This window comes from Coprothermobacter platensis DSM 11748, from assembly GCF_000378005.1.
Classification (GTDB): domain Bacteria; phylum Coprothermobacterota; class Coprothermobacteria; order Coprothermobacterales; family Coprothermobacteraceae; genus Coprothermobacter; species Coprothermobacter platensis.
Map to the genome: position 1 here is coordinate 1,355,997 of NZ_KB899040.1, position 57,671 is coordinate 1,413,667.

The window sequence follows — 57,671 nt, forward strand, 5'->3', positions numbered from 1 at the left end:
GATGGGACGGGTTCCACAAGGTTAAGGAGTTATGGAGCGGAAGCGAGTGAGTGGAGCTTTGGAGGTGGAGAAGCCACAACGCCCAAGGTAATGGATATGATAGTGCCTGAGGGCATGAAGCAGGAAGACATACTCAACTACAAAGAACATACAACCATCGCTTTGCCCGGTATCGCCATTGCGGATTATCTGCCCACTGTTTCCAAGGTGAAAGTGCTGTCTCCACAAGATGGTACGATTACTAACCAGTTAACGGTTGATTTAAAGATAAAGGTATTGGTAGAAAACCTGACGAAGATTGTTATAGGTGATAAAACATATGAAGTAAAGAGCGGGGAAAACGATATAACAGGTGTCGCTTTGCCCAGCGAAGGACAGAACGTTATTTCAATAAAAGATGCCAACGGTGTTGAATTAGCTAAGGTTACGCTGGTTAGAGATACCACTCCACCGGATGTAACCATAAATACACCAAAGGAAGGCACTCTGCTTAATGACAGAAAGGTTTCTGTTAGTTTGCAGACAGAACCCAACGCCAAAATATTGCTCGGTTTGAGCGCTCCTAATGGGAGCCAGGCAGATGTTATCAGCACATCGGCCGATTCTACAGGAAAGCTGAACATAGATGTTGCTTTTAGAGCGTTTACCGGTATCAACATATTAAAAGCTGTGGTTACCGATAGTGCTGGAAACAGCACAACAAAGTATGCGCTGTTTGCATATGGTATGCCTCAAACGTTAAAACTGACCATAGGCAAGACGGACATGACCGTGAATGTAGACACAGTAAAATTGGATGCTGCTCCTTACATAAAGAATGCAAGAACCATGGTGCCTGTAAGGGCCATAGCAGAAAGCCTTGGCGCTCAGGTTTCTTACGATGAAAGTACTAAAGGCATTACAGTGACATTGGGTAACCACACCATTAAACTAACTGTGGGCAGCACAGAAGCAACGGTCGATGGAAAAGCGGCCACATTAGATGCTCCTGCAGAAATTGTAAATGGTAGAACATTCGTTCCCGTTCGGTTTATAACAGAAGCATTTGGCTGCACCGTTAGTTGGGATGCTAAGACAAGAGTTGTTACAGTAACATACCCGTAACGAATGCGCATACAAAGGGGAAACACACCCTCACTTTGGTGAGGTGTGTTTCCCTCCTTGAAAAGATTTATTAGCAAAGGGGGAGTGAGAGCGGTGAAGAGGTTTTTAAGTGCGATAGTGGTGCTGCTAATGTGTGTCACACTGTCGCCCGTAGGGACAATAAGGGCACAAAGCGAGCCAGTCCTCACGTTAGGTAGTGTTAATGTGCCTTTCGTGTATCGTGATGGCTACTATGTTGCCAGTGCTACAGTGAACAATGATGTTAAGAGTTTTAGTGTAAATGGAGGTCTTTTACCCTCTTATGAACAAGAAATTACGGCTACGGAAGCCAGACTGTTGGTAGTGAACTATCATGATGGAGCTTTTCATTATAAACTTCTACCAATCCAAAGTGATGGTGCTGTCATGAGTGATGTGCGTTTGCTTAGATATCCTGAAGGCGCTGTGCCGGCTAACCAAGCTGTGACCTTTTACGTGTACACCCCACGCAGGGATGTGAGCAAGGTTGTTATCACATTGACAGACAGGGGCTTAAGCGATGAGCAGGCGCCTTCCAGTGGTAAACCCAAATCCTCTCAGGACATAGAACTAAAGAAAGTTGCTGAATCCAACGATGGATTTTACGATGTTTGGCGTTACCAGTTTACGCCCACCACTGTTACGTGGTATCAGTACACTGCTTACGCCTACGACGGCAGTACAAAACGTAAAGTGGATGAAGGACGCTTAACAGTTTATGACCCTTCATTCAAAACACCTGATTGGTTGAAAAATGCTGTTATTTATCAAATTTTCCCAGACAGATTCAAAGATGGTAACCCTGATAATAATGTGACCCAGGAAGGACAGAAATTCACATTCCATGACGCTTACCTGAATGAAGATTTCACCCTTCCAGGCGATTACATGGGACAGCTCATACAGGGTGCGCAGTGGAGCGAACCTGTTACGTCTTGGGCCACAGTGACCATGACGGATGGTACCAAAAAATGTGGATATGTGGACTCTTACAGGTTCTACGGTGGTGATTTGGAAGGCATCATACAGGAACTGGATTACCTTCAAAGTCTCGGTGTAACAGCTATTTACTTAAACCCCATATTCCCTTCAGAAAGCACGCACCGTTATGATCCAGCCAGCTATTTTGCCGTGGATCCGCGGCTCGGCGACCCAGAAACGTATCAAAAACTGACCCAAGAAGCAGCTAAACGTGGTATCCGCATCATTGACGACATAACGCCTGACCACAGCGGAGATGATTCTATCTACTTCGATGTGAAGGGCGCTTACACATCCACAGGCGCACACGAAAGTCAAGATTCCCCATACTATGCGTGGTACAACTTCACCCAGTGGCCCGATAAGTGGGAAGGGTGGGGCGGATTTAGCGCCATGCCCATCATCAATGTGCTGAACAAGGATGTTCAGAAGTTTTTCCTCACAGGCGACAACAATGTTATGAAATACTGGAATGATCTGGGCAGTTCTGGGTGGCGTGTGGATGTGGCCATGCAGGTTCCTATGGGTTTTACCAGAGCCATGAGACAAACCTTAAAGAGCTTGAATCCAGACAATGTCATGATTGCTGAAGTGTGGGACCATTATGAACAAGCTATCCCCATGCTTCTGGGTGATTCCTTTGATAGTGTTATGAACTACCGTATTCGCTCTTTGCTCATCGGTGATTGGGACAATGATCATGCAGGGACGAACCCACAGTATCAGGGATTTTTCCTCAAAAAAGATATGACGCAGGAAGATTTCTGGGCTAAGTACATGCAAATGAAGAATGATTACCCCAAAGAAGCGTTTTATGCCATGATGAATTTAGTGGACAGCCACGATGCGGCAAGGCCCATGTACTACTTGAGCAGTACATGGCAAAACAGTGCTACTTCAGCTTTGAAAGCCCTTTCATTTTTCCTCTACACCATACCAGGCGCCCCCACCACGTTCTATGGTGATGAAGCAGGAGCCACCAATGGTGGTAGTTACGGTTGCAACCAAGACAGACCGCTTACCGATGACCCATTCATGCGCGTACCGTTCCCATGGGGCAACGAAGATACAAACTTGCAAGCGTGGTACAAAAATCTGGGCGCTATAAGAAATCAGTATTCATTCCTGCGTACAGGGGAGATTGAACCGTTGCAAGTGCAAGGCAGTGACAGGGTTGTCGCTTACCTCAGGTACGATGCAAATGGGACAGCTTTAGCGCTTTTCAACGGTTCTGACGCGCCAGCCACTGTAACGGTGAACCCCGGTTACTACGTGAAGAACAATGCAACGTTGAAAGGTGTCATAGGCACCGATATGAAGGTGGAGAATGGCTTAGTTACCTTAACTCTTCAGCCTTTTGAAACCAGGCTTGGTGTTACCACCGACAGCATCAGCAATGCTAAGGTTTTGGATTTGCAAGGTACGGCCACGGGCCAAACGGTTTCTCTTTCTTTTACCGGAAGTGCCGTTGTGGAAAAACGTGACCTAACCACAGGCGAAGTTACCACGTTGAATGCAAAAGATGGCCTGACAGATACGGCTCGCGCTGGCCATTCCTATGTTTACACGGTATCCGTTCTCAGTGAAGGGCTCAAAGTTGCTCAAGGCATTTACGCAGTGGACATAGAAGGTAATGAAACTGTGGAACCGCCTATAACGGCGCAAGAGCAAGAAGAAACAGGGACTTCCACTCAAACGTTTACCTCCATCGTCATAGAGGACCCCACGGGCGATGACAATGGCCCTGGCTACTACACTTATCCCACTGATTCGGTTTTTAAGAAAGGTGATTTTGACCTTCTCAAGTTCGAGTTGGGTTTAAGCAGTGGCATTTACACCGCCACATACAGTGTGGGTAACCTGGACAATGCATGGGGAAGCACGAACGGTTTAAGCAAAGCTACATACTTCCTTTTCATCGACAATAAACCCAATGACGGCACTACTCAAGGCATACAGGGCTTAAATGTCGCTTTTGCTGACAATTTCAAGTGGGATGTCGGTCTGCAAATAGAAGGATGGGAAAGTAAGGTTTACCAAGTCAATAGCGGAGAAATCAATGCCGTAAATGCCTCCGACTTAGGCGTGGAAATAAAAGGAACGGAAGGCGCTCCTGGACGTGTTGTCGTTACCATACCTCAAAGTGTTTTAGGCGCCCTCACGCCGGAAAGCAAAATGATGATCATGGTGGCAGGGCAAGATGGTTATGGTGTAAACCGCATAAGACAAGTTACCCCAGAAGCTCAGCAGTGGCGTTTTGGTGGAGGTAATGAAGCAGGTACGGCTCCTGCCGTATTGGACATGTTTGTCCCAGAGGGCATGAAACAGTCAGACTTGCTCGATTACAAAACACACAGCGTCGCTTTACCTGGTATACCGCTGAAGCCTTTCTTCACCACAGAAGGTGCAGAGCGGCTTACCGTACTCACACCTCAAGATGGTACACTGCTGAATACGACAACCATTGATATAAAGGTCAAAGTAACGGATACCAACTTAAAGCAAGTGGTGGTTGGCGAGCAGTCTTTCGATGTCACACAAGGAGAGAACACTCTTTCAGGCGTTCAGTTGCCTAATGAAGGTGAAAACAGCATTCAGATTAAAGACGTAGCAGGAACAGTGCTCGCCACTGTAAAACTCATACGTGATACCACACCGCCACAAATAGAGATTATTTCTCCAAAAGAGGGCACATTGCTTACCGATCGTGCTTTTGGTGTGACCGCAAAGACAGAACCAAATGCAAAAGTGGTCTTGGAGTTGTTTGCCCCCGGCGGATTAACGGCAGATGCGGTAAGCACCAATGCTGACGCTCAGGGCAATGTGAAGGTGGATGTGGCTTTCCGTGCTTTTCAGGGGCTGAACATCATGAAAGCCACTGTCACCGATGGCGCTGGTAACAGCAGTGCTGTTTACACGTTGTTTGCCTATGGCAGAGCGCAAACGGCTAAGCTCACCATCGGCTCAAAATCCATGGATGTTAATGTGGACACCGTGACATTGGATGCTGCTCCCTTTATAAAAGACGGCAATACCATGGTTCCTCTGCGCGCCATAGCGGAAGCTTTCGGTGGCGTGGTAAGTTGGGATGAAAGCTCAAAAACTGCAAAAATCAGTTTCGCTGGCCACATCATCAGCCTTAGCATTGGCAGTAAAGAAGCGGTGGTAGATGGAAAAACACTTTCTATGTCACTCCCAGCAGAAATTGTTAATGGCCGTACCTTTGTTCCAGCACGCTTTATCGCTAATGCCTTTGGCTTGACCATAAAGTGGGACGATAAGGCAAAAACCATAACTGTTACCTATCCATAAAGGTTTTTGCTCACAGTTTCAAAGAAAGGGACGCCTCCTCATTGCAGCGGCGCCCCTTTCTTACTTACAATGTTTCTAAAAGTGGGTTAAGCGGCGACGTGTCGGCTTCTTCTATTTTTCCTTCATCAGTCAGCTTCGCCACGTTTTGGTCGATGGGCAGTTCTGCTGAAGCCTTTACACCAAATTCTTCAGCGGTGTCACTGAGCGGTTTTTGTCCAAACACGTAGAATTTTTCTCCGCAATGCGGGCACACAGCATAGCTCATGTTTTCTACAACACCCAGCACCGGTATGTTCATCTGATTTGCCATGTGGTACGCCTTCTTTACAACTGAGCGAGCCATATCCTGAGGTGACGTAACCACGACCACACCATCTAAAGGCAGCATCTGCATCACCGTAAGGGGAACATCACTGGTTCCCGGCGGCATGTCGATGAGTAAATAATCTAACTCGCCCCAGTTCACATCTGTCCAAAACTGCTGAAGTGCTCTGGACAGCAATGGCCCACGCCATATCACAGCCGTTTCTGGGTTTTCCATGGCAAGTGCTATGGAAACGACTTTTATGCCCAAGGTGGTCTTGGCCGGTTCCAGCCCGTTTTCTGACACTTTCAGAAGGTCTTCCAAACCAAACAAGTATGGTATGGATGCGCCTGTCAGGTCTGCATCCATTATGCCCACCTTGTATCCTTCTTTTGCCAAAGCCACCGCTAAGAGCGCAGTAACGGTGGATTTCCCAACGCCGCCTTTGCCGCTTACCACCGCTATAACCTTATCAATGTAGCTTCCTTCGTTAAGAGACAGTTTATTTAGCCCACCTGAGGGCATATTTCTGTTCGTATCTGCCATTTTTCAAAACTCCTTTCATAAGTGAAACTGCACAAAATCAACCACTACATGCCTGTCTGTGCGGTTTACTTTCTACCACAATGTTATAATAATTCAAGATTTATCAGAAGGGGGTGCGTTCGAAATGAGAAAAGGAATGCTTAAAACAATGTTGGTGTGCCTTACATTGGCAGTGATGGCACTGTCTGTCTGCCCGATAAGTACAGGTGCCTTTACCTCTGTGGCTGCAAACCCGGCGCCAGGCAGTAAAGGTACCATTGTCATGGCTACAACAACATCCTTCAGGGATTCTGGTTTGGCCGATGTGCTGGTGAAAGAAATGGAAAAAGTTAGCGGCTATACCATTAATCTGGTTGCTCAAGGTTCAGGTGCTGCAATATCCATGGTTCTTCGCGGTGACGCTGTGATAGCCATAACGCATGCGCCCGATTTGGAAGTTCAGCTTGTGCAAGCAGGATGGATACGCATGCCCATTATGACAAACTATTTCTACTTAGTGGGACCAAAGAACGACCCTGCGGGTGTAAAAGGAAAGACTCTGCCTCAAGCATTTAACACCATTTATGAGAAACAAATGCCTTTTGTAAACCGCAACGACAACAGTGGCACAGACAGCAAAGAGAGAAGCATTTGGAAAAGCTTAGGCTTGGACCCGACAAAGTTCGGCAGTTGGTACATAAAAACCCAAGCTGGCATGCTCACCTCTTTACAAATTGCCAATGAAAAAGGTGCATACATACTTACCGATGAGAGCACGTGGTTAAAGAATAAGAATCAGCTTACGAACTTGGATTACATCACCACTTCTGGAGAAGGTCTGAACATTTACAGCTTTTTCTTCAAAGACCCACAGTACAAAGTGCTTGCTGATTATCTAAAAACAGCCCAAGCACGGGATCTCATGAAACAGTATTATTTCGACCCCATAACCGATTCCACGGTTATTACCAACCCTGCCGAGACACCCAGCACAGTAAAATTGGCCATTGGTTTTACTGCTCTTTCTGTTAGCGGGTTAGGTGGAAACGCCACTAAAAAGCTGGAAGCAGCGCCTTATATCAAAAATGGCAGGACCATGGTGCCCATAAGAGCCATAACAGAACCCTTCGGCGCTGTAGTAAGTTGGGATGATGCTACTAAGACAGTAAGCATTAGCTTCCAGGGGCATACGGTGAAGATGGTCATCGGCAACAATGTAGCTACCGTGGACAATACAACAAAAACCATGGACGCTCCTCCGGAAATAGTAAAGGGCAGAACTTTCATACCTGCACGTTTTGTCAGCGAATCGCTGGGCTTCAATGTGAAGTGGGACGAAAAAACGCGTACGGTTTCTGTAAGTTATCCATAATGAAAGCACATAAGCAAAGGAACGCCTCTGCCTACGTTGGAGGCGCTCCTTTTAACGCAGATTTTTCTACTGTTTGTTTTGATTTGCCGGTTTTCATGGGAAGGGGCGATATTCTGTGGAGATAACCGCCGCTCTCATTTGGCGCACGCTCATCTTTACTGTGTTGACTACGGCATTGGCATGCGCTTTGGCGCTCCTCGCAGGTACGCTTTACGCTTCTATTACACGTCGCCCATGGATGCATTTAAGTTTCTGGCGTGCCATAAGCAGCATCCCGCCTGTACTGGTGGGCTTGCTGGTTTACTTACTCCTTTCTCATCAAGGGCCGCTGGGCTTCCTCCACTGGCTTTTTACACCAAAAGCGCTTGTAACGGCACAGTTTCTACTGGCTTTGCCCATGGCAATCAGCTTGTGTTTACAGCACCGTATAAATCTGCCTCGGGACATGGAAGAGTTCATCGATGTGAACCTGCCTGCCAAACGCATGAATGCCATGCTTTTGCACTTACGCGGCGGACTGGTAAACATTGCGTTTTTAACATGGGGACGCATTCTCGGTGAAGTGGGCGCTGCCACCCTTAGCGGTGGTGCCATAGTGGGTTACACCTCCACTTTGGCCACAGAAATCATGTACAGAACAAATTTGGGGCAGTTCGGTAATGCCATCGCTATGGGCATCATCTTGCTGCTTATGAGCCTCATCCCATCACTCATATTGGAGGTTTCCACACGTGGTCAACGCTGATATGCACTTTGCAGTGGCAGGTCATTCTTATGATTTGACCCTGTCTTTAGAAAATGGACTCTATTTGGTAATGGGACCCAACGGTTCAGGCAAAACCACGTTTTTACGTGCCATGCTTGGGCTTTATCCGTCTGATGGCCATATCACTTTGGACAAGCCCATAGGTTATGTCCCGCAGCATTATCAACCACTGAACGCGTCTGTGGAAGACAACCTGCGTTTGTTTGGCGTAAAATCACTGCCGCCTAACAGCCCGCTGGCGAGCAAACGCCGCCTTAATGCTATGAAGCTCAGCGGTGGAGAAAAAGCTGTTTTAGGTCTTACGCAGGTTTTGGCGCTTAACCCAAAAACTTTGCTGGTGGATGAAATAACGGCGCATTTGGATCAGCCCAGTACCATCGCCATAGAAAACATGCTGCGCGATTACAGTTCACAAGCGGTGGTCCTGTTGGTGACTCATCAGTGGGATACCCTTCTGCGCCTTAAGGTGCCTACCATTTTATTTATCGGTGAGCGCGCTCAACTGCTAACGGCAGAGGAAACCTACGACAATTTGTTAAAGACCTTAAAGTAGTTTTTTGTTTGTGGCACGTTTGTTGCGCATTCCTTTTATAGAGACATGAGTGATTGGCATTTGCAATTAAAGAAAGTTATTGCCCTCATGGTGCTTGTGTTCTTTACGTTGGGTGGCTCTTTACCCTTGTTCCCGCGCCATGTGAACGCTTCTATAAATTACAGTGAACAGCCTGCTTTTGTGCCCTTGGCGCTAAAAAAACTCGAGCTTACCGCTTCTCCTTCCGTGGTCACCGCAAGCGAGGATGCCCATGTAATGCTTTCTTTGCGCGATGTTACCAGCGCCAGCACACCCACGGCTATTGAGCAGGGGTCTTTGGTTACAGTGATGGTAGGCAGTTTCACCACTACTGCTACCGTAGGCAAAAAGGGCATGGCATCTGTAACACTGCCTGCTGAAGTTATTACCGGCAGCCGTTTAGTCGCAGTGGTCATTGTTCCTGGTTATCAAAAGGCTGCATTCACTCTTTTAGTTCAAAGTGCAACATTAAAAAGCGGATTAACTTCCAATGCTGAACAAAACAGCGTAACAGTGGAGCTTCAAATAGGCAATCCAGTGTGCAAGGTAAACGGAAAGAACGTGCGGCTGGGGGTTTCGCCTTACATAAAGGAAGGTAGAACCATGGTTCCCATTCGCTTCTTTGCTGAAGTTCTCAATTACCGTGTGCAGTACGACTTTTCTGACCCTCATATGAAACGCATCATGATTTACACACCGGAGCAGAATAAAAAAGATGCCCCGTTTATGACCATGTTCATTGACCAAAGCGCTGTTCTGATTGGTGGTGTTTTGGTAGAGATGGAAACTGCTCCAGAGCTCGTTACTGGCACTACCATGGTTCCTCTGCGTTTTGTGGCGCAAACACTGGGCTACACAGTGCAGTGGAAACCCAATGTAATCATAGTGCGCTCCAATCCATAAGTATCACAACCGCTTTTTTGTCAGTATGTAACTGCTTTCTTTTGTTTGTTCACCTCTGTGCTGTGCAAAAGTGCACATTTATGCCCTCCTTGTTATATAATGCTCACTAATAATGTGAGATGACCTTTTTACGCCAACGTGGGGGATTACCTAAGCGGGGTTTTTCTGCAAACACCTTTGTGTTTTTTTTATAGGAGAAGGGAGGCAAAGTAATGAATGTTTGTGGTAAGAGGAAAAATCAAGTAAGACGGTTATTCTCGTTGATTACCAGCATCGTTGTTGCCGCTGCGCTTATGTTTTCTGTATCTCCTTCTGTGGGTGCTGCCACCAAAAACAGCACAATTACTTCCACAGAGACACGCCAAACTGTTTTAAATGCGCTTCAGTCTTATGCTCTCAGTGTTCCTAAAAGTACGGTTGTAGTGGATGGCGGTTTGGTATTACCGAAGGACGTTTATGAAGGCATAACAAGCAGCGGAGGAAAGGCAAAGCTGTTTGTTGAGGTAAACCAAAAAGTTGACACCCAAAGCCCGACTTATCGAGCGCAAGCAGATGCCGCTCACATGTTAGCTTTCGCACAGATAAAACTTGCTGCACCTGATGCTGTGAAAAAAGCTGATTTGTACTACACTATGAACGGTTTCACCATGGAAGTTCCCCTTGCTCAGCTTAAGAATGTGCTTTCACAGGAAGGCAGTGGAGCTGTTAAATCCATGGCGCTATCTAAACGTTATGAAATAAATGATGAGTTGAACACGGTCCCTGATGGTGGCGTAGTTTCTCCCCAGATGGTGAACTCCGCCACGCTCATAGGTGTACCTGAAGCTTGGAGCCAAGGTTATACAGGTTCGGGAACATACGTTGCCATTATCGACAGTGGCATCGATTATAAGCACGAGAACTTCGGCGGTTACACCAGTTTCCCCAATGAAAAAATCCCTTACGGCTATGATTTTGCCGATAAGGACGCAGACCCCATGGATGCCAACGTTGCTATTGGCGGTCATGGCACGCATGTAGCCGGTACTGTAGCAGGCATAGGTAAAGCTTCGTTCCCTGACAAAGATGGAAATCAAATTCCTTTGAAGGGCATAGCACCGGATGCCAAACTCATAGCAGTGAAAGTGTTCAGCGATAAAAGCCAGAATGCTTACGGCGATGATATCGTAGCTGGCATTGACTACCTTATCAATCTTAAGAAAAGTGGCGTGAACGTGGTTTCTGCAAACATGTCACTTGGATCGACCAAAGGTTTTGATGACCCTGAAGACCCCGAACAAAAAGCCATTAATGCCGCGGTGGAATCTGGCATTACCATGGTCATAGCCGCTGGCAATGACGATTACAGCAACTACTCCGCCATCATCCCCGGAGACGCCGATGAAGGCACTGCTTCCACCACTTACATAAAGGATGTTTCCACACTGGGCTCTCCCGGAACCGCTACCTCAGCCATAACCGTAGCCGCTGTAAACAATGAAGGCGTGGTACTGCAAGGAAAGAAGCTCACTTTCGGTGACAAGCAATATGTTCTGTATTTAGCCAGTGGTGAAGCACCAGACCCCGTGGATGTGTTTAAGAAAGAAACGGTAAAACTTGTGGATACGGGCAGTATCATGTGCGCAAATGATGGAAAAGATTACAGCGGTAAAGTAGTGCTGCTCGATAGAGGCACGTGCACCTTTGAGGTGAAGGTGGGCATTGCTAAAGAAGAAGGCGCCATCGGTGTGGTTGTGGGCAATAACAATACAGATAGAACATTGGTGTCCATGGCGCTGGGCTCCTCTGCAAGCACCATCCCAGCCGTTTTTGTGAATGGTCCGGACAAGCTCACGCTCAGAAAAGCCATAGCCGATGCAGGTGGCACCATGGATGTCGTTTTTAGCGACGAAGAGGCAATCAGTTACGCTCCCGCAGATGCAAACGTTGTCGCTGACTTTAGCTCCTGGGGTCCATCCCCCGATTTATCTTTTAAGCCCACCGTAGCAGCTCCGGGTGTAAGCATATTTTCTTCTATCCCCGGTGATAAGTATGAAACGATGCAGGGTACATCCATGGCAACGCCACATGTGGCAGGCGCTGTAGCCCTCATAAAACAGGCACACCCTGATTGGACGCCAGAGCAAATAAAACAGGCACTGGTAAACACAGCGGAGCCCATTGGTTTTTACAGCCCACGTTTGCAGGGTGCTGGCAGAATCAATGTTGCCAAAGCCATAGAAAATGGTGTTTTCGTTACTTCAGCCGTCACGGGTGAACCTTATGCCGAGTTGGGCATGTTCACCTCCAGCACCGCAATGACGTTGTCAGTAAAGAACACCACCACGCAAACATTTACCGCCACACTGGACGGCTACGTTACCACGTCACACAGTCAGTACGGCACAAGCAATGAAGGCAAAGTTGTGGAAATAGGCACGTTAAGTATGCCGTCAGCAATCACCGTAAATGCGGGAGAAACAGCCACCTTTGATGCCGTAGTCAATGCAGACCCAACATGGAACAATACCTTCATCGAAGGCCGTGTTCTGCTAACTTCAGCGGACAACAATGTGTGGGTTTTACCGTTCATGGGTTATTTGGGTGATTGGAACATTTACAGTGACCCTGACACCATAAATGGTGATGCAAAGTTCCCGGACAACAACAACATTGTGGACCTTCCATGGTGGAATGCTGATTTTACGTGGACTGGTTCTACCGGTCTTTACTGGCCTCAGCAACCCAGTGTTTACATACCGTTGGGTATGAAGGGTGACGGGTTTGATCCATCCGCTTTAGCCATCAGTGCTGGGTCTCCTTATAGCATCATGAATAACAGTGTGCAGGTTGTACTTACCATGTTAAGAAATGCAGAAAACCTTAATATCAGTGTGCTGGATGGCACAGGCAGCGTTGTGAAAACCATAGCAAAAGAAGAAATGGTTCGTGGCAACTACCTAAAGAGCACAGAGAATCCATCGTGGTATGACGGTTGGAATCATCCATGGTTCTGGGATGGCACCGATGAGAGCGGCAAACTTCTGCCAGAAGGCAATTACACCGTGCGCATAGAGGCATACCCCGGCAAGCTCATTACGGGTCAAGATACGGCAACGCAGATTATGGATATGCCCATTGCCATTGACCGCACCCAGCCCACGGTAAGCGCTTCCTTTGGCAGTGCGCGTTTGCTTACACAAAACGTTTATGTTCCTACCTCTTCTGTGGTGACACTTACTATGACAGGTTCGGACAGCTCCAGCATACTTGGTTATGTGGTAAACGATGAATTCATAACGGCAAACTTGGATAAGGCAAACACGGGTACCACAGCCATCAGCGTGGCATCGCTTTCTGGCAAAGAAGGGCAGCGTGTGGCTGTGCCCATTTCAGCCGTGGACGGAGCCGGTAATGCTAAAGGCACATACACATACCTTGTTTATGATGACCCCGCTACTATGCCAAACATAAATGCGCTGGAAAATATTGTTAATGGAAAGAATGCCACCGTAAAGATGAACATCACAAACGCGCCAGGCGCTTCTTTCACACTGGAAGTCATTTCAAAGTGGGACAATAGCACGGTTTACAAAACTACTGGCTTGGTCACTACGTCCGATTATGACTTTGCTGCAAACATGAGCGTGGACAAAGCAGGCGCTTATGCTGTAAAGGTCGTTGTAACCGATATCTACGGCAATACCGCAGTGGCAGATGGGCTGTTTCGTGTCAGCGATTAGTGCTGCTGCTAAGCTCCATGCGTATTTTGGTTAAAAAATGAAAGATTAAGGTGCAGGCTTTTCTCACCAAGCGCATATTTGAAAAGCCTGCACTTTGCAAAAGGAGGTTCAACGAAATGGTAAAAAAGGCAAAAAAGCTATTTTCACTCATAGCAGTTCTGTCGCTCATCTTTACGCTTGTGCCTGCTCTTGGTGTTGGAGCGCAGGAGGAGGCTCTGCCTTCGCTTGTGGTAACAGCGAGCCCCAACGCTGTCTTTTTAGGTGCTGATGCCACCATAACGCTGTCACTCACAGACGGCGCAGGTTCCCCTGTGGCAGGAGGCATTTCTGCCATCATTTCCGTAGATGGGCTCGGTTTTGCCACAGTGACCAACAGCGCCACCGATGGTTCCATTGTGGTGGTAATTCCTCAAAGCAAGCTTGCAGAGGGCACCTTTGAAGGCAGTGTAATGGTTTCAGGTTATCAAAAGGGTGTTTTCACACTGCAAGTGGCTGGCAAGCAGCTTGTGGCTGCTCCCACTTCTGCAACCATTACCTTTGGCCAAAAAGTGCCTCTTGCAATCACCTTAAAGAGCGAAACAGGTTCCGTAGTTCCTCAGGGCGTAGAGGCTTTGCTGTCACTTCCCAAAGGCTCCGTAGTGGCAAAGGTGGGCGCTGATGGCGTGGCTGATTTTACTCTCACCCCTGACCAGCTCATGGTTGGCAACTGCACCGCCATTTTAAGTGTGGAAGGCTATGCCGATGCCGTGATTACCCTGAACATTGTTCCCGGTGCACTGCTTACCGACCCGGCCAACTTTGATGTATCTTTTGCGAAGACGGTAACGCTGGTATTCGGCGTCTTGGAAGAAAGCAGTTCCACAGCCCTTCCCGAAGGCACGCCCATCACCTTTGCACTGGACGATTTTGTTAAAACCGTTACCTTAGGCAAAGACGGCACAGCCACCATCACGCTTGGCCCTGAACAGCTTAAAGTGGGCGAAACGCTTGAACCCACATTGAAAGTGGAAGGTTATGATGCGGTAAAACTGCCCATTAACGTTAAAGAGGGCTTGCTCAAGCTTGACCCTGCAGAGCTTACTGTGAGCGGCAAGCAGGATGTAACTTTTACCGTGACATTGATGGACAGCGCCAGCATGGATGTTCCTTACATGCTGAAGGATGAGCAGTTAGTAGCGACATTCACCTTTGGGCCCATATCAGCCACTGCTGCCGTGGGTAAAAACAGCAAAGTTACTTTTACCTTGACGGCATCCGTTTTTGAAGAGCTGGGTGGCGGCACCTTTGACAGCGCCGTTATGCTTTATGGTTTCGCCAGCGCGCCTTTTAAATTTTCTATAACGGACCTGCCGCAGAAAGAACAGCCTCAGGAACCAGAGGAGCCAACTGCTTCAGGAACAGTAATTGCTTTTACCATTGGTTCCAACACCTTCATATTCAACGGTGAAACCAAACAGCTTGATGTGGCTCCTTACATCGCCGATGGACGTACCATGGTGCCTCTTAGAGCTTTGTGCGAAGCCTTGGGCTTGACCGTTAATTATGACTTTACCAAGCCAGATGAGAAAAAAGTAACCATCAGCGGGGCAGAAGATATCGTTCTGACTGTGGGCAGTAAAACAGCTCTAATAGGTGGCGAAGCGGCTTCTTTGGATGCGGCGCCAGTCATAGTTTCTGGAAGAACCATGGTGCCTGTAAGGTTTTTGGCTGAGGCGTTGGGCTTTGCCGTAGATTATTCCGACGGCGTTGTAACCTTGACGCAGCAGCCCTGAGTACATAAGTAGAAGATAAACTAACCTCCTTCATTACGCGGGCGTTCCCCCATATGGGGGAACGCCTTTTTTGTTCACAGCAGTGGCACGTTTGTTGCGCATAAAAAGAATTGAGAAGCTCCTGCGGTGGTATAAAAACGTAAAAGCACAAAAAGGAGCAGATGACCTAAAGCATTGATGACCTAACGGAGGAAGCAAAAACCTAAATTGGGGATGACCTAAGGGAAAATTAACCACCTAAGTCAAGAGCAACTCAAAAAAATTTAAATACCTCATGAAGGAGGGAAAGAAATGAAAGCAAGCAAGAAATTATTTGCACTGCTCGCCGTACTGACTATGGCTTTGACACTCATGCCTATTACTGCGCCAGTAAGTGCAGCTACAGGGTTAGTCATTGACCCATCTACCGCTACCATTTTTGTTGGCGAAACGAAACAGTTAACGTTAACCTTAGATGGTGGTTCTCTTGGTGGTAGCTATGTTGTTTCTTGGGACACTGCCTCGCATGGTATAGCTACCGTAAACGGCAATGGTTTAGTGACTGCAGTCGCTGCTGGACAAACAACCGTTACAGCCACTGTTAAAACTAGTGGCGACACAGTTATTGGTACAGCACAAGCAGCTATCAATGTAGTTGCAAAGCCGACTACTCCTGGAGAATTGGTTGGCAATACAGCTATTACTGCTGCTCAGGATATTAGTTTAGACCCTATTATTAATGCCACTATAAACTTCACAGCTACGACCGCCTCTATAGATCCCAGTTATGTACTTGGATTAAAGATAGAGGGAAGCTCAGCACTTTCTGGAACGACGGCAAGTGTAATGCTTAAGACGGCGCAAACATCATCTTCTTTTGATGCTAATGGAACAACTACTATAGTTTTCACAGCACCTTTACTTAATCAGCTTACCCCTACGAACACGTTAAGAATTGAATTAATGAGCGGCAGCTACATCTATCTGCCCAGTGAGACCACCGTTACTATCACACTTTTTGGTGGGACAGCAGCAGAAATCAATGCTGGTACAGCCAGTGTACTTGCGAGCAAAGCTGTAACCTTAAACCCTCACACATTCAGTTTGCAGAGGCCTGACCAGATAGTTCTAACGCCTAACCAAACAGCTACTTACCAAATTACGCCAAAACTCGCCAATATTGCAGCTTCTGCATTTACATCTGCTACTCTTGGTGCTGTCGCCAATGATTCCAACGTAGTGACGACTATAAGCATAGATAACAATACTGGACTAACAGTAAAAGCAGGTTCCAATCCCGGCTCTACATACGTTACTATCACAGCTACAGTTAGATACAGTGGCCACGATTACACTGCCACAGCAATAATTCCGGTAATTGTTTCTCAGCCTGCTGATGGTATAGTCCTTTATAATGCGGCTGGTTCTTGGGTTACAGCAGATCAGCTTCGTTACAAGGTAACCTATGATGTAGTAAATGCATACAACACGCAGAATTTGGCAGTACAGGTCACCAGTAGCAATGGAATAGTTCTCGGTTCAGCCCAACTTGGTCAACCAGTGCTCATACCTTTTACAACATTGGTGAACAGTTTAGGCCAAACAGACACTTATTTGAAACTGAGTGTTGTTGGTGGTACTACCAGTGTGACAGTGCCAATAACATTCCTATCACTTGATGATTCAACGTTTGCCAGCTCTTATGTTAGTGGCCAGCCGGTGGGTACTGTGACAGGTACCATAAACAATGTTAAGTATTGGCCTCTTTCTGGCAACATCCCCTTAGCTTTGGTTGCTGTATGGACTGCTCCTGATGGAAGCACCAAGTCAGCACTTGTGCCATCTGCTACATTTACAGCAACACTCTTAGCTGATGACAATACTACAGCAACATTCTCTGTTCCATCTAACGTCCGCTTCACGGTTCCAGCGGGCAGCGTATATCTTGTTTCCAAGAGCATAGCTGACGCCATGGTAGATGGAAAAGTATATGGTGTATCTGTTGCAAAGTATGCCTATAAGACCATCACCATTACCCAAGGTACTTTGGTTGCTAATCCAAACACCGTAAACGCTCCAGCTACAAAAGAGATTTATCTGTACGACCAGTTTGGTTATCCTCTGGCTGGTACACAAGTTAAGCTTCAGTATGGATATAAGGACGCAAATGGCAATGTTATACCAGCTATTACCGCTACGACAAATGCTGATGGTAAGGTTTCTTTTAACTTCCCACAGCCATACGCATTCGGAACTTACACTGCTACCATTTCAACGTTTAAGTCTGGCGCTTATGTTGATGGTGCAGTAGCTCTGACCGTTTCTTATGCAGGCGGCTTCAGCTTAGGCGATTTAGCTATGACGGGGTCCATTGGCTCACTTAATATGCACGTGATTTCTACAACTGCTTCCATAAGCAAACTTTGGATCAGTGTCGATGATACAAGTACAGTTTTAGAAACTTTTGCAGCATACCCGAGTGGCAATGAAGTTGATTATAAGTTGGCTCCTACAGGATATACTCAGACGTTTGTATATGCCAATAACGGTGCATGTGGCGTAAGTGTTACCGACTCTTACTGGGTTGGTAATGCTAAGGACGTAACACTTACTGGTACTGCTCTTCGAGGCGGAAGCTTTACTGTAACTGCAAAGGCTGAACTTGCCGATGGCAGCATTGTAACTACCAGCAAGCAGTACATTGTCAAAGCTTATAGGATTGATAGCATCACACCAGCTTCAACAACCTATGGAACGGCTACCACAGTAAAGATAGTTGTAAAAGACTGGTATGGCAGCCCCGTTGATAATCTGCAGGTTAAACTGCTAAATGGTGCTAATGCTTACACACTGATACGTGGAGATTTCGGTACCTATACTTATACAATACCTGGTGCTGCAACACCTGGGACATACAGTGTAGAGATCAATGGCGTAAACTACAGCACATTGAACAATGGTGTGACATACATAAGCAATAGCTATTTCACCGTTAATCCTGCATTAGACCTTAAGGTGACCGCGCCTGCTACGGTTAATGCCATGTCCAGCTTCAATGTGGCAGTCGCCGATGCAAACGGAAACCCAATCAATGGCAGTTGGTATGTTGTCGATCCTTACAATGAATTATATACAGTAGCAGATGGCTCCGTGGTTTCTGGGCAGTTTACTGTAAACACTGCTAACTTTAGTTCATATACTGAACTGCCACTGCCACTGGGTGCCTATACATTGGTTGTCACCGATAGCAATGGTCAGCATGGTGCGGAAGTTACATTCAATGTGATTGCGCCTGCAACGATTACGCCTACCGTAGTAACTAACGGCATAAGCAGCACATTTGTAGTGCAGATGACATCTACTGGTCTTAATGCCAACCAGATCAAGTTCGCAGATGCTTCGAGAACTGTTTGGCAGGTTGGAAGCGTTAATACTACGGCTACGAAGGTTGTTTCTTTAGCTTACGGAGATAGAAACATCAGCACAAGTGGACAGACAGCAACGGTTATAGTCAATGTTCAAAAGAAGCTTGAATGCCCTAACGCTGTTGTGCGTTTGGAGTATGGCAACTTCTTATTACCTACAAGTGTTGCTGTTGGTCACCCTCAGCTTAGCTTTGTAAACACAGCTACCCTGTATGCAGGCGACACTGTACCTATGCAGGTGAAACTCGTAGATGCTTTAGGCAATCCTATTAAAGGTGCAGTCATAAAGCTTTATCAGCTTGGTTACACTAGTTTAACTGCAACGACGTCTTCTACAGGTATTGCTGATTTTGGGTATGTAACTATTAGCGTACCTGGCAACATTGTTGCTGAATTACTGTCTAGTCCTGATGGCAAGACTGTTACTGACTACAGGCTTATCGGTCAGACAGATGATACTAACTACAAGGTAACTCAGCAGGTTTACGCTGCCAGACCCAGCCAGGAGCTTAAGGTAACCGTAACCCCGACATCTGTGGTAGAAGGGCAAAAGGCTACTTTAACACTGACATTGGTTGGTGCTGATGGCAAGGCTGTTGAGACTGGCAAGAACGTCATGGTTTCCATCGGCTCTTCCACTTTCAACGGACTTGTGGGCGCCAACGGCGTAGTAACCGTGAACGTGGATGGTACCGCACTTACTGGCACAGTAGTAACAGGTGTAGTGAAGGTTGAGGGTTACAATGCTGCAACCTTTACTTTAGCTGTTACACCAGTGGCTAAGACCGGTACTGTCATTGAGCTTGCCGTGAACAATGATATTTACACCATTAACGGCAAGACATTGTTCTGGGATGCTACACCTTATGTGAAGGGCGGCAGAACATTAGTACCTATTAGAGCTTTGGCAGAAGCGCTTGGATTCCAGGTTACCTATGACTTCAGCGATGTCAAGAACAAGACTGTGTACATTTACAAGGCCGGTCAGGACATCGAGAAGGAAAAGGATAATCCTTACATCCTGCTTGTAATTGGTCAGCCAACCGCTATGGTTAATGGCCAGCTTGTGGGATTGGACGTTGCTCCTGAGATTCTCAACAGCAGGACCATGGTCCCATTAAGATTCGTATCTGAGACCTTGGGCTACAATGTTGAGCTTGATGGAACAATGATCCGCCTGAGCAAATAGCGCTTAGCTACACTGCTCACAGGGTTTCACCAAGAAAAAGGGTGCTCCCAAAAGGGGGTGCCCTTTTTCTTTTAATAAGCAGTTCTATAATGATGAAGTGAAAAAGCAAAAAGAAGGGGGCGTAGATTGTTATCATGGCATGGCACAGACTTTTAGTGGAAATGGGCATGGGCGTGGACCAGCATGGTCAAGACCCCACGCGAGCTTGTCAGAAAGCCATAAAGGATGCGATGCACCGCGTTTGTATTCCCAGCTTGGTGGAAGCCGACATGTTCGGCAACAATGATGTCAAATTGACGGTGGACCTGGCGGTGCCCGGCGCTGCCACGGTGGATATTGAGAAACTGAGGCAGGCGCTGCCGTTGAAGATGGACGCTGAATTCATGGTGCAAGAAGGCGGCATGAAGGCGAAAGGTGTTGTCATGGAGGAGCTGGAAGACAAAAGCGATGACATGTTCATTGCCGTTGCCGCTGTGACGGTGTGGGTTTCTACCACCGGTCAGACGTCAGATTAATTTTTTTGCCGTTCATGTATTAGAATATTTCCATATAAAAGGCAATAAGGTATGAGTAGCTCCTGTGTAATCCCCCTAATGAGGCGGGGGAGTTTCTACCTGCGGACCGTAAATCTGCAGACCACAGGGGTGGAGAAACTGCTTATTCACTCCGCATGTTCTTCACCTCCGGTGGTCCAAGCATGAACCTTGGAAAAGGAGGTCGATTTTATTTTGATTAAGTGGCTGGAAAAACACTTCGAGTTTGAATCCCGCGGTGCTCATTGGGCTGACGAGGTTATCGCTGGCTTTACCACCTTTGTCACCATGGCTTACATTCTTTTTGTGAACCCAAACATATTGGGAACGACGGGTATGCCCAAGGGCGCTGTTTTAATGGCAACTGCCATCGGAGCTGGCATCTCCACGCTGATGATGGGACTCTACGCCAAGCTGCCTTTCGCTTTGGCGCCCGGCATGGGGCTCAATGCTTATTTTGCCTACTCGGTGTGTCAGGGCATGGGCCTGCCGTGGCAGGTGGCACTGGGCGCTGTGTTCATCGATGGCGTAATTTTCTTCTTGCTGTCAGTTACACCTGTTCGGCGTTGGATTGTGCAAGCCATCCCGCTGAGCATCAAACTGGCAGCTTCTGTGGGCATCGGTTTGTTTATTGCCTTCATCGGCATGATTAATGCCGGTTTGGTTGTAAAAAACGATTCTACGTTGGTCGCTTTGGGCAGCGTGACCAAGCCTGAAACCGTGCTGGCTTTGGTGGGTTTGATCATCATCGTGGTGCTCATGGCATTAAAAGTAAAGGGCAACATTCTGCTGGGCATTTTGATTACCACATTCATTGGCGTCTTTGTGAAGGGCAGCAGCGGTGCGCCCATTACAAACTTCACCGGCTCGCTGGTGGCGCTGCCAAACTGGGGCGAGCTTTCGCAAACCTTCGGTGCCATGGATGTTCTGGGAGCCATAAAGTGGGGCTTTGTTTCCATCATATTCACCTTCACCTTTGTGGACATGTTTGACACGCTGGGTACCATAGCTGGTTTGGCGGCAAAACTGAACATATTAAAACCTGACGGCAGTTTTGATGGAGCTGACAGGGCGCTTGTTACTGACGCTGTGGGCACCATGGTGGGTGCCGTGGCTGGCACGTCCACGGTGACCACTTACGTGGAGTCGGCAGCGGGCATCGCTGAAGGTGGCAAAACGGGTGCCACATCTGTGGTAACAGGCATTTTGTTTTTGCTTTCTTTGTTTCTTTGGCCTTTGGCTGAGGTGGTGCCTTCGGCTGCCACAGCACCTGCCCTCATTGTGGTAGGCTTCCTCATGATGGAACCTATTTTGAAGATTGATTTTTCCAAAATTACCGAAGCAGTACCAGCTTTCATAACCATGATTGCCATGCCGTTCACCTATTCCATCGCTAACGGGCTCATTTTTGGCATTCTCAGTTATGTTATTATGAAGCTTTTTACAGGTAAAGCAAAAGAAATTCACCCCGTTTTGGGTGTGCTTGCTGTGGTGTTCATTGTGTATTTGATTCATTAGATGCAAGCTCAAAGAGAAGGAAACATCTTTTGCATAGAACGGTACATAGGTTGTTTTGCTGCTAAGTGCGGCTTCACGCCGCACTTAGCTCCTCCCCCCATCAGTTTGTGTGTTCGTTTCAAGCGGGAGCATAGAAAGAATGGTAAAGCGTCTGTTAAATGCTTTGTGATATACTAAGTGTAATCAGTTTCGAAGGAGGTCTTTTGCAATGCAGCATTCTTTTGTGGTAGAATTTTTCCCTTACTCCGAAGAGAAAGGCAGTTCGGTTGAAGAAGCATTGAAGTTGCCGTACGTGGTTGAGGCAAAAGAGGGCAAGCTTATCATGGTTACGGTGGAAGCTGACTCGTATGAAGAGGGCAGGCAGAGGGCTGAAGAAGTAGGTAAAAAAGTGTTTGGCGAAGGCAACATCAGAGTTCGCCGAGCATAGTAGAATAAAAGCATTGTTTTTTTGGAAGAACAGAAAAACGCGCTGTTGTGTGGTTTTATAAGCAGTGGATTTCTACAATTTAAAAAAGAAACTGTCTGAATTCTCTAACAGAGCGCCCGGTTCTGAAAGGGTGGAAAAGCTTTTCGATCAGCTTAAAAAGGCTTTTCCTGCCTATGAATCGGAAACGATAGGTTTTAGAAGCCCATCCAATAAGGGGTGGCCGTTTGGCTCCTTACTGCTTTTTACGGTGGCAGGCTTGACTCTCATGGAGCGAAGTCCACTCCTTTCTGTGGTGTTGGTTGTAATTTCTGCAATCCTGCTGCTGTGGGAAGAAAACGGTTATGTAATTTGGTCAACGTTGTTTAGCTTTACTCGGTGCCACGATTTAGTGCTCAAAAAAGGCGGTGAAACGCCGCACATGGTCTTTGTGGTCAATGTGGACAGCCGCACTGAAGGTCTGTGGGACCGCTTTGACCCTGAAGGTGTGGGCAGAACGTCTTGGCTCAATCTTTCTTTACTGCTGGCATCTTTTATTACAGTCCTCAGTTATTATTTTCCAGTAAGGTTCTGGGTTTATGTGGCTGTGGTTTTGGATGTGGTTCTGCTCTTGCAGTTTTTTGATTTCATCTATCAGGGGCTTCTGCACCACTATTACCCTGGTGCTTTGGATAACGGTTCAGGCATTTTGGTTTTACAGAGCATCAGTGATCTGGTAAATGTTCCGCACTGGATTGTGTTTGTAGATGGCGGCAATGCAGGCGGCGCAGGCATTGTAGCCTTTAAGAAGCACTATAAACTGCCCAAGAATGTGCTCTATGTGGCGTTGGAAAAGCCGGGTTTGGGCAAAGTTGGTGTGGCTCAGCGTCACGGCTTGTGGTCTGCTGTGAGTCTGCCCAAAGAAGTGAAAGCATTCTTGAGCAAAGAGGCGAACATCACAGAGTTTGTCGATTACAGCTACAGGCGAAGCTTAGCAGCTTATCTGAATTTCCGCGGCTGCGCTGCATTTTCTGTGGTTGGGCAGCCTACCAGTAAAGAAGAAAGTAAGCTCCTTCTTATTGACACGGTAGATTGTATAAAGGATGAAAACATACAAGAAGCTGGATCCATTCTTTTGAGGCTGGTGAACATGTTTGAGCGACCAAGCGAACAAGAACAGCCTAAATCTGAATAGAAGACAACTTTTAGAAGAGTTTACTCTTCTTACCTTTGCTTTTTATCCCTGGTATGGGCGTTTAGCTGATGCCATAACGCCGAGCAAATCCTATTGGTTTGACCTTCTTTATTTCGCTTGTGTGTACGCAGTTATCGATTACAAGCACATAAAATGGGAAAAAGTGATGCGCTTTGCCCCATTTTTGCTTGTGTTTTTTTGGAGTGCAGCCATAAATGGCGTGCCGCTGCTCATTTTCAAAGAGTCTTTGAGACGTGTAGTTTTCCCCTTCGGTGTCATGCTTTTTGCTTCCGCCGTAGATTGGGATTACAAGAAACTTCGCCGTTTTCTTATCTACATTACCATAAGCGGTTTGCTCATGGGCGGAGTGGCTGGATATCAATTTCTTACCAAACAAGCGCCGCAATCAGAATGGCTTGACACACAACTGGATACGGATACGACCATAATCAGGGTGTGGTCCATCTTTTCCATACCCACTTACTACAGTATTTTCGTGGACATATCCATATTGATTGCCTTGGGGCTTTTACTCACTGCTTTTAACTGGTTAGGGCGTGTTATTTGGGGTTTGAGTTTTGTGGGCTTTTTGGCCGCTCAACTGCTGACCTATGCGCGCGGCGGTTTATTGGCTTCCGCTTTTGGGCTGTTTGTTTCCATTGCCACTGAAAACTTGGCGTTAGCTGCCGTGGTTGCTGTGGGTGGCATATTGGCAGTGCTGTTCATACCGCAAATAAGAGACCGTTTGCTCAGCGCTTTTAGCTGGGCTTACATAGCAGAAAGCTCACAACCCGGCGGAAGGATTTATGAGTGGAGTAGGGCTCTGGAAAACGTGGGCGTCATTGGTGGCTTCAAGGGATTGAAACAGCTTCTTTTTGGTACGGGGCCCGGCAGTTTTGGGACGCAGGCATCGATCAATTTAGGGCTTCACGGTGCACTGCGCATAGATAGTGCTTATTTTGCCGTGATAGCAGAATACGGCCTTTTGGGAGCTGTAAGTTATGTGTTCTACGTAGTAAGCACCCTCTTGGAAGGGTTGAAAACGGTGCTCTCAAAACATGATAAAGCGGAGAGGTTACTGCTGGCGTGCGTGCTTGGCGCTATTTCCGCATGGGCATTCCACGGTCTCACTGATAATGTTTTTGACTACTTCTACATACTGCCGTGGGTGTTTTCTTTAAGCATGGTGCTTTAAAATATTATTGTTGAGCTTATGCATCTTTCTATAGGGAGGGATAGGACGTGGGCAAACAATCGTTAAGAATAAAGATGATCGCCGTTATGGTCTTGCTGGTACTCATTTCTGTTGTTGGCTTGGGTGCCATTGAAGCTTACCGTATTAGTGGCGATATGCAAAATTTGGTGAGTCAGCAGCTAAAAACACAAACTGACTCAGATTCCAGAGCCACATGGGATTATTTGCAATCTTACGGCAATTTAGCCGCTTATCTGTCTAATACTAATCAGGTTGTTACCGTTCTTTCTACGGGTGACCTGATGGTGCAATCAGACATGAGGCAGCTTTTTGAAGCCATTAGTAAGCAGTATCCTGACATTGATATGATTTATGCCGCTTCTGCAAGTGGTTTAATGATCACGCAACCCATACAATCGCTGCCCAGCGATTATGACCCTACAACTACTGCGTGGTACAAGCAGGCTATGGCAAACCCCACAGACTTTGTTGTTAGTGAGCCTTATCAAGATGCGGCTAACAACAGGACTGTAATAACGGTGGCAAAAGCTGTTTATGGCATGGGTGATTACGTGGGGGTTGTAGGTATTGACATTTCTACGCAGAAAATAACAGGCCAGATGCTGGCTTATACAAATAACATGTCCAAGTATTTAATAAGCAGAGACGGAAAGGTATTACTGTCCGGCAACGGTGCGTTTGTGTCGGCGGGAACAGACTTTTCTAAAGAGAGCTTCTGGAAGGATATGAAGTCGGCTGCCGTAAAAGGCAACATGGTCAGGTACACACTCAAGGGCGCAAAACGCATAGGTTTTGTTAAACAGCTAAGCAGTGGCTGGTACTTCTTGGAAGCCGTACCCGCTTCGGTTATCAGTCAACCGGTTAGCAAAGTTATAAGCACAACCATTTTGGTCGGCGTGATTATTTTAGTGCTTACGGTCATTCTTGGCCTGTTTGCCGTTCAAAATGTTTTCTTAAAGCCTTTAGATGCCCTCAGAAAAGCTATTGCTGTAATCTCTGATGGAGATATTACCGTAAGGGCGCCTGTGAAGAGTAAGGATGAATTGGGGCAGATGGGTGAAGGCATAAACCACATGGTAGAGAACTTAAACAATTTGATCAGTGCTGCTGCTCAAACAGTTGACCATGTCACCAATTCTGCTTCTACCTTGGCAGCTACATCACAAGAGACCAGCGCCTCTGTGGAAGAACTTACTGCTCAAAGCAATGAAATTGCCACCAATGCTGAAACGGCTTACCATGCCATAGAAGACTTCGCAGGCGGCGTTGACCAAGTATCCAGTACGGCACAAGGTATTGCCACTGATGCTCAGATGTTGGCTACCGAAGCAAACAATGTGAAAGCAAATGCTCAAGAAGGCGCTCAAAGTCTTGAAGAGGTAGCAAAAGTGGTTGAAATCGCTAATACTAACACGGATAAAACAAACGACATCTTAAATCATTTAGCTACGGATGCAAGCAGCATAAGTAACATTGTGGAAACCATAGAGCAGATTGCAGAGCAAACGAACTTGCTGGCTTTAAATGCAGCCATAGAAGCAGCCAGAGCGGGTGAAGCCGGTAGAGGTTTTGCCGTGGTGGCTGACGAAATTAGGAAACTGGCAGAAAAGAGCCAACAAGCTACGCAGAACATAGCGGATATATTGGGTGGAATTGAAAATAGAACATCACAGGCCAGCGGTTCTATGAAAGAGACCATGAGTGTGGTGCGCAACGCCTACGACAGGACCATGGAAGTGCAGAAGAAATTTGGTGCTATCTTGGATAGCGTAGGCAAGATTGTTGGTACTGCGGAAGGGTTTGCTGCCAGTGCTGAAGAACTTAGCGCTTCCAGTGAAGAGCTGAATGCGGCTGTGGATAGTGCAGTGCAGCCCGTACAAAACATTGCAGAACAGGTAAGACAATTCAGCGATGCTTTGAAACAGCAGTCTCAAGGTGTGTACCAAATTGCTGAAGAAACTTCATCTTTGGAGCAGTTAGCTGAGCAGCTCAAAGAGCAGGTAGAGAAATTCAAGATAACAGGTGAAAATCAAATTGCTATCGAAAGAGATTCTTTAGAGCAGTTAGCTGAACAGGTAAAAGAACAAGTAGACAAATTTAAAACACAATAGAGTGTAAAAGCAGCCCAAAGAGGAGGCGTCCTTTTAGACGCCTCCTCTTTACGTATTAGCGCTCAAGCGCTATGACATACTTTGTGTGTGGTAAGATGGGCTTTAAGCGGTAGGGCGGCGTTGATGCAAGTACTGAAACACCGCTGGGCGATTGGGCCCAGGGAAACGGAGGCGTAAGTTTGCTCGCAGAGATGATCAAGTTTGAAATAAGTAGACTGCTAAAAAGGCGTACATTGCTGTTTTGGGGCATAGTTTTGCTAATAGCCCTCTTCACAGGCATTATTGAGTACCTTGGAATGGGCACTCCTAAAAGAACAGTCTTTGATGCTTTTAGCTTTTCTACCAGTTCCATAATGCCTTTGCTTCTCGCACCCATGGCAGGATTTTTTACTGGAGGTGCTTTGGTTGAAGACAGCCGCTCAGGACTACTTTCGCTCATTTTCTCCAAAGGTGTTTCTGCCTTTGAGTATGTTACGTCAAAAGCAGTTACCAGTGCCTTGAGTCAAATGTGTTTTATCGGCATTACGTTGGTTGTGTTTTTTGTTGCTTTGCTTCCTTTTTTTCCCATGGGATCAATTTACATAGGCGCTCAGCATTATTCTGAAGCATTCGCTTATAATGAGCCTGTTGCATACTGTTTTCTCATTGCGTTGCTTTTTATAACTGCCGCAGTGGCTTTTAATGGAATTGCACTGCTAACTTCAGTGTGGGTCAAGAACACATTCGTGGTAATGGCTGCGCCTACTTTGCTTTACATGGGGCTAATCTATGTAATGAGCATGGACGCGACTAAAGTCAGTTTAATAGACCCCTACGCCAATCTGGCGCTTATTGACGTTTATATTCCGGTGTCCATACTGCATATGGTTTGCTATTGGGCTGTAATAGCCTTAATCACGCATGTGCTTGCCATTGCTGCCTTTAGTTTTAAAAAGGATTACATGTAAGGAGCTGAGGAAATGAATGAAGTACTGCAAGTAAAATCGCTGACAAAGAGGGTTAAGCAAAAGGTCATCCTGCAAGATGTAAATTTATCCGTAAGTGAAGGAGAGATCTTGGGCCTCATAGGTCCAAATGGCGCGGGAAAAACTACCTTGCTTAAAATTGTTTCCGGCGTTGTAAGGGCAAGCAGCGGCTCTGTTTGGTTTGATAAATCGGCTGGCATAGGTATTGTGCCTGAGCAAGCGGCATTACTCGGGGATATGGATGCCTTACAAAATCTTCGCATGTTATCTTCCATAAGAGGCAAAATTGGCACAAGTGAGATTAAACAAACACTCAAGCGCGTCGGTCTTGATCCCGATAATAAAAAGGCAGTGAGAAACTATTCTTTGGGCATGAAACAAAGGCTCATGCTTGCTCAAGCTATCATGGAACATCCAAAGCTTCTGTTGTTGGATGAGCCCACCAATGCTCTCGATCCACTGGGCATCATCGATTTGCGGATGCTGCTTTCTGAGCTGGCTCAAGCTGGTACAGGCATCATCATTGCCAGCCACTTGCTTAATGAAATAGAACGTATGTGCGACCGTGTGGCAATCATCAGTGGCGGAAAAATCTTGCGCCAAGTAAACCTTCGTTCCACTGAGCAAACGCCCATAGAAGTCACTGTGAGCACTGCATATGATTGGGACATTTTAAAGCGGTGGGCTGAGTCTGTTCATGTGGAGCTGCAAAAACTGACGCCTAACAAAGGCTTGCCTCGAGGCATATTGAAAACCAAAATGGCGGTTTCACAGGTTATATCAGAGCTGCAATCGGCTGGTATTGCCATAGAAAGTATCAGCCACGTAGGGCCCAACTTAGAGGCTGTCTTCTTGGAGTATGCACAGCTTGAAGGGGGCGTCTACCGATGATAAGACTTTGGTGGAATGAAACACTCAGGCTGGTATGGTGCAAGCGTTTTTTGGCTGTGTTTCCTGCGTTTGCGTTAGCTACCCTGCTTGCACTTGCTGATCTGCTACCCCTTGTTAGAGCTTACGGTGTGCAAATGAACGTTTGGGATGGCGTATTCGGTACCATGGCACATTGGCTGTATTTTCGCTTTATCATCTTGCTGGTGTTCGTTTTCCTTACCGCCGATACATTAGTTCAAGATATCAGCAGTAATTGGTCTTGGCTGGTATTACCGCGAACGAATAGCCGAATGCGCTGGTGGACAGCAAAGGTACTGAGTCTATTCAGCGCTGCTCTCGTTTATTTTATAATTGGTTTTTTGATTGTTTTTGCCATTTCAGCAACGCAGCTTCCGTATGCACCAAACTTCAGTGAATATGCCACACAGGGTTCTTCATTTAATGCTGGTGTTGGCACGTTAAAGTTTCCTGAAGGTGCAAACCCGTTTGTACTATCAGCTAAGATGATACTTTATTCTGCTTTTAGTTCAGCGGTCTTTATGATGATCCCTGTGACCATATCCATAATTGTGCGTCAAGGGTATGTAGCATTGCTTATTCCATTCACGTGGATATTCTTGTCAAATTTTTGGCAGACGAATAAATTCATTTTTTCCATCGATTTGATCCCACGTCTGTTTTACGGGTCATATTTTTCTTCATTTTCAAGCCGCGTTATTGATCTATCCACATCCTTAGTCTATCTGGCGCTGGTGGGCATAGTGTTTTACTTTGCAGGCGGTTACATGATAAAGAGAACAGATTTTTAGCTGTTTCGCGCTTTAAGAAAAACCTACAAGCACGATTAAAATAGCGCTTAAAATTGTGTGAGGTACCCACAGGAGGTGACATGTTTTTATGGACCAGAAAGAACAATTGTTGAGGCAGTCTTTGGCTGATATTATGAAAAAGCTTTACAGCCGCGGACTTATATCTGTTTATGGTGGCAATGCCAGTGCACTACTTGATGATAATAGCGCGCTTTTCATAACGCCTTCGGGTTTCAATAAAGAAAACCTTACAAAAGAAGATTTGGTAAAAGTAGACTTTAGATCTGGCTTAGCATTAGGTGATGGCAAGCCTTCAAGTGAACTAAAAACGCACATGAGCGTATATGGAACAAACTCAGCAGTGCGTGCTGTGGTGCATGCCCATCCCACTACCTTGGTTGGCTTATGCACTGCTGGTCACAATTTTGGTGTTTATACGCCTGAGCAGGCTATATTGGTGGGCAAACCTGCCGTTATCGATTTTTGCATGGGTGAAGAGTTGGCAAAACAGGCTTCCTCGCTCTGTTTGATTTATTCCGCCGTCGTTGTAAAAAATCATGGCGTTTTTGCTTGGGGTTCAAGTATTATGGAAGCTTATGCAAAGATAGAAATACTGGAAGAAGCGGCAAAAATGGTTTTGGCTGGCTTTTCTGTTCCTGGTATGAACGCATTCGATGAGCAAATGCTTGAAGCTGTGCGTAAAAACTACAAGCCCGGTCGTTAAAAATGTTTACTTATTTTTAAGTAAAATAATTGCATCTTTTTCTTCTTTAGGGGTTATATTACTAATATATGGACAGTAAACGTTTTAGCTTTTCAACGTTTATAGCCATTGTTTTGGCTGCCGCTTTAGCGTTGACGGCAGGCTGGTTAGCCGGCGAAAAAGATCGTGTGCTGGTTTATGTGCTATCCAGCGATGCGGTGAGTTTAGATCCGTTAAAAGCTACGGATAGCACATCGTTGAAGATTATTGCGCAAATCTATGAAGGGTTGATGAAGTTTAGACCTGGTTCTTTAGAGGTGGAACCTAACTTGGCTATTGATTACCTTGTTAGCAAAGATGGATTAGTATATACTTTTGATTTGCAAAGAAATGTTATGTTCCAAGATGGCACGCCTTTTGACGCAGATGCAGTGATATGGAATTACAATCGTGCAAAAGCTGCTCTTAGCAGCTCGTATTATGCGTCATTGGTGTGGCAAAATGTGCAGAGTGTCGAAAAGGTAAGCCGTTATCGCGTTCGCTTTGTGCTAAAGCATGTTGATGCCAGCTTTTTGACAGATTTAGCGTTGCCTATCGGTGGCAGCATGGTTTCTCCAAATGTGTCCGATGCCGGTTTCATGCCCATAGGTACAGGCCCTTACAAGTTAGTTAACTGGCAGAGGGGCAAAAGCGTTGTTTTAACGTACAATCAAAACTGGTGGCAAGATAAACTGGCTCGTCCTTATTTTAAAGGTATTAGATTTACAGTTATTAGTGACGCTACGCAAGCGTTGAGTATGGCAGAACAAGGCAAAGCTGACATTTTGGATAATGTTCCGCCGCAGACTGCAGAGACCATCGGCGAAGGGAAAGACATAAAGATTCTGGAAACAAACGCGCTCACTACGGCATTTCTTGGTTTCAACACAACTCATGGGGTTTTTTCTAACCCCAAGGTGAGGCAGGCTTTAAAACTGTTGATAGACAGGCAGGAGATTATAGATGATGTTTACGATGATTTGGCTATGCCGGCTAATGGCCCTTTGCCCCCTGTTTTGAACCGTCAAGTTGTGTGTCGAGATTTAGCAGCGAACAAAGAGGCTGGCAAAGACATGCTACGAGAGCTTGGCTTCACTGCTACACATCCGCTTTCTTTCACGGTAGAGATTCCTTTGGAACCACGGGATTATCTTCCCACTGATGGCATGGCCATGGGCAATGAACTGCGTTCACAATTTGAATCCACTGGCTTAATCAGTGTGTCGTTTGTTTACAAACCATTTGAGCAGATTATTGAAGATTTAGAAGCCGGTTCTACGGATGCGTTTGTGCTTGGTTGGAGTAGTGATAACGGCCAGGTATCAAATTTTCTCAAGCCGCTGTTTTACAGTAGTAGTTCGCTAAACTTTTTCAAATACCATAACAAAGCAGTGGATACATATTTAGATGAGGCAGATATGGAGCTTAATCCAGATAAACAACGCATGTTCTACAGAATGGTGTGTGAGCAGTTTCTGGACGATCCACCCGCCATTTTTTTGTCTTACCCGTTTTCCTATAAAGTGGTAAATACAAACCTAAAAGGCGTTAACATAAACCCAATGGATGTAGAAGAACTTTACCTTCTCAGATATTAAAAAGATTGGAGGTTTATAATATCTAACATGGCTGAATACAATATAAAAGAAATAAGCCCTGACGATTTGAAAGATATTTCAGTCGGTTGGGATGATTCTTACTATGATGATGTGGATGTAATGCTCATAAAGAGCATGATAATGAACGAGCTGGAACATCAGTATGGCGAAGGAACGCACATGGAAGTGTATTCCTTAGGCGACATGCTGGACAAAATGGAAGATTTCGTTGGCGAACAGATTTCTCCAGAAGATTTACCTTTTGACCAGATGGCACCCCTTATGGCACGCTTTTTTGGTGACGCTGTAAAGTTTTTTGTGGATGACCAAGACAACTTGTTTATGGCTCTTCTGGTGGATTTGCTTCCTGCCAGCTCTGATTTTATGAAAACGTTGTGGCAGTACTGGAATAACAATAACAAGGGGTGATGTAAACGATGCGAAACAGGACTTACATGTGGGTCATCGCTGGCATATTGATTGCTGTATTGGTACTGGGTGGCTGGTACGTGTTAAAAGGTACGGATAGAGGCCTGACAGCCAAAAATGCCGTGGTTGTCATACGTGCAGACGATGTGCCTTACGAAGTGGCTTCAGCACCAAAGCCTGGAGATGTTATTATTGACAAGTACAATAAGCCCTATTTTGAAGTGATAAGTGCTACATACACACACCTGCAATACAGAGGAACAGACGCAGAAGGCCAAGTTATTTACAGCTCTGATCCACAACGTTATACGATGTATGTTACCGCAAAAACCATATCGCCATTTTACGATGACGTTCCTGTGATGGCTAAGCAGCGTGTGGTCGTAGGACGTACGCTCACACTGGAAGGTCCCACTTGGGCAGTTTCCGGGCGAGTTACAAAGCTGACAGTTACGCCGGTAAAGTAGGCTCTGGCCACAAAAAGGGTACTTTGTGAGGTATTAGGCTTATGTGCGCAGGGGTGAAACCTATAACTTCTCCCTGCACATAAATAAGCTGTTGAGAGCCTTCCACATTGAGCTGTGTAGTCCTTATATGGGTTGCCTTGGGATGGGGCAGATGTGTGCCTTTGAATGTTTTTGGAAGCAGCTTTAACATTTCAAGACGTGTTAACTTTTCTACGAAAAGCACATCCATGTAACCATCGTCTGCTATAGCCATGGGCGCTATTTTTATGCCGCCTCCCAAGTATTTGCCAACCATAGCGAAGAGCATGTTGTACATACCGCTGGTAGAAAGCTCTGGTGTTTCTATGTGCAATGCCATGAGTTTGTTCTGCATGATTTCTGCTACCACTGCTTCAAGGTAGCTCCATGTGCCTTTAAGTATGCCTTTCATGTTATTTACGCGGAAGCTCACCTTTGCCGGGAAGCCTACGCCAAAGTCGTTTATTGAATACTTTAATGCTCTTTCTCCTTCAAAGCTGGAGTAATCGATTTTCATCAAATCGACATACTTTGTATGACCATGTTTTATAACGTCAATTTGTCTTTTTATGTCTTTGGAAATGCCTGCTGTTTTTAGAAAGTCGTTTCCCGTGCCTATACCCAACGCGCCCATGGGTACGGCAAAATCTAATTCTGCCAAACCATTAAGCACTTCATTTATGGTGCCATCTCCACCAGCACTGACAATGGCATCTACACCGCGTTTTACGAGTTTTTGCGCCAATTCCAGACCATGGCCAGCGTACTGTGTGATTTCTACCAGTGTTTTCAGACCGGCATCGCTTAACTGCGTAAGGATATCTGGAAATATGCGACCTGCGTTGCCACTGCCTGCTGTTGGGTTAAGGACAATTCCTATGGTTTTCGTCAACGTTTTTCTTCTCTTTCACTGCTACAGCGTTGTGTGGATGTATGGATTCATGGCTAACCACTTTTATCTTGAAACAGGGGGAAAGTGGGTCTAATTTAAGGAATAAATCCTTCGCAATATCTTCAACGAATTTAGGGTTCAAATAAGCTTTTTCCGTAACATATTTCTCATCGGGCCTCTTGAGCAGTGGGTACAATGGCTGAGAAGCGCTGCCTTCTACCAAAGATACCACATCTTCTATCCACAAATTGCCACGCCAACTTACTGTGACATCGGCACGCTGGTTATGTGCGCCAAAATCACTGATATCTTTTGAGCATGGACACAACGTATGGACTGGAACGGTAACGGTGGACGTAACTATGTAGCCATCTTTGTTAAGTTCGGCTTTAAATGAAGCATCTACGTACATGATGGTTTCCAGTCTTGTTACAGGCGTGAGCTTATCAATGGCGTAAGGGAAACCAACTTCGATTAGCGCTTTCGTAGCTTGCAAACGGTCTTTTATGTCCTCCAGTACGACACGCAATTTGGATTGAGATATTTCTTCTAAATGCTGATAAAGTACTTCCATAAAACGTGACATATGGGTGCCTCTGAAGGAGTATGGAAAATCCACACCTATGGCAAATGTGCCTACGGTAGACTGCATCTGCCCATTTTTTGTGCGCACTTTTATGGGCAGGCGCACATCTTCTATGCCAACGTAATCCAGCGGTACATTTCTGGGGTCATGCTCACTTTGTACATCGCGCATATCAAACAATCTCCACCCAAGAAGTAGCTGTCTCAAATAGCTTTACAGAAGACAGCGTTAAATTTAATCGTTCAATGTGAGGCTTCAATGTTTCAAAAATCCACATGGCTACCAATTCTGTGCTGGGCTGTGGAAACCGATCATTTAGATAAGTGTGGTCCAACTTAGAAATAACTTCATTATCAACTAAGTTTTTTAAGTCGCCAAAATCCATTAAAAGGCCATTGTCCAAGCTGGCACTATCACCACAAACTTTAATTTCTAACCGATAAGTGTGGCCATGCAGCGCTTCGCACTTTCCTTTGTAATTCACTAAATTATGGGCTGCATCAAACGTAAAAGCTTTGGTAATGCAAACTTTCATACAGAAAAAAGTATAACACTGCTTGAGAGAATTCTGTTGTCTACAAACCTAAAGCAGGAAGAAGCATGGAGGTGACAAACCTTGCAAGCCATTGCGGGAATGTCAGCAGATAACTGTATGGGGTGTACTGAAGCAGTAAAACGGCGCCTGCAGCAGATAAGAACAAACCTTTCAGACCCATTTCATGGATGAGGTAGTACCTCTTCACTTTTCTGTGGATAGGTTTTTTTACCTTGTCCCATTCTTCGTCGTACTCTACGGTGCTGATAAGGTCAATAAAATCCAGATCGTCCACGGTTTTTACACCTCCTTTTTTATTTTTTCTTTGGCTCTGTGAACAATGCTCTTTATGGTGTTCTCGGGTTTACCGGTAAGTTCTGCCACCTCGCTGTAAGAAAGACCTTCTTGGTAAAGTAAAAGTAGTATGCTGCGTTCGTCTTCTCTGAGGCTTTGCATAAGCAAGTGCACATCTTCGAAACTTCCACCATCACTGTAACCTTGAGTGTCGTCTTCTTCAACTAATGTCATTCTGCCCTTTAACGTATCCATGGCCCAGTTGTGAGCTATTTTGAACAGATAACCTTTTGGTGATGACCAATCAATTCGAGACTGCATTGCTCTAATAAACACTTCTTGGACACCATCTTCTGCTTCCACCTGAGAAAGCCCTAACCGTCGCATGTATGCGTAAAGTCTTTTGCCATAAAGTTCAAATGCTCTTTCTACTTCGTTATTCATGGCTCCAAAGTGGTAATGGTCACGTTTCCCATTTTCATATCCAGATAAAGTTTCATAGTACCATTATATCCTTGAGGGTCGCTATTATTGCTAAGTCTGTTCACTGAGCCCATGTTCTCTACGATAACTTTCACGCCTGTGGGAACATTCATGCGCAGATTTCCAGCATCTGCCTTCACCTGTACGTTATCTATCACTGTGCTGGTGTATATGTTTATGTTACCGGCTCTGCTTTGTATGGTTAATGTACTGGTAGGTTCGTTTAAGTTAATGTCTACGTTTCCAGCATAGCTGTTTAATTTGATATTACCTATTCCTGCGGCACTGTCAATGGTGATGTCTCCCATTTTCGAATTAACTTCAAGTTCTTGCATAGGTTTGACAATTTCCATGTAGATGGCCCCGTAACTATCAGCGAGGCTCAGGTCATTTACGTTTGTGCTCAAAAACAATGCTCCAGCTTCGTCACTGCCACCTTGTGGTATGAGTTCATAGGCGGCAGTTGCAGTCTTACTTACATCAAAAGAATATGTTCCAAATCCAACCTTATTTCCAATATCCTCCGTTGATGTTATCTGAGACACATACAGGGAACCAAAATTAAGACGAAACGACAGGGCAGAAGAGGAATCTTCTGCCCATGTCAGTTCCTCCGCAGAAATGTTGCGGAGATTATATATGCGAAGGGGGGCAGGGAAAGGGCGATTTCCTTTTTGATGGGGGAGGGGGGAGGCGTTTCCGGGGTTTATTTCACCCTGTTGACCCTGCCAATAAGGGGGAGGTGTGAGCGATGTAAAGAGATAAAACCCACCTACCAGCAAAGCAACGCATGCCAATAAAGCTACAATATCCTTTGCTGGGAAAGGCAGTAGGTACCGAATTCCATAAACAATGAGCAACCCTCCCAAGACGTACCATGGATCGGGGAGGGCGTAGTATGTGATTAAAGATTGCAGTGGGCTTGATGGTAAAACGGCCAGTAGCCATAGAATGCCTGCGGCAATCAAAATTATGCCGCCTACCTGACCGTTTGATAATTTAACCTTGAAAAGGGCAAGTAAAGACTGTAGTAACACGACTACCACCCAAATGATAAGTATCAGCGAGAATATGTTGTCTACAGTCCATGTATTCATTTTTACTTGTCCTCTCCTTCTGAAGTGTGATTGTTACGGTGATTCAGTATCAAAACAATACCGACAATGATAAGAAGAACAGGAATTGCTGAAGCACGAACCAAATCAAAGTAAGGCATAAGCCATGTTGGAACATGTATGACGATGTAACCGGAAAGATTCTTAAAAAGAATAACGGATCCTATGACTAAGAGAATGGCTCCTAAAATGACACCAGCATTTGTGTGACGTCGGTCGACATTGCTTTCTGAACTGCCCATGAACCCTTCCACTGAAGTTCCATCTACGCTGGCGGAAACTTTAGGCTGCTCAGGGATGATGATCCAGCCGATAATGTAAAGCACAGTAAAGAAAGCGAAATTGCCAAAAAACAAGAGCAGTAAATAGATAATGCGAACAAATATGCTATCTACTTGCAAATATTCGGCTAAACCACCTAAAACACCAGCAACGATTTTGTCTTTTCTGCTTCTATAAAGTTTTTTATTGTTCATTACTTCCTCCTCTGGGTTCTTCTGGGATAATGACCCAGCCGATGAAGTAAAGCAACGCTAAAACAGGCATAAACAATGTGAGCCCTGCCGTTACTAACCGAAGCACGTTAGTGTCAACATTTAGGTCAAAGTATGCTCTAAGGCCCCCGATTATGCCGCCCAGAACCTTATCTGTTCTGCTGCGGTAAAGTTTTTTCAATTCGTGACACCGTCCTTTCTTTTTGGCTTCTACGATATATACCAACAAAGATGGGTAAAAGTTGCACAATGTAAATGAATGGAAAAAGATGACATCAACGATAAGTGGTGGGAAAGAGATTTTAGAAAACTTTATGACATAAAGGCAATGGAAGAATACAAAGATAAATGGCTGGAAATTTCCGGCTGTCACTTTGTGCTCCATATTCCGCTTATTTTGCTTTCTCTATCTGGCACGTTGGCAAACGAACATGGTAAAAAAGAAGTATGCTATGAAATTCAGGAAAACGCGCTTACAATAGCTGTAGATGACATAGAAGAGTTTTTGAACATGGAGCCTGGGCAACAGCTGAACAAGACTTTAAAGGTCAATGGCGAATTAGAAATGACTGTAATTACTCAAGTGTGCGTGCAATCTTCCAGTGATACCAATAAACTGGAACAATGATTATCAAATAAGCGATGTGCTGAAGGAGTGATTGCTTTGCATAGAAAGTTTGTGATTCTCTCGCTCCTCGCTGCCTTTGTTCCACGAACTCCTTCACTTCCTCTGGTGTAACCGTTCCACTTTTTGCATCCCCATATTTTTCCGTTAGCAGTAAGTTCTTGGCATCGTTGTAACTCCGCTGTGAAGGATATACCGGCGATGGGAATGCTATTTGAACCAAACTGGAAACAATGCTTGTTAAGTTTGTCAGTATAGCTATAAGCAGTATGAGCGAGACGGCATAAAAATAAACCTTTTTGACTGTCCAGTTGTGCATGGCTTTCCCCCTTTTTGTGCTAACAAACTACCGCTATTATGTCATCGGTAAAACTTTCATCGAACCGTGGAAGTTTTGTGGCAGGCAAGTAGTACAATCTATTATTATGAACCATTCGCTTCGAGGGATGACACTTATGGAACTCATATTTGCTATGCTTTTGCTTGGTATTATCATGATCACTGTGGCATTCAGCAGCTCTGCTGTAATATCTGCCGTAAAAAATCGTGTGGATGCGAGCTCAGATTATGTACTGGCCATGAACAAGGCAGAAAGTGTGGTTTATGCTCAAAGTTCGTATTTTGCTGACAGCGCCACGTTCAACATCGCTTACACTGGTACAAGAGCTATTATCAAATACTGGGAAGCCATCCCCACAGCAACGGGAGGATACAGCATACCTCAAATTTCTTCTACCATCGATTTCAACGCCGAGATGGAAAAAGCTGGTGTTTCCAATGTTACCGTTACAGTTACCACTTCTACTTCAGACCCTAATATAGTCATAGTAAACCTCACTAGTGTTGATAAAACCGGACGGCGTTATGAGAACACGGCTATTTTGAAAAAACTCATAAATGCGGCACCTTTGCTGCCTGCTAATTTGCCAAGTTGTTCTTTTGAAGGTCCAACCATGTGTACATTTACGTTGCTGTTTCCTGCTGTCTCCTTTTTCCCAACAACTTCGACTACGTCGGTGATCACTACAACAACAGGAAGCACGTTTTCTGAAGGTAAGCTTTCACCTGCTACATATTCTTTAACGGGAACGCAGACTATTCCTTCTATTTGTCCCAATGGTTGCTATACCTCTCTAAGCATTCAGACGTCTACTTCTGCTACTTTAATACAGATTCCAAAAATGAAAGGTTTGGATTCAACAGTATCTGATGAAGTGTGGGTGAAAGTACATTGAACACAAAAGGACTGGCTCTTATTACGGTGATGGGATTTATTCTCATTTTAAGCTTGCTCATGGTTCCTCTGGCTTTAGGCATAACGCAAATGACATCGTCCACAAATGTTGTTGCAAGCAGGATATATATTGAAGAAGCCCGAAACAGTGTAGTAGAACTAGTAAGATATAACATAACTACGAGTTCTACATGCCAGAGTACTGCATCTTCTTTCGAAGGATTGGCACAGGGTTCTTTAGCATTTGCTATTACTTGCACAAGAAAAGTGCCTGCTTATAGTGAAGATGCTTACCGATATTGGGATTTTACCGCTACATATACACCTGCTGATACTATGAGAAAACCATTTTCTTTCACAGGTAGTGCTGTTGAATACATATCAACACCCAGGGTGGTTTATATCACACATGTAGAAGATGTAAAAGACGGTAACAAAAAATAGATTCAAAATGAACGAAAGGAAGTGAGAATAAATGAAGCGTAAGGCGGAAGGTTTTACTTTGTTGGAAGTGATTATTGCACTGGCGATAATAGGCATCATGGCAACAGGAATGCTTCCTGCTTTGGCATCGTTAAGCAAAGGTTCTTTGAACTCTGAACTTGCCTATGCATCGCCTTTTGTAGCTCAGAGCGCATTAAATGATGTGCAAGGTTCAGATGTTTACAAAGACCGTTTTGGTTTGGTATCTACAGTAACTACTATTCCCAGTGAGGAATATCTATCAGTAGTAACCACTACTGTTATTGCAAACGCGATGACTTCTCGTTTAAGTACTATCAAATCAGGTATTGGCCAACCAACTGTGTGGGGGAACAGTTCTACTGCGCCAGGTAATCCAGGCAATCCAGGTGATCCTACTACCCCACCAACTCCTCCTACCCCTGTATATACATCAGCCAGTTCCACATTGTTAGCAACACCTCTCGTTACGCCAACTGTGGATACAACCGCAGTTGATGTTACGTACGTTGCAAACAAGGAAAACAATTGCACGAACGATAAAGATGTTTGGCGGAATTATGTGTTGAACGATACCTCTGCGGATGATATAAGTCTAACTGGTACAACATTGACAATCGCGTCCAATAAAGACAAGTTTATTAACACGGCTGTAGTTATTGGGCCAATGAGTACTGCAACAAACATATATGTTTCCTATTCAAAAGTAAGTGATTCTCCAAGTTTTATTGACGTAGAGTGGTACATTAAACAACCAGAAAAAGATGTATGCAAACTTGTTTCTTTAAGTTCCTTGGGCTGGAATATTTTAAGGCGGGGAGAGACAAAAGATATTTCTGGCACAAATAGTACCGTTCTAAAACCTTTGACTGGTTGGTTTGGTGGATTCAAACCTAATTATGTAAAGTTAATCTTCGTTGCGAAATTATCGAGTGCGGATGGCTATGTAAATGTAACCATACCATCAGTGTCAAAAACGAGTACTGTTACCACATACAATTCCATTTCCAAAACCATAACTGCTACCCCTGCTGATGATTGGGTGGGATGGGATTATGTAGCATTTGCTGTCGGTGATAACACAGTGGCAAATATTGAATTAGATACAAACACGAGCTCTGTTGTTTTGGGTCCTTATGAAAAGGGGGTTTACACAATTACATTGAAGCCCTTTAATTTTCCTAAAGAACCGTTAAATATTACATTGCTTGCTTCTCCAAAAACGTCGACATTGCCGGCGAGAGTTTCCGATGTTAAAATCGTTTATGTAAAAGTCATGAATGGAAATCCGTAGGTGACTATAAGCTTTCTAATGGTATACGGGAGGTGCTTTGATGCGTTACATAACATATGAGTTGGGAGATAGGGTTTTTGCCAGTGAATTGCTGAGCATAAAAGAAATTGTTTTGAAGCAAGAATTAAGGCCTATTCCTGGGTCTCAGGAGTGGCTGCTCGGTGTTATGGCACTTCGAGGGCAATTGCTGCCTGTAGTGGATTTAGGGCTCAGATTACAGGGCAAAAGCAGCGAAGGAGATAAAATTTTGGTCATGGATGGCGAAAGGCTCGTGGGGTTCCTCGTAGATGATGTAAAAACCATAGAAGATGTGGCAGATTTGAAACCTCTTCCGGCTGAATTGCCAGAAAATGTGAGGCGTTTTCTAACAGGTAGCTTTTTGCAAAACGACAGTATCGTTTTAGTACTGGATTTATCTAAAGTGCTCAGTGAACAAGAACTATCGCAGGTTACAGTTCCCTAATGCGTTTAGCTTTTTCAGCTTTTAATATGTAGACGCGGCGGTCTGCTAAGTTGAGCAGTTCTTCTGGACTGCTTACTTCAGAACTTGCCGCGTAGCCTACACTTACAGTGATGGGTCTGCCTATAGCACTGTTCTTTAGCTTCAGTTGTGACGATATTCTTTTTGCAATTTCCATGGCTTCGCTGATTTCTGTGTCAGGAAGGACAACCAAAAACTCATCCCCGCCCCACCTTATGGCGGCATCAGTTCCTCTAAGAGATGAACGCAAAAAGTTGGCAAATTCTATGAGGACTTTATCGCCCATTTCGTGGCTGTAATTGTCATTAATCTGCTTGAAATCATCTAAATCCATGAAAAGTATGCTGAAGTTCGGTCCGCCCCTAAGATAAAGTTCCCATTCTTCTTTAAGACGCTGATTGCTGTAATTACGATTGAATAAACCGGTAAGAGGGTCCTGCATACCAAATAGCTTTGACATAAGCTGCTCTAAACTATAGCTCAGCAGATCAAGTGCTGGCCCTACTATGGGTTCGGCATAGTCATACCATGCCTTTATTTTTACCACAGCACCTTTTTCTATGGGATGTACGTTTCTCATAAGAACTCTGCTGTCGCCAAATTCCAAGTTCAATGTACCGCTCTCCACGCGGACAAAATAATCTTGCTTAAAGTAATGATGAAAAATGTAAGCTAATGCACCATTCAATTGCTCTACATTTATGATTTCCTGTATGTTAAGATGCCACCCCAAGAAGCTGCTCCATTGTGACATGGCTGTTATGCTACCGTAAATATCTTGCCAGTATCCTATGAGCTGTGAATAATCTAACGTACGCATCTCTTCGAGTATCCAATCAGATAACGTTTTCAATATGGAAGGATCGTAATTGTTTTCTATGCACTTGGAAATAACTATGCCTAAGTTTGACATAGACAAACGTTCCCAGCGGCGCCAGAGTGCCAGCATGTAACGGAAGATATTTTCGCCGTTTGTTCCTTCAGTTGCAATAAATCTAAGTGCTTCTTGATACGGACTGCTATCTAAATGTGCAAGTAACTCTGCTGGTATTGGTTTATGATGCGCCATTAAAAGCAGCGCCACCAAATTTGCCACGTCTATGCCTTTGGGTAAAAGCTTAAGCGCTTTCGCTTCCAGTTCATCTAAAACGCTATTATCTACTGTTGAACCCTCAAGTATTTTTAAGTAGGCACTCAAAATGGCCGCGTTGAGGTTTTCTGTCTCGGACAATGCATTCTTAGAAGCAAGTATGAGGAACCACTCCGCTAAGTTAAAATCGAGTACATTGGCATAATGCCACGCTAAGGTCATATAGCCATTGAATTTATAAGGAGCAGAATAAAGTCTGCGCGTGTTTTCCTCAAGCCCTTTAACATATCGTTGTATGCCTTCTCGTGCCATGAATTCCTGAAGGCTGACTAAAAGTGTTTCCCAAAATCCTTGCTGGCTTATGCTGGAAAGGTTCTCAACTACGTTTTCTAATTGTTCTTTACTTTCTAAAACAGTTTTTGCACCGTAAATAACCGTTTTCAACGCAATTTCATTTATAAGGGGTCTGGAGTAAACATCTATGTGAGACGTTCCATTTAGTAATTTCATGGATTCTCTGTAGCACTTTATAGCATCTTCATACTTGCCCGTAGCATCCAATGCTGCTCCGACAGTGTTTAAGAAAGCACCCCAATGCATTTTCGGCGCCTTAACATGGCTATTTACAAGATCGATGTAAAAGTCATACAGCAGCTGAGGTTCTTGTTTTATGTTTATTATGTAGACAGCCAAATCAGATAACATTCCAGGCCAGTAGAATGGGTCAATGTTTTCTTTCAGTCGCCTCAGCAATGCTTCACCCGAAATGGTGGCTTCTTCGTTCATGCCGAGCAAAACTAAAAGCCTTACTTGATGCGCTAAATCAAAAAACGTTGGGTTTTCAAGAGACTTTGATAGTTTGTATGCTTCTTCATATTGTCCAGAGGAATAGTAAACATCCATGAGTTTACGTTTGGCGCCACCTAAATGAGGAAATAGGGTTAATGCATCTTGAAGCATTTGCGCTTTAGCAGAAAAATCGAGTTCGTAGCGTGATGCCATGAGTAGGGCAAACGCTTGACTTCGCTTTTCTTCTGCCATTTTGAAAAGGTGCGATATGCGGTGCCAATAAGTTGGCATACCGAGTTTGCTTAGGGCTTTACCCCACCATAAAGATGCTTCTTTTGGTTCAAGTTTGCTCTTTTCTCTTACGAGCTGCTTTACCTCTGGTGATATAAAACGATACTGTGGCGCTTCCTCCATAATTAAGGGAGAATCTAATAAAGAATGTTCGCCTGATAAAAAGTTCTCTTCAACGAGGTTTTTACTAATCGAACTAAACCACAAATCTCCTACCGAAAGATAAGCAAGTGCTCTGAATAGGTCTGGATTTTGCTTCATTTCCTGTTCTACTAATTCATCTAATGAAGAAGCATGGGTTTTTATGAGAAGTTGAGCATTAAAAAGGTTTCCACCGCTGATATTCAATAATCTCGCTGCTTCTTTTTCGTCAAGATGCCACATTTCCATATATTGCTTTATCAAATCCGAATTATCCTTTTTAGGAAAACGCAATGGCATAGATGGGTATTCAATTTGTAAAAGTGCATCTTGGTACGTAGAAGTTGCGATAACCGTAATGCCTTCTTTGGGAAGTTGTTCAAGCAAGTATTTTACCGTATCATCTATTTCCACTGGGTCAAGCTGGTCGATGAGAAGCGTTTTGATATCGTAAGCCTCCAAGAGTGTCATCGTGCTTAGCAAAACATCTCGTGCCAACGCGCTGGAGTCTACAAAGTATGTTGGTTTTACATCTATGTCCAGTGGAATATCAGTTTTCGGTATGTAGCGTAAAAATGTCGACCACGAACGTTTGTCAAGCTGGATGCCTTTTTGCCAATTAGTTGACAATATGCTAAAAAACAATTCGCCCAACGGCATACGAAAAGAATGTATGTGAACATAGAATGCGTTATCAAGCTTGGGCTGTAGGCGCTTTAATAAAACAGTCTTTCCGCTTCCGTGAGGCCCCCATATCCCTAATTGATTCTTAAAAATGCTTTTTAACGCTCGCTCGACGTTCTCATTTTCCAAGTTTCATCGGTTCTCTCTTTTGTATTTTTTGCATATTTTGTACATTACTTTACTGCCTAAAAATGATGTTAACATTTTATCATTTTCATAACGTTCTTGAACATTATTTTTCTTCTGTTTCCTTAGCTATTTCTTTGTTTTCTTCAGTGCCAACATGACTGAGAACTGCTGCCAATGTCGATGGCTGATCCGTCAGATTATATTTTTCTTTAAGCAAAATAATACGTCTTACAGATTGATCTATGCGCGCTTCGCTGATTACGCCCTTTTGTACCGCTTGCAATAATGCATTGTAAGATTCTATTTGCTCTTCGTAGCTGTGGCAAATTAGCACAATATCTGTTCCAGCTTCTACCGCTTTTACTGTTGCGTCTGCCACAGAGTAATACTTACGGATGGCTTCCATGTGCATATCATCAGTGATAACCACGCCATTAAAATGCAAGCGTTGACGCAGAATATCACTTATCACGTATGTTGAAAGCGAAGCTGGCGTCAAAGAACGATCAACATTAGGAAGCTCTATATGGGCGACCATGACCATATCAGCGCCATCTTTGATGGCTTCTTCAAAGGGCACAAGTTCGAAGGCTTCCAGCTGATCCATTGTTTTATAAGAAATGGGCAAGTCTTTGTGCGAATCGACAGAGGTATCGCCGTGTCCAGGAAAATGTTTTATCACAGGTATGACACCCGTGTTTCTTATCCCTTCCATGGTAGCGACACCTAAACTGGCTACCAAGTTAGGGTCACTTCCAAAGGAGCGATCTCCAATAACGGTGTTTTGTGGGTTGCTGAAGATATCTAATACGGGTGCAAAATCCACATTGAAGCCATAAGCTTTAAGCTCTTTGCCCATCACGTTTCCCACTGCGTAAGATAAAGTGGCAGAACGTTTTTCTCCTATGACCAAATTAGGCGGAAAAGTGGTGGCTCTTGCAGGCAAGCGTGATACTCTACCACCTTCCTGGTCGGTAGAAATAAAAAGGGGAAGCTTGTTAACACTGTTAACAACCTTGATACTGTTTATGAGTGTTACCAATTGATTATCGTTCTCTATGTTCTCTGGATAAAGTATGACACCGCCCACATGGTTGTCTTTTATGAGTGCGTTCAAGGCCGTGGGTACGGTAGTTCCTGTAAAGCTGACGATAAACATTTGTCCGATTTTTTCTTCCAATGACATACCCGCTATGAGTTGGCTAACACTGTCAACTTGTGTTGTGGGTGTATCTGTGTGATCTTCAGTGGCTGTGGTCGTAGGCGAGCCTGTCTCTGTTTTTGTAGGTGTGCTTTCTTCTGTTTTGCCACTGGTGTTGTGGTTGCGCATGCTGATTAAGTTCTTAGCGTTGGCTCCAAAGAAAAAAGATATACAAAAAACTAAAATAAGAATAACCACAAGAAAAGCAGGGATTCTACTGTTTCGCTTACGCTTATTTATATTATTTTTTCTCCTTTAGCGTGCATTTTGAGGCATGTAGTATCATTCTACTCCATAACATACGTAGCATCCCTTAAGATTGACAAGGAAATGAATGTGCTTTTGCCCATTTTTCCTGATATAATACTTAGAAATCCCTTGGAGGTGCATTTATGCCTTCACCATATGAAGAATCTTTAACCTTTGACGATGTGCTGTTGGTTCCCCAGTATTCTGAAGTACTGCCTAAAGATGTTGATATAACAACAAAGCTTACTTCCAAGATCAACCTTAATATTCCACTCATAAGTGCAGCTATGGACACTGTTACCGATTCGCGGCTTGCCATTGCGTTGGCTCGAGAGGGCGGCATTGGCATCATACACAAAAACATGACCATTGATATGCAAGCGCAGGAAGTGGACAAAGTAAAACGTTCAGAGTTTGGCATTATTTACAAACCTGTGGTGCTTGGGCCTGATTCTACATTAGCCGACGCTCTGCGTTTGATGGAACATTACCATATTTCTGGCATTCCCATAACTGTTGATGGCAAGTTAATCGGTATCATTACCAATCGTGACATACGTTTTGAAGATGACTTCAGCCAGCGCATAGAAGACGTGATGACAAAGGAGCACTTGATAACGGCTCCTGTAGGAACTTCTTTAGAAGAAGCCAGACAGATACTTAAAGCGCATAAGATTGAAAAGCTGCCGCTGGTAGATGAACTGGGGAATCTAAAAGGTCTTATCACGATAAAAGATCTGGAAAAGCGGAGTAAATATCCTAATGCTTCGAAAGATAGTAAAGGACGCCTATTGGTGGGTGCGGCGGTAGGTGTGGGAAAGGATATGATGGACCGTGCATCTGCATTGGCCGACGCCGATGTGGATGTGTTGGTAGTAGATTCTGCCCATGGCAACAGCAAAAACGTGGTGGATGTTGTAAAGAAAATAAAAAATGCGTTCCCCGATGTGGCTGTCATTGCGGGCAATGTGGCTACAGCGGACGGTGTTAGAAATTTAGTTCAAGCTGGTGCCGATTGCGTGAAGATAGGCATAGGGCCCGGGTCTATTTGCACTACCAGAGTAATAGCAGGTATTGGTATGCCACAGCTAAGTGCTGTTATGGAGTGTGCAGAAGAAGGCAATAAGCTTAGTGTGCCTGTTATTGCCGATGGCGGCATAAGATTTTCTGGCGACATTGTAAAAGCACTGGCTGCCGGTGCTTCCACAGTTATGATAGGGAGTTTGTTTGCCGGTACTGAGGAAAGCCCCGGTGAAAAAGAGATTTATCAAGGACGCATTTACAAAACATACCGCGGCATGGGTTCCCTGGCAGCGATGAAACAGGGTTCAGCTGACCGTTACAGCCAAGAGGATGCCTCTAAGTTCGTACCCGAAGGCGTAGAAGGAAGGGTGCCTTACAAAGGTTCTGTGCATGACATGGTGTTTCAATTATGCGGAGGACTACGTTCTGGCATGGGCTATGTTGGTGCAGCCACCATTGAAGAGCTCCATAAGAAAGCCAGGTTTATCAAGATAACCAATGCAGGTCTGAAAGAAAGCCATCCGCATGACGTGCAAATTACGCGTGAATCCCCAAACTATACGCTGGAGGATTAAGTTATGAAACGTGATGGAGTAGCCGTTATAGATTTTGGTGGACAATATGCCCACCTTATCAGCAGACGCATAAGAGATTTGGGTGTTTACGCTGAGATTGTCCCTTTTCAAAACTGGAAAGAAGTTCTTATCGACAGCACAGTTAAGGCTGTCGTGCTTTCAGGTGGCCCGGCGTCCGTTTATGAAACGGACGCACCCGAACTACCCGAGGAGTTTTTTAAGATTGTTAACAAACCGGTTTTAGGCATATGCTATGGCGCTCAATTGATAGCGCAAGCCCTTGGTGGAACCGTTGGCTTAGCTGAGGACGGGGAGTATGGGAGAACCAGGCTCGTAGTCAATAAGGCGGAGCCGCTTTTTATAGGAACCCCTGAGCAGCAGGATGTTTGGATGAGCCATGGAGACCAGGTTTTAGCGCTTCCGTCATCCTTTAATATTGCTGCAAGCACCGATAACTGTAAACTGGCTGCATTTCAGAAAGAACCTAACCTCTATGCTGTACAGTTTCATCCTGAAGTGGCACACACCACATATGGCAAACAAATATTAGAAAACTTCGTTTTCAATGTAGCAAAGATAGAAAAGAACTGGAATGTTACTGATTACGTGGGCGAAGCCATAAAAGAGATTAGAGAAATAGTGGGGGAGAATGGCATGGTTTTGGGCGCTCTTAGTGGCGGTGTGGATTCTGCTGTGGCGTGTGTGCTTACCGATAGGGCGCTGGGTGGCAGGCTTCAGTGCTTCTACATTGATACGGGGCTTCAGAGAGCCGATGATGAAGCTTATGTGAGGCATCTATCACAGCATCTCGGTTTAAAGCTAAAAGTAGTAAATGCAAAAAGCTTGTTTCTTTCAGCTTTAGATGGTGTGGTAGACCCAGAAGAAAAGAGAAAAATCATTGGTAGCTTGTTTATCAAAGTGTTTGAACAAGAAGCTTCCGCCTTAGGGCACTTTGATTTCCTCTTGCAGGGCACGCTTTATCCTGATGTAGTGGAGAGCGGTGGTGGAGCGGCTAACGTGATAAAATCGCACCACAACGTGGGTGGTTTACCTGAACGTTTGGGCTTAAAGCTGCTGGAGCCTCTTCGGTGGCTTTACAAAGATGAAGTACGCAACATGGGAAAGTGGCTTGGCATTCCCGAAGATTTTCTTATGCGCCATCCTTTTCCGGGACCCGGCCTTGCTGTGCGCATTGTAGGGCCTGTAAAAGAAGAATATTTGGACATTTCCAGAAGGGCAGACCGTGTGCTGGAACGTGTACTCAAGGAAGAAGGTGTCTACAGTGACCTGTGGCAAGCGTTTCCTGTTTTCACCGGTGTTAAAAGCGTTGGCGTAAAAGGCGATGCCCGACACTACGGGTGGGTCATGGCGGTGAGAATGGTTCAGAGTGTGGATGCTATGACTGCCGATTGGTACAGAGCCGACCCCGAGCTATTGGAAAAAATTGCCAGCACCCTCATAAGCGAGATTCCCGAGCTTTCCCGAGTTGTCTATGACATTACCAGCAAGCCGCCCGGAACCATTGAATGGGAATAAAAAATAGGGCCAATAGAATGCTCGACTAATCGAAAGCTCTTCCTACGTAATAAACAATACTCTCAACTCTATTGAACTTGTCGCCTTTCATTAGTGAAGTATGAATTATCAAATCTACACCTTTCTTAGCTGAATTACTGTAAGTATGTGAACCAGTTATTTGTTCATATTCTTTGTAATAGCCACTCGTATTAATTGGCAGAACATAGTGGTATGCTGTGCATAGATCATCATTAACGACGTCACCAATGGTATTTTTTTCTAAAGGTTCACCATATAGTTTTGTAACCATTTCCACTGGATCGCCTATTTTTAGCCCTTTTTGTGTCGCATATGGGCTGAAAAACTCTGTATCCGATGTTGGAAATATGATTAGTTCGTTCAATAGGCCACTTTCTGCATCATAGCCTATATCTATTCCGCCTATAATACGAAAGCCGAGTTGGTTTAAGATTTCTTCATCTGAATACCCATAGTCATTTGGTTCCAACTGTAGCTGATTATCAGTCAAGACCTGTTTTACTTGGTCCCGTGTCATGCCAAAGTGGAACATCGCCTTCGTATTGTCATCTTCTGCGAATACTAAAGTCTTTGTTTGCGAGGTTGGCGTAAGCGAATCAGAATTTGAAAGCGAACCTGTTTGACTTGATGGAGCTGGCGAGTTGGCTGCAGATGATGGCTTACAACTCGCACATACAAACAGCATTACCACACACATACAAATAGCCAATAATTTTTTCATAATAACCCCCTTCTTCCATAAGAGAGAAATCAAATAAGACGAAACACAAATTTACTTTATATCTAATCTTTTCCTTATACCACAAAAGTAACACATATTGTTGTGGTAATGTCTAAATTTTTCACATATCTGCCGCAATGTATTTCTTGTCTGTTGCCGGCGTAGGTGTTTTCTTCATGTTTAGGCAGACATTCTTTATTTTTGACGCATGATTTGGTTTGTCCCATTTCATACAAATAAAAATGCTCCTAAGAAGCTCGGATTCTCCAGACACGTTTTTGTCAATAACAGGGCTTTTTTTGGCCATTTCGGACTTTTATTCGCACATTCTACAAAACAGTGATATGTCCATAGCCAATATGCTCTGCGCTGTAGGTGCGAGCAAGTGGCGTTCCGTCTATCGCTCCAGCGTCTTTTTCCTTACATTTTTAGAAGGTGCTTGGCAACCCATTAAAATGCCGCCTCACTATTGTGAGGCGGCATCTGTTGAGGCAAACGAATCGGAGCTTTAGTACTTTATCGTTACTGTTTTAGTGTCAGCATTCCAGACTACTTGGCACCCCAATTGCTCAGTTACAAACCTTAAAGGCACCATGGTGCGTCCGTTAATAATCTGTGGAGCTACATCCATATCTTTTGCTTTCCCATTTACCGTTGCCTGCTTCTTATCTATGGTAAGCACTATGGTCGTGGTTTTGAGCTTTATGGTAACTGCTCTTGCCGTGTCATTCCACGCAACGCTGCCTCCCATTGTTTCTATGAGCGCCCTTATAGGTAGCAGCGTGCGCCCTTTTACTATGACGGGCGCAGTGGTTCTACCAGGATCAATTTCTTTCTTTGCACCGTTTACCGTCATATATGGGTCGCCTATTTTCAAGACGATGGTCAACTTACTTGTGGGTGTTGTGGCAGAACCGTAGATAACAGTTTTCTTTACTGTCACTGTGTCTCCTGCTTTGTTCGTAACCTGTATGGTGATGGTATTGGTTCCTGACGCTAAGGCCACCACGGCTGTGAAGTTACCTGAGGCATCTACGTTCACCTGCTTGCCATTCACGGTAACCGTTGACCCTGGGTCTACTTTGCCAGTGAAGGTGTACTGAGAGCTTGTTGCTTTAGCATTGTCCGGAATATTAACTACAGGCGGTGTAGGAGCTTTGGGTACTGCTGAAACTTCATTTGAAGCAGGGGATACGGTATTGTCTTTGTGGACGGCTCTGACAGTGTAGTAATAAGTTTTGCCGTTTTCTACATTCTCATCCACATAACTTGTTCCTTCAATGGGGAAGTCAGACGCAGGCTCGTCGTACTTACCAGAATAAGGACCTCTGTACACGTAGTATCCAGAGACATTGCTTGTATCAGCTGGGGCATTCCACTCAAGTGCGACTTTGCCATTTCCGGGGTATGCTTTTAGGTTGCTCACAGGGTAGTTTGGTGCACCTGCAGATTGGATCATCTTGTATGTCCCACCAGCAGAAGAACTTACACCTGCCAGTAAAATCCGAGTATCATGTGGGTTAACTTTTATAAGAGAGGTCTCAAGGAATGGTAAGCCGTTATTTATTGGAACCCAGCTATTACCACTGTCATTTGATTTTTGTACTCCGATCCCGGGATACGCACTTGCGAAGTAAACAACTTGATTGTTCTTGGGATCGATAGCGATGCTTCTTACATTAGTATGTTCATGCTTCTTTACCCAGCTTTTTCCACCATCTGTGGTTTTGAATACGCCGTCACCTGTTGAGGCGTAAAGTATCTGTGTGTTTATGGGGTCAATTGCAAGGTCATAGATGGTAAAGTCTGTAAGCCCATTGTTTACTTCAACCCAGTCCGTACCACTACTTGCAAATTTGTAGACACCACGTGCCCTGTCCGTTCCGGCATACACAGTTCCAGGATCTTTGGGGTCGATAACAATGGGGTAAACGTAAGTAAAATGCAGCCCACGTTTTTCCCATGTTTGCCCACCGTTTGTAGACCTGAAAACACCCCAGAATCCAGCATAAAGTTCATTAGGATTTGATGGATTTATGGCAAGACAATCGACGCGGCATGTTCCTCCAGGGCAGTCACGGAAACCATCATTGATGGGTGTCCATGTCTGGCCTTTATCCATGGATTTGAAAACACCATAGTCTCCTCCTAAGTCGCTTGCTGCTGCGTAAATTATTTGGGTATTCGTAGGATCAATAACAATGTCTACTATTGAACAACAACTCAATCCTAAAAGTGACCAATGGTCCCCTCCGTCCGAGGATACAAAAATTCCTCTGTTTGTTTCATTTGAACCAGACAAGGCTGCATAAACCAGCTGCGGGTCTTGGGGATCAAACACGATCTGGTCGAACCTGAAGTCAGATACTCTGTACCATTTGTCATATTCAGGAATAACTGCAGAAACTTTACCTATGGGCACCATGCTGATAACTAATCCTAAGAGGGCTACTATCACAATTACTTGCTTGACAAACTTCATATTTTTGGTCATTTCCCCACCTCCTGAAAAATCTACCTTTTGATACTTTTTTAAGGTGTTTCTAACCGTTTTTTTATCTACCGCGAGGTGGAAAAACTACTCTTTTACCTTAGCAATGAGTGTCCATTTTATTTGGACATCCTAATGCATCAAATAGCATTTTTTGTCATGAAACATGTTTTTCCCTGATGAGCCAAAACAGTTTTGATAACCTTTTCTCCTCCCTTCCTATCCTCCGCAATCTGGATAATAATTCTTGAGCATAGTTTACACTATATTTTATATTCTGTCAATAATGTGGAATATGTTGTCAATTAAAAAACACATTTGTTTAGTGTTAAACAACTTTAAAGCTGTTTTGTTTGGCCTCGTGTGTTGCAAAAATATAAATATGTGTTTGCTTATTGCTTACCACAATTAACTGCACTATATGAATTAAAATGGTGTTTTAAGCCTATAACGTTTCAACATATATCGTTTAGAACAGAAAAGCCGCAGTCTTCTTGCTGTTCGCAAGACTGCGGCTTTTCTGTTCTCTTCTTGAACAAATTTCTTTTACAGCATTAGCGGACCATTTAGGTCTTCTCGAAGCCTCAAATAACGTTCTAACATGATTTGCATATGGCTCTTTTCCATATCCGATAAGTCGCTGAATAGTTTATTAAGTTCTTTGTCTTCTATGAACTTCTTTGCTAAATCGCTGTAATATTCAGAGGATGTTAATTCTGTAATGTAAGCAGTGGATGCGATGCGTAGGACATTGTAAACATCTTTAAATTCATCGGTTTTCACCTTCAAGGCGGGTTCCACTGTAAGCCCCGGCACAGGTTGGAATTTTTCATTGAATCGTTTTTCATAAATGGAAGTGAGCTGGTCTCGATGTTTGGCTTCCCAGTCGGCTAATTCTTCCAGTTCTTTTTTTGCAGCGGCATCGCTTGTGTTCAATGCCCAGTTTAAATAAAACTCGTTCGCTTCGATTTCTGCATGTATGGCATAGCTTAATGCTTCTTTAGCATTCATATTGTCTTTTACCATCGTTAATCACACCCCTTTCCTCCAAAGACTTGTAAAGGTATTATAACCATAATCACTTAAATCCGTGTTTTCACAATAGATTTCCACTTGTGTAGCACCCATGTTTTTTGCTACTTCTTCGCATGTCGTTAAAAGAACTCTCATTGCTTCCTTGTCCGTGGCATCTCTGAGGATGAAATCCTTTATTTCTGCGGTCATATTTTGTGTAACTGCCGAATGTTTGAACCACAAAAGCGCAAAACCCACAAGCTGACCATCTTTTTCCACTACGACGACACGAGCGTAAGGAACGCGCAAATAATTGAGAAGGCTCTGTATAAAAGCAGTTCTTTGATTCTTGGGATAAGGTGCCCATTGAGCAAGATCTACCACATCATCTTCAGTGGCCCTTCTGCCAACATAGGGGGACATGCTTAGATCACAACACCTTCTTTGAAATTTTGGAAAAATCCATAATGTCCAAATATGTTTGAAGATTACTTATGCGGCTGTTTATAGCCAAGCTGTAACATTTCATATCGGAAACGTAAATAAGGTTTTTATCCATTAATGTTGTAAGGGGCAATGTAGAAGAAGCTACCTGCGGGTTATTCAGGAGTACAGCCATACCTAATCTAAATGCACTGGCATCTGGATAGTCTAACTGCCATGGGTACAAACTTGCTTTACCTTTAGCTGGTTTTTGTGGTGGAACGAAAAATGCTGTGGGTGTGTATGTTTCCACATTGGACAAATTTGCTATGGGTACGCTAAAGCATCTGGTAGATGTGGATGTAGGCAAAAAGGTGGAAGAAATAACGTAATTGAATTCTCCTGAGAACAAACTATCTCCTTCAGTCCAAATAATATCAGCTTTATCTTTTTCATTTGTGAAAATGATATTGGTTTTTCCTTTACTGAGTGTGTTTTTATCATATACCACGTTGGTGGTAACAGACGTGGAAAAAACAGGATCGGCAAGTAACATCGGTAAATTCATAGGGAAAGTCGTTGTTATGTCCAGAACTGTTGCCGATTTTGCCCTCAAGCCAGAAAATGCTCCTGTATTATTCTTATAATCTTGCCCACCATCGATGTAAAAGAACAGCTTTCCCACCACAGTGGGGTTACCTTTCTTCAATGTCTCTGACCATGTTGCAATAACTTGTGATGCAGTTATTTCTGGCTTCAGAGCAATTTCCCAATGAATTTTATCTTTTGTTGTAGCCGTTTCTGCCAAATCGGGGATAGCCACGTAGCTGGAGTTCTGCTTATCATATTTAAACAATGTTCGTCTTGTGTTGTAAAGTATCGTTTTGTCTGCAGGTGTGAATGCAGTCCACGGGTTAACGCTTGCAGTCGGTTCCTCAGGCAGGAACACATATATAACTTTACTGCTTTGCAACCTTTGCCAGTAGAAAGTGCCTCCTCCTATGAGGATAACGAAAACAAGAATAGCGCTAATCCATTTCATTGATAAGCTCCATGAGAAATCGTTTGTCAAAAGCACATACTACTATATCTATGTTTTCGTCCTTCATAGATGTGAAAACGCTGGCATATTGACGTGCCAAAGGCTGAGGTTGAAGCTCGCCCACGCCCATACCCAATGCTGGTAAAGCCAATGTCTTTATGTTGAGTTCCATCGCTTTCCTTATGGCATTTGTCAACGCTTGCTTAGTAGAGTCATAATCTGCCAATTCGGCAGGATAAGTCATTGTAACTGCGTGTACAACGTACTTCCATTTCTTACCACCCGTAGTAACATAAACACTGCCTGGCTTAAACGGTCCATCTTTTTTGCAAAGGTTTGTTGCTTCCTCTTCAATGATGGAACCTCCAACGTTCTTTATTGCATATGCTACACCGCCGCCCATAGGTCCCATGCCATTGGCAGCGTTTACCACGGCTTCTGTATCAAGGATAGTTAAATCCCCCTTAAACAGAAAGATTCTCATGGTGTTATTATAGTATAAATCATGGGATTTTCCTATGCTGACGTGCTCATATCGTTAATCTTAATGTTAATGGCGGGTATGCTTTTACTGGGTGCCTCAAGGGAAATTCATGGTGTAGATATGTATATGAAAGAAAGGAATGTGGCTTTCACGATAATGTATGAGCAGCTATATAATGCGCCTTGGTATTCTGAAACGGCTACCAACTTTGATGTTTGGGTTGACGAACAAAAGTATACCGTGGCAAGGATTGTAACGCGTGGTTGCTCCGGCTTTGGTGCTTCTGCGCAAGAGGTGCCGTTTTGTTCAGAAGATTTCAAAGATACTACGGTAACCGTACATTGGAAAGACCACACTATTACAAAAACAAGAGTCTCCAGGCTTTTACCTTAATAGAAGTTATTCTCGCTTTGTCCGCTTCTGCGTGCCTTATACTTCTTCTGTTTGGTTATATGCGTTTTGCTTTTAACGAATTAAGAAGTGCTCCATCAACTCTTACTCAGAAAAGTTCGCTGCAATCAGTTCTTTTACGAAGCGGAGCAAACGAACAAGAGGAAAGCATTTTTGGACCGAGATGTTTCATTGTGAGAGTAGGGGAGCATGATTTCAAAATTCTTACGCGGTAGTGCCACACTGCTTCCGCTTATTATAATAACCAGTTTGGTTTTTGTGCTCATGGGGTTATCTATATTTGCCGTAGTTTATGAAAAGCTCTTGGAGCAAAAAGCATTAGACAGTATTCATATAGAAGAATGCGCTGATGCTTCTGAACAGATATTCAACATAAAAGGTGATAAGGTCAACCATTTTAATGGTTGTAGTATTGATTGGGGAAATAGTAACATTGCTATTAAATACAGGAAAATGGTAAAGGTTTTTGATATTGAGTGGGTACCCGATTTTGTGGTCAACGTAAATAGGGATTTTTCTTTAGATAGCGATAGCAGAGTAGAAGGCAACATCGCTGTAGGTAAGTTATATACGTATGGTGTAAGAAAACTACTTACGGAAAAGCCTTACCATATGACACAAACAACGTGGATGCCCAATATATCGGGGAAGCTGTATCTTACCTCTACTAGCACGACAGTAATTTTCGTTGGTATGAAAGGTATGAAAACTACGGAATACAAAGACTGGTATTACTATGCAGGCGCGGGCACAAAAGCTAACGATTTAGGATATGAGTACAGCAACCTTATTTTTCAATCATCTTCAATGTGCTATTACACCATTTATGGAAACTGCGAAGGTGAAAAGCAAAAGGTAGTAAGCTTTGATGATGGCATGAAACATGTATTGCCTGAAGTCGTTTTATGGAGGAAAAGAAATCAATCCCAGGAATTACTTTTTGATAACATTTACAGATGTGAAGCAGGCAAGCTAATGCTGGGCACAGCAAGTTATGTTCTAACTACCCCGACGCTATCTTTGACCTATGACAGTGATTTGAAACTATTAGACGGCAAAGAGGAAATCATAATCCCTTCAGAGAATTCTCTCTTTCAAGGATGCAATATACATTTAGAAGATGGTTACTATGCAAATTTAACTATAGGTGCCAAGAATGTTGAAATAGCCAATGCCTCCATAAAAGCAATTACCTTACAGGCAGAGAATATTACTGCTACGCTAAGCACCTTAGACAACGTAACGCTAACAGCAACAAAGAGTAATGTGAATGGTACTACTGTAAGCGGTCATATCTATGGCGACAATGCAGCCATTAGAAACAGCATTGTAAGGAACGCTTTACCTTCCAATGAAGGTAGCGCTCCTTACATGTTTGTTCGGATCATTCATTGAGCATTTGTTCCAATAATGCACGTGTTTGATTTGGATCCACAGTACCTTTTGTTTTTTTCATAACCTGTCCCAGCAGAAATCCAATTACGTTTGCGTTGCCTTTTTTGTATTTTTCGACGGCATCTGGATTCTGCTGTAGAACATCCGAAATGATCTGCTTTATATCGATATTCTCATGTTTAAGTAGCTCATGCTCTTCTGCATACTTCATTGGGTCATTGCCTCGAGCCGCTTGCCACAGCAGGTCTTTTGCCACAGCAGGTGTAATTTTTCCATCTTGCTGAAGCTGCAAAATACTATTTAAAAATGTTTTGTCCACGTCTCCCCATGTTTTTGCAACTTCGCTGAGTATGTTAGGCAAATCGATGAGAATCATCCTATTTAGCAGCTTCTTATCAAAACCTTTTTCTGCTAAGCTGCTGTACAGCATGTACTGGTCTTTGTTAAGTGCCAACGTTCGTGCATCTGCTTCTTTATTAGTCCAAGAAAGAGCATTATGGTAGGCATCAAGAAAGCTACCATTGTATCTATTTGCTTCCTCAAAGAGTTCTTCTGTGAGGATCAGGGGCGGTAAGTCTGGTTCTGGAAAATAACGATAATCGGCGGATGATTGTTTCGTGCGCATGGT

At 44.4% G+C, this 57,671-nt stretch carries 51 protein-coding genes and 1 riboswitch (1 of these 52 only partly in view); of the genes, 31 read left to right on the forward strand and 20 right to left on the reverse strand.

The window, feature by feature from the left end; all coding sequences use genetic code 11:
* Together D890_RS08010 and D890_RS0107145 are read left to right on the forward strand one after the other, a co-directional pair.
* Positions 1–1,104 (forward strand): copper amine oxidase N-terminal domain-containing protein (locus D890_RS08010; protein ID WP_018963836.1); only part of this gene is annotated, 1,104 nt, incomplete at its 5' end.
* 93 nt (positions 1,105–1,197) lie between these two features.
* Positions 1,198–5,415: a glucodextranase DOMON-like domain-containing protein gene (locus D890_RS0107145; RefSeq protein WP_018963837.1), complete on the forward strand. Its 4,218-nt coding sequence runs from the start codon at positions 1,198–1,200 to the stop codon at positions 5,413–5,415.
* A gap of 64 nt (positions 5,416–5,479) precedes the next feature.
* On the opposite strand, the gene D890_RS0107150 is transcribed toward D890_RS0107145, so the two are convergent.
* Positions 5,480–6,265 carry an Mrp/NBP35 family ATP-binding protein gene (locus D890_RS0107150; protein ID WP_018963838.1) on the reverse strand — a complete coding sequence of 262 codons (786 nt, stop codon included), beginning with the start codon at positions 6,263–6,265 and terminating at the stop codon, positions 5,480–5,482.
* Between the two features lie 124 nt (positions 6,266–6,389).
* Between D890_RS0107150 and D890_RS0107155 the strand changes: the two genes are divergently transcribed.
* From D890_RS0107155 to D890_RS0107260, 20 genes are all read left to right on the forward strand, one after another.
* Positions 6,390–7,616 carry a stalk domain-containing protein gene (locus tag D890_RS0107155; RefSeq protein ID WP_018963839.1) on the forward strand — a complete coding sequence of 409 codons (1,227 nt, stop codon included), beginning with the start codon at positions 6,390–6,392 and terminating at the stop codon, positions 7,614–7,616.
* 115 nt (positions 7,617–7,731) lie between these two features.
* A complete protein-coding gene (locus D890_RS0107165) occupies positions 7,732–8,361 on the forward strand; it encodes an ABC transporter permease (RefSeq protein WP_018963840.1) in 630 nt (209 codons plus the stop codon).
* Positions 8,348–8,935 (forward strand): ATP-binding cassette domain-containing protein, encoded by a 588-nt coding sequence (locus tag D890_RS0107170; RefSeq protein ID WP_018963841.1) that lies wholly within the window; start codon positions 8,348–8,350, stop codon positions 8,933–8,935. The genes D890_RS0107165 and D890_RS0107170 overlap by 14 nt, the downstream gene beginning before the upstream one ends.
* A 45-nt stretch (positions 8,936–8,980) precedes the next feature.
* A complete protein-coding gene (locus D890_RS0107175; RefSeq protein ID WP_018963842.1) occupies positions 8,981–9,856 on the forward strand; it encodes a copper amine oxidase N-terminal domain-containing protein in 876 nt (291 codons plus the stop codon).
* Positions 9,857–10,068: 212 nt separating this feature from the next.
* Positions 10,069–13,578: a S8 family serine peptidase gene (locus D890_RS0107180; protein WP_018963843.1), complete on the forward strand. Its 3,510-nt coding sequence runs from the start codon at positions 10,069–10,071 to the stop codon at positions 13,576–13,578.
* Between the two features lie 116 nt (positions 13,579–13,694).
* Entirely contained in the window at positions 13,695–15,350 is a 1,656-nt protein-coding gene (locus D890_RS07795; protein WP_018963844.1) for a copper amine oxidase N-terminal domain-containing protein, read from the forward strand.
* Between the two features lie 291 nt (positions 15,351–15,641).
* The gene (locus D890_RS07800; RefSeq protein ID WP_018963846.1) at positions 15,642–19,943 is read left to right on the forward strand and encodes a stalk domain-containing protein; all 4,302 of its coding nucleotides are present in this window, start codon (positions 15,642–15,644) and stop codon (positions 19,941–19,943) included.
* A 134-nt stretch (positions 19,944–20,077) separates the two neighbouring features.
* Positions 20,078–20,458: a Lin0512 family protein gene (locus D890_RS0107200; protein WP_018963847.1), complete on the forward strand. Its 381-nt coding sequence runs from the start codon at positions 20,078–20,080 to the stop codon at positions 20,456–20,458.
* A gap of 42 nt (positions 20,459–20,500) precedes the next feature.
* A riboswitch (purine riboswitch) is annotated at positions 20,501–20,602 on the forward strand.
* Between the two features lie 69 nt (positions 20,603–20,671).
* Positions 20,672–21,994, forward strand: coding sequence for an NCS2 family permease (locus D890_RS0107205; protein ID WP_018963848.1), 1,323 nt, complete (start codon positions 20,672–20,674; stop codon positions 21,992–21,994).
* A gap of 208 nt (positions 21,995–22,202) precedes the next feature.
* Positions 22,203–22,421 (forward strand): hypothetical protein, encoded by a 219-nt coding sequence (locus D890_RS0107210; protein ID WP_018963849.1) that lies wholly within the window; start codon positions 22,203–22,205, stop codon positions 22,419–22,421.
* Between the two features lie 64 nt (positions 22,422–22,485).
* Positions 22,486–23,592: a hypothetical protein gene (locus D890_RS0107215; protein ID WP_018963850.1), complete on the forward strand. Its 1,107-nt coding sequence runs from the start codon at positions 22,486–22,488 to the stop codon at positions 23,590–23,592.
* Complete coding sequence (locus D890_RS0107220) at positions 23,552–24,787, forward strand: O-antigen ligase family protein (protein ID WP_018963851.1); 1,236 nt, start codon at positions 23,552–23,554, stop codon at positions 24,785–24,787. Before D890_RS0107215 ends, D890_RS0107220 begins: the two co-directional genes overlap by 41 nt.
* 47 nt (positions 24,788–24,834) lie before the next feature.
* Positions 24,835–26,919 carry a methyl-accepting chemotaxis protein gene (locus tag D890_RS0107225; protein WP_018963852.1) on the forward strand — a complete coding sequence of 695 codons (2,085 nt, stop codon included), beginning with the start codon at positions 24,835–24,837 and terminating at the stop codon, positions 26,917–26,919.
* A gap of 179 nt (positions 26,920–27,098) precedes the next feature.
* Positions 27,099–27,866: a hypothetical protein gene (locus tag D890_RS0107230; RefSeq protein WP_018963853.1), complete on the forward strand. Its 768-nt coding sequence runs from the start codon at positions 27,099–27,101 to the stop codon at positions 27,864–27,866.
* Between the two features lie 12 nt (positions 27,867–27,878).
* The gene (locus tag D890_RS07730; RefSeq protein ID WP_018963854.1) at positions 27,879–28,775 is read left to right on the forward strand and encodes an ABC transporter ATP-binding protein; all 897 of its coding nucleotides are present in this window, start codon (positions 27,879–27,881) and stop codon (positions 28,773–28,775) included.
* Entirely contained in the window at positions 28,772–29,584 is an 813-nt protein-coding gene (locus D890_RS0107240; RefSeq protein WP_018963855.1) for a hypothetical protein, read from the forward strand. Before D890_RS07730 ends, D890_RS0107240 begins: the two co-directional genes overlap by 4 nt.
* An 88-nt stretch (positions 29,585–29,672) precedes the next feature.
* The gene (locus D890_RS0107245) at positions 29,673–30,308 is read left to right on the forward strand and encodes a class II aldolase/adducin family protein (protein WP_018963856.1); all 636 of its coding nucleotides are present in this window, start codon (positions 29,673–29,675) and stop codon (positions 30,306–30,308) included.
* A gap of 68 nt (positions 30,309–30,376) precedes the next feature.
* Positions 30,377–31,924, forward strand: coding sequence for an ABC transporter substrate-binding protein (locus tag D890_RS0107250; protein ID WP_018963857.1), 1,548 nt, complete (start codon positions 30,377–30,379; stop codon positions 31,922–31,924).
* Between the two features lie 27 nt (positions 31,925–31,951).
* Positions 31,952–32,353, forward strand: coding sequence for a hypothetical protein (locus D890_RS0107255; RefSeq protein WP_018963858.1), 402 nt, complete (start codon positions 31,952–31,954; stop codon positions 32,351–32,353).
* 8 nt (positions 32,354–32,361) lie between these two features.
* The gene (locus D890_RS0107260; protein WP_018963859.1) at positions 32,362–32,820 is read left to right on the forward strand and encodes a DUF4330 domain-containing protein; all 459 of its coding nucleotides are present in this window, start codon (positions 32,362–32,364) and stop codon (positions 32,818–32,820) included.
* Here the strand turns inward: D890_RS0107260 and D890_RS0107265 are convergent.
* The 8 genes from D890_RS0107265 to D890_RS08035 are packed head-to-tail and all read right to left on the reverse strand — an operon-like array spanning position 32,804 to position 37,418.
* Positions 32,804–33,730 (reverse strand): diacylglycerol/lipid kinase family protein, encoded by a 927-nt coding sequence (locus D890_RS0107265; RefSeq protein ID WP_018963860.1) that lies wholly within the window; start codon positions 33,728–33,730, stop codon positions 32,804–32,806. The two genes, D890_RS0107260 and D890_RS0107265, sit on opposite strands and share 17 nt — an antisense overlap.
* On the reverse strand, positions 33,702–34,487 hold the full coding sequence (folE2, locus tag D890_RS0107270; RefSeq protein WP_018963861.1) for a GTP cyclohydrolase FolE2: 786 nt from the start codon (positions 34,485–34,487) through the stop codon (positions 33,702–33,704). Before folE2 ends, D890_RS0107265 begins: the two co-directional genes overlap by 29 nt.
* Before the next feature lies 1 nt (position 34,488).
* Complete coding sequence (queD, locus tag D890_RS0107275) at positions 34,489–34,851, reverse strand: 6-carboxytetrahydropterin synthase QueD (RefSeq protein WP_018963862.1); 363 nt, start codon at positions 34,849–34,851, stop codon at positions 34,489–34,491.
* Between the two features lie 40 nt (positions 34,852–34,891).
* Positions 34,892–35,146 (reverse strand): hypothetical protein, encoded by a 255-nt coding sequence (locus D890_RS0107280; RefSeq protein ID WP_018963863.1) that lies wholly within the window; start codon positions 35,144–35,146, stop codon positions 34,892–34,894.
* Positions 35,147–35,151: 5 nt separating this feature from the next.
* The gene (locus tag D890_RS0107285; protein WP_018963864.1) at positions 35,152–35,589 is read right to left on the reverse strand and encodes an RNA polymerase sigma factor; all 438 of its coding nucleotides are present in this window, start codon (positions 35,587–35,589) and stop codon (positions 35,152–35,154) included.
* Positions 35,586–36,725, reverse strand: a complete 1,140-nt coding sequence (locus D890_RS0107290) for a DUF4097 family beta strand repeat-containing protein (protein ID WP_018963865.1) — start codon at positions 36,723–36,725, stop codon at positions 35,586–35,588. The genes D890_RS0107285 and D890_RS0107290 overlap by 4 nt, the downstream gene beginning before the upstream one ends.
* A 2-nt stretch (positions 36,726–36,727) precedes the next feature.
* A complete protein-coding gene (locus tag D890_RS0107295) occupies positions 36,728–37,219 on the reverse strand; it encodes a PspC domain-containing protein (RefSeq protein WP_018963866.1) in 492 nt (163 codons plus the stop codon).
* Positions 37,209–37,418, reverse strand: coding sequence for a PspC domain-containing protein (locus D890_RS08035; protein ID WP_018963867.1), 210 nt, complete (start codon positions 37,416–37,418; stop codon positions 37,209–37,211). The genes D890_RS0107295 and D890_RS08035 overlap by 11 nt, the downstream gene beginning before the upstream one ends.
* A 78-nt stretch (positions 37,419–37,496) precedes the next feature.
* Between D890_RS08035 and D890_RS08040 the strand changes: the two genes are divergently transcribed.
* Positions 37,497–37,865 carry a hypothetical protein gene (locus tag D890_RS08040; RefSeq protein ID WP_018963868.1) on the forward strand — a complete coding sequence of 123 codons (369 nt, stop codon included), beginning with the start codon at positions 37,497–37,499 and terminating at the stop codon, positions 37,863–37,865.
* Here the strand turns inward: D890_RS08040 and D890_RS07915 are convergent.
* Positions 37,813–38,181 (reverse strand): hypothetical protein, encoded by a 369-nt coding sequence (locus tag D890_RS07915; RefSeq protein WP_083916950.1) that lies wholly within the window; start codon positions 38,179–38,181, stop codon positions 37,813–37,815. The genes D890_RS08040 and D890_RS07915 overlap by 53 nt on opposite strands.
* A gap of 106 nt (positions 38,182–38,287) precedes the next feature.
* Between D890_RS07915 and D890_RS0107310 the strand changes: the two genes are divergently transcribed.
* Genes D890_RS0107310 through D890_RS0107325 form a run of 4 tightly spaced genes read left to right on the forward strand, consistent with a single transcriptional unit; the run spans position 38,288 to position 41,315 of the window.
* Entirely contained in the window at positions 38,288–39,097 is an 810-nt protein-coding gene (locus D890_RS0107310; protein WP_156802705.1) for a type II secretion system protein, read from the forward strand.
* A complete protein-coding gene (locus tag D890_RS0107315; RefSeq protein WP_018963870.1) occupies positions 39,094–39,540 on the forward strand; it encodes a hypothetical protein in 447 nt (148 codons plus the stop codon). Before D890_RS0107310 ends, D890_RS0107315 begins: the two co-directional genes overlap by 4 nt.
* Positions 39,541–39,571: 31 nt before the next feature.
* On the forward strand, positions 39,572–40,852 hold the full coding sequence (locus tag D890_RS07735; protein ID WP_018963871.1) for a type II secretion system protein: 1,281 nt from the start codon (positions 39,572–39,574) through the stop codon (positions 40,850–40,852).
* 40 nt (positions 40,853–40,892) lie between these two features.
* Entirely contained in the window at positions 40,893–41,315 is a 423-nt protein-coding gene (locus D890_RS0107325) for a chemotaxis protein CheW (protein ID WP_018963872.1), read from the forward strand.
* Here the strand turns inward: D890_RS0107325 and D890_RS0107330 are convergent.
* Together D890_RS0107330 and nagZ are read right to left on the reverse strand one after the other, a co-directional pair.
* Positions 41,302–44,457 (reverse strand): GGDEF domain-containing protein, encoded by a 3,156-nt coding sequence (locus tag D890_RS0107330; RefSeq protein ID WP_018963873.1) that lies wholly within the window; start codon positions 44,455–44,457, stop codon positions 41,302–41,304. The two genes, D890_RS0107325 and D890_RS0107330, sit on opposite strands and share 14 nt — an antisense overlap.
* Positions 44,458–44,560: 103 nt before the next feature.
* Positions 44,561–45,856, reverse strand: coding sequence for a beta-N-acetylhexosaminidase (gene nagZ, locus D890_RS0107335; RefSeq protein ID WP_245533163.1), 1,296 nt, complete (start codon positions 45,854–45,856; stop codon positions 44,561–44,563).
* A gap of 194 nt (positions 45,857–46,050) precedes the next feature.
* Here nagZ and guaB point away from each other — a divergent pair, with 194 nt between their 5' ends.
* Positions 46,051–47,505 carry an IMP dehydrogenase gene (gene guaB / locus D890_RS0107345; RefSeq protein WP_018963876.1) on the forward strand — a complete coding sequence of 485 codons (1,455 nt, stop codon included), beginning with the start codon at positions 46,051–46,053 and terminating at the stop codon, positions 47,503–47,505.
* Between the two features lie 3 nt (positions 47,506–47,508).
* A complete protein-coding gene (gene guaA, locus D890_RS0107350) occupies positions 47,509–49,041 on the forward strand; it encodes a glutamine-hydrolyzing GMP synthase (RefSeq protein WP_018963877.1) in 1,533 nt (510 codons plus the stop codon).
* A 25-nt stretch (positions 49,042–49,066) separates the two neighbouring features.
* On the opposite strand, the gene D890_RS0107355 is transcribed toward guaA, so the two are convergent.
* The 7 genes from D890_RS0107355 to D890_RS0107390 form a co-directional block, all read right to left on the reverse strand.
* Positions 49,067–49,783 carry a hypothetical protein gene (locus D890_RS0107355; protein ID WP_018963878.1) on the reverse strand — a complete coding sequence of 239 codons (717 nt, stop codon included), beginning with the start codon at positions 49,781–49,783 and terminating at the stop codon, positions 49,067–49,069.
* 121 nt (positions 49,784–49,904) lie between these two features.
* A complete protein-coding gene (locus tag D890_RS08000; protein WP_156802706.1) occupies positions 49,905–50,090 on the reverse strand; it encodes a hypothetical protein in 186 nt (61 codons plus the stop codon).
* A 201-nt stretch (positions 50,091–50,291) separates the two neighbouring features.
* Entirely contained in the window at positions 50,292–52,277 is a 1,986-nt protein-coding gene (locus D890_RS08005) for a stalk domain-containing protein (protein ID WP_018963881.1), read from the reverse strand.
* Between the two features lie 543 nt (positions 52,278–52,820).
* On the reverse strand, positions 52,821–53,300 hold the full coding sequence (locus tag D890_RS0107375; RefSeq protein ID WP_018963882.1) for a ferritin family protein: 480 nt from the start codon (positions 53,298–53,300) through the stop codon (positions 52,821–52,823).
* Positions 53,301–53,306: 6 nt separating this feature from the next.
* Positions 53,307–53,711 (reverse strand): GNAT family N-acetyltransferase, encoded by a 405-nt coding sequence (locus tag D890_RS0107380; protein ID WP_018963883.1) that lies wholly within the window; start codon positions 53,709–53,711, stop codon positions 53,307–53,309.
* Between the two features lie 7 nt (positions 53,712–53,718).
* Complete coding sequence (locus D890_RS0107385) at positions 53,719–54,753, reverse strand: periplasmic substrate-binding domain-containing protein (RefSeq protein WP_018963884.1); 1,035 nt, start codon at positions 54,751–54,753, stop codon at positions 53,719–53,721.
* Entirely contained in the window at positions 54,740–55,237 is a 498-nt protein-coding gene (locus tag D890_RS0107390) for a macro domain-containing protein (protein ID WP_026291354.1), read from the reverse strand. Before D890_RS0107390 ends, D890_RS0107385 begins: the two co-directional genes overlap by 14 nt.
* Positions 55,238–55,258: 21 nt before the next feature.
* Between D890_RS0107390 and D890_RS0107395 the strand changes: the two genes are divergently transcribed.
* Positions 55,259–55,630 carry a hypothetical protein gene (locus tag D890_RS0107395; protein ID WP_018963886.1) on the forward strand — a complete coding sequence of 124 codons (372 nt, stop codon included), beginning with the start codon at positions 55,259–55,261 and terminating at the stop codon, positions 55,628–55,630.
* A 207-nt stretch (positions 55,631–55,837) separates the two neighbouring features.
* Positions 55,838–57,043, forward strand: coding sequence for a hypothetical protein (locus D890_RS0107400; RefSeq protein WP_018963887.1), 1,206 nt, complete (start codon positions 55,838–55,840; stop codon positions 57,041–57,043).
* On the opposite strand, the gene gatB is transcribed toward D890_RS0107400, so the two are convergent.
* On the reverse strand, positions 57,033–57,671 hold the final stretch of the coding sequence (gene gatB / locus D890_RS0107405) for an Asp-tRNA(Asn)/Glu-tRNA(Gln) amidotransferase subunit GatB (protein WP_018963888.1). The gene runs 777 nt beyond the window's last position; 639 of the gene's 1,416 nt are visible here — the last part of the coding sequence; its start codon lies beyond the right edge, outside the window; it ends in the stop codon at positions 57,033–57,035. The genes D890_RS0107400 and gatB overlap by 11 nt on opposite strands.

Coding starts and splice junctions, on each gene's coding strand:
- D890_RS0107150 (WP_018963838.1), bottom strand. CDS start 6,265: ATGGCAGATACGAACAGAAATATGCCCTCAGGTGGGCTAAATAAACTG.
- D890_RS0107155 (WP_018963839.1), top strand. CDS start 6,390: ATGAGAAAAGGAATGCTTAAAACAATGTTGGTGTGCCTTACATTGGCA.
- D890_RS0107175 (WP_018963842.1), top strand. CDS start 8,981: ATGAGTGATTGGCATTTGCAATTAAAGAAAGTTATTGCCCTCATGGTG.
- D890_RS0107180 (WP_018963843.1), top strand. CDS start 10,069: ATGAATGTTTGTGGTAAGAGGAAAAATCAAGTAAGACGGTTATTCTCG.
- D890_RS07795 (WP_018963844.1), top strand. CDS start 13,695: ATGGTAAAAAAGGCAAAAAAGCTATTTTCACTCATAGCAGTTCTGTCG.
- D890_RS07800 (WP_018963846.1), top strand. CDS start 15,642: ATGAAAGCAAGCAAGAAATTATTTGCACTGCTCGCCGTACTGACTATG.
- D890_RS0107200 (WP_018963847.1), top strand. CDS start 20,078: ATGGCATGGCACAGACTTTTAGTGGAAATGGGCATGGGCGTGGACCAG.
- D890_RS0107210 (WP_018963849.1), top strand. CDS start 22,203: ATGCAGCATTCTTTTGTGGTAGAATTTTTCCCTTACTCCGAAGAGAAA.
- D890_RS07730 (WP_018963854.1), top strand. CDS start 27,879: ATGAATGAAGTACTGCAAGTAAAATCGCTGACAAAGAGGGTTAAGCAA.
- D890_RS0107240 (WP_018963855.1), top strand. CDS start 28,772: ATGATAAGACTTTGGTGGAATGAAACACTCAGGCTGGTATGGTGCAAG.
- D890_RS0107245 (WP_018963856.1), top strand. CDS start 29,673: ATGGACCAGAAAGAACAATTGTTGAGGCAGTCTTTGGCTGATATTATG.
- D890_RS0107250 (WP_018963857.1), top strand. CDS start 30,377: ATGGACAGTAAACGTTTTAGCTTTTCAACGTTTATAGCCATTGTTTTG.
- D890_RS0107255 (WP_018963858.1), top strand. CDS start 31,952: ATGGCTGAATACAATATAAAAGAAATAAGCCCTGACGATTTGAAAGAT.
- D890_RS0107260 (WP_018963859.1), top strand. CDS start 32,362: ATGCGAAACAGGACTTACATGTGGGTCATCGCTGGCATATTGATTGCT.
- folE2 (WP_018963861.1), bottom strand. CDS start 34,487: ATGCGCGATGTACAAAGTGAGCATGACCCCAGAAATGTACCGCTGGAT.
- queD (WP_018963862.1), bottom strand. CDS start 34,851: ATGAAAGTTTGCATTACCAAAGCTTTTACGTTTGATGCAGCCCATAAT.
- D890_RS0107285 (WP_018963864.1), bottom strand. CDS start 35,589: ATGAATAACGAAGTAGAAAGAGCATTTGAACTTTATGGCAAAAGACTT.
- D890_RS0107290 (WP_018963865.1), bottom strand. CDS start 36,725: ATGAATACATGGACTGTAGACAACATATTCTCGCTGATACTTATCATT.
- D890_RS0107295 (WP_018963866.1), bottom strand. CDS start 37,219: ATGAACAATAAAAAACTTTATAGAAGCAGAAAAGACAAAATCGTTGCT.
- D890_RS08040 (WP_018963868.1), top strand. CDS start 37,497: ATGGAAAAAGATGACATCAACGATAAGTGGTGGGAAAGAGATTTTAGA.
- D890_RS07915 (WP_083916950.1), bottom strand. CDS start 38,181: ATGCACAACTGGACAGTCAAAAAGGTTTATTTTTATGCCGTCTCGCTC.
- D890_RS0107310 (WP_156802705.1), top strand. CDS start 38,288: ATGAACCATTCGCTTCGAGGGATGACACTTATGGAACTCATATTTGCT.
- D890_RS07735 (WP_018963871.1), top strand. CDS start 39,572: ATGAAGCGTAAGGCGGAAGGTTTTACTTTGTTGGAAGTGATTATTGCA.
- D890_RS0107325 (WP_018963872.1), top strand. CDS start 40,893: ATGCGTTACATAACATATGAGTTGGGAGATAGGGTTTTTGCCAGTGAA.
- guaB (WP_018963876.1), top strand. CDS start 46,051: ATGCCTTCACCATATGAAGAATCTTTAACCTTTGACGATGTGCTGTTG.
- guaA (WP_018963877.1), top strand. CDS start 47,509: ATGAAACGTGATGGAGTAGCCGTTATAGATTTTGGTGGACAATATGCC.
- D890_RS0107355 (WP_018963878.1), bottom strand. CDS start 49,783: ATGAAAAAATTATTGGCTATTTGTATGTGTGTGGTAATGCTGTTTGTA.
- D890_RS08000 (WP_156802706.1), bottom strand. CDS start 50,090: ATGGCCAAAAAAAGCCCTGTTATTGACAAAAACGTGTCTGGAGAATCC.
- D890_RS08005 (WP_018963881.1), bottom strand. CDS start 52,277: ATGACCAAAAATATGAAGTTTGTCAAGCAAGTAATTGTGATAGTAGCC.
- D890_RS0107375 (WP_018963882.1), bottom strand. CDS start 53,300: ATGGTAAAAGACAATATGAATGCTAAAGAAGCATTAAGCTATGCCATA.
- D890_RS0107380 (WP_018963883.1), bottom strand. CDS start 53,711: ATGTCCCCCTATGTTGGCAGAAGGGCCACTGAAGATGATGTGGTAGAT.
- D890_RS0107385 (WP_018963884.1), bottom strand. CDS start 54,753: ATGAAATGGATTAGCGCTATTCTTGTTTTCGTTATCCTCATAGGAGGA.
- D890_RS0107390 (WP_026291354.1), bottom strand. CDS start 55,237: ATGAGAATCTTTCTGTTTAAGGGGGATTTAACTATCCTTGATACAGAA.
- D890_RS0107395 (WP_018963886.1), top strand. CDS start 55,259: ATGGGATTTTCCTATGCTGACGTGCTCATATCGTTAATCTTAATGTTA.
- D890_RS0107400 (WP_018963887.1), top strand. CDS start 55,838: ATGATTTCAAAATTCTTACGCGGTAGTGCCACACTGCTTCCGCTTATT.